47 protein-coding genes, 1 tRNA gene and 9 pseudogenes (2 of these 57 cut by a window edge) are annotated in these 57,671 nt (G+C 33.8%); 20 read left to right on the forward strand and 37 right to left on the reverse strand.

From position 1 onward, the window contains the following. The 9 genes and pseudogenes from HGO49_RS01485 to wmk (HGO49_RS01525) form a co-directional block, all read right to left on the reverse strand. A protein-coding gene (locus HGO49_RS01485; RefSeq protein WP_172758410.1) for a phage tail protein crosses the window boundary here: on the reverse strand, positions 1-78 show its start. Its footprint begins 876 nt before the window's first position; 78 of the gene's 954 nt are visible here — the first part of the coding sequence; the start codon lies at positions 76-78; its stop codon lies off the left edge, out of view. Between the two features lie 33 nt (positions 79-111). Next, on the reverse strand, positions 112-1,464 hold the full coding sequence (locus HGO49_RS01490; protein ID WP_237398571.1) for an ankyrin repeat domain-containing protein: 1,353 nt from the start codon (positions 1,462-1,464) through the stop codon (positions 112-114). A 105-nt stretch (positions 1,465-1,569) separates the two neighbouring features. After that, the gene (locus HGO49_RS01495; RefSeq protein WP_172758409.1) at positions 1,570-2,367 is read right to left on the reverse strand and encodes a baseplate assembly protein; all 798 of its coding nucleotides are present in this window, start codon (positions 2,365-2,367) and stop codon (positions 1,570-1,572) included. Between the two features lie 2 nt (positions 2,368-2,369). After that, on the reverse strand, positions 2,370-2,705 hold the full coding sequence (locus HGO49_RS01500; RefSeq protein WP_172758408.1) for a GPW/gp25 family protein: 336 nt from the start codon (positions 2,703-2,705) through the stop codon (positions 2,370-2,372). Positions 2,706-2,707: 2 nt separating this feature from the next. After that, positions 2,708-2,962 (reverse strand): PAAR domain-containing protein, encoded by a 255-nt coding sequence (locus HGO49_RS01505; protein WP_026092637.1) that lies wholly within the window; start codon positions 2,960-2,962, stop codon positions 2,708-2,710. Then, entirely contained in the window at positions 2,959-3,423 is a 465-nt protein-coding gene (locus HGO49_RS01510) for a phage baseplate assembly protein V (protein ID WP_172758407.1), read from the reverse strand. The genes HGO49_RS01505 and HGO49_RS01510 overlap by 4 nt, the downstream gene beginning before the upstream one ends. Positions 3,424-3,448: 25 nt before the next feature. Next, positions 3,449-3,968, reverse strand: a pseudogene (locus HGO49_RS07535) (IS982 family transposase); the annotation flags it as partial. 88 nt (positions 3,969-4,056) lie between these two features. Next, positions 4,057-4,455, reverse strand: a pseudogene (locus HGO49_RS01520) (DNA repair protein RadC); the annotation flags it as partial. Between the two features lie 169 nt (positions 4,456-4,624). Then, positions 4,625-5,526, reverse strand: a pseudogene (wmk, locus tag HGO49_RS01525) (WO male-killing family protein Wmk). Positions 5,527-5,646: 120 nt separating this feature from the next. On the opposite strand from wmk (HGO49_RS01525), the gene HGO49_RS01530 reads away from it, so the two are divergent. After that, complete coding sequence (locus tag HGO49_RS01530; RefSeq protein ID WP_172758405.1) at positions 5,647-6,543, forward strand: Rpn family recombination-promoting nuclease/putative transposase; 897 nt, start codon at positions 5,647-5,649, stop codon at positions 6,541-6,543. 105 nt (positions 6,544-6,648) lie between these two features. Further along, positions 6,649-8,583: a hypothetical protein gene (locus HGO49_RS01535; RefSeq protein ID WP_172758404.1), complete on the forward strand. Its 1,935-nt coding sequence runs from the start codon at positions 6,649-6,651 to the stop codon at positions 8,581-8,583. Here the strand turns inward: HGO49_RS01535 and HGO49_RS07200 are convergent. Further along, a pseudogene (locus tag HGO49_RS07200) lies at positions 8,580-8,891 on the reverse strand (nuclease/transposase family protein); the annotation flags it as partial. The gene HGO49_RS01535 and the pseudogene HGO49_RS07200 sit on opposite strands and share 4 nt — an antisense overlap. Before the next feature lie 89 nt (positions 8,892-8,980). On the opposite strand from HGO49_RS07200, the pseudogene HGO49_RS01540 reads away from it, so the two are divergent. The 5 genes and pseudogenes from HGO49_RS01540 to HGO49_RS01555 all read left to right on the forward strand — a co-directional run. Beyond that, a pseudogene (locus tag HGO49_RS01540) lies at positions 8,981-9,840 on the forward strand (IS982 family transposase). Positions 9,841-10,070: 230 nt separating this feature from the next. Then, the gene (locus tag HGO49_RS01545; protein WP_172758403.1) at positions 10,071-10,700 is read left to right on the forward strand and encodes a GNAT family N-acetyltransferase; all 630 of its coding nucleotides are present in this window, start codon (positions 10,071-10,073) and stop codon (positions 10,698-10,700) included. 259 nt (positions 10,701-10,959) lie between these two features. Then, positions 10,960-11,094 (forward strand): hypothetical protein, encoded by a 135-nt coding sequence (locus tag HGO49_RS07450; RefSeq protein WP_255419746.1) that lies wholly within the window; start codon positions 10,960-10,962, stop codon positions 11,092-11,094. Positions 11,095-11,113: 19 nt separating this feature from the next. Next, positions 11,114-12,145: a PDDEXK nuclease domain-containing protein gene (locus tag HGO49_RS01550; protein ID WP_063631091.1), complete on the forward strand. Its 1,032-nt coding sequence runs from the start codon at positions 11,114-11,116 to the stop codon at positions 12,143-12,145. Beyond that, a pseudogene (locus HGO49_RS01555) lies at positions 12,145-12,345 on the forward strand (phage portal protein); the annotation flags it as partial. The gene HGO49_RS01550 and the pseudogene HGO49_RS01555, both read left to right, overlap by 1 nt. 121 nt (positions 12,346-12,466) lie before the next feature. On the opposite strand, the gene HGO49_RS01560 reads toward HGO49_RS01555, so the two are convergent. From HGO49_RS01560 to mutL, 7 genes and pseudogenes are all read right to left on the reverse strand, one after another. Beyond that, the gene (locus tag HGO49_RS01560) at positions 12,467-13,555 is read right to left on the reverse strand and encodes an IS481 family transposase (RefSeq protein WP_096616077.1); all 1,089 of its coding nucleotides are present in this window, start codon (positions 13,553-13,555) and stop codon (positions 12,467-12,469) included. A gap of 204 nt (positions 13,556-13,759) precedes the next feature. Further along, positions 13,760-14,662 carry a WO male-killing family protein Wmk gene (wmk, locus tag HGO49_RS01565; RefSeq protein ID WP_172758402.1) on the reverse strand — a complete coding sequence of 301 codons (903 nt, stop codon included), beginning with the start codon at positions 14,660-14,662 and terminating at the stop codon, positions 13,760-13,762. Positions 14,663-14,687: 25 nt separating this feature from the next. Beyond that, positions 14,688-15,593, reverse strand: coding sequence for a WO male-killing family protein Wmk (gene wmk / locus HGO49_RS01570; RefSeq protein WP_172758401.1), 906 nt, complete (start codon positions 15,591-15,593; stop codon positions 14,688-14,690). 96 nt (positions 15,594-15,689) lie between these two features. Next, entirely contained in the window at positions 15,690-16,826 is a 1,137-nt protein-coding gene (locus HGO49_RS01575; protein WP_172758400.1) for a hypothetical protein, read from the reverse strand. A gap of 132 nt (positions 16,827-16,958) precedes the next feature. After that, entirely contained in the window at positions 16,959-17,633 is a 675-nt protein-coding gene (locus HGO49_RS01580) for a JAB domain-containing protein (protein ID WP_172758399.1), read from the reverse strand. A gap of 169 nt (positions 17,634-17,802) precedes the next feature. After that, positions 17,803-18,708, reverse strand: a pseudogene (gene wmk, locus HGO49_RS01585) (WO male-killing family protein Wmk). A 68-nt stretch (positions 18,709-18,776) separates the two neighbouring features. Further along, positions 18,777-20,573, reverse strand: a complete 1,797-nt coding sequence (mutL, locus tag HGO49_RS01590; protein WP_172758398.1) for a DNA mismatch repair endonuclease MutL — start codon at positions 20,571-20,573, stop codon at positions 18,777-18,779. A 235-nt stretch (positions 20,574-20,808) separates the two neighbouring features. On the opposite strand from mutL, the gene HGO49_RS01595 reads away from it, so the two are divergent. Further along, on the forward strand, positions 20,809-21,681 hold the full coding sequence (locus tag HGO49_RS01595) for an Rpn family recombination-promoting nuclease/putative transposase (protein WP_172758397.1): 873 nt from the start codon (positions 20,809-20,811) through the stop codon (positions 21,679-21,681). Between the two features lie 103 nt (positions 21,682-21,784). On the opposite strand, the pseudogene HGO49_RS01600 reads toward HGO49_RS01595, so the two are convergent. The 3 genes and pseudogenes from HGO49_RS01600 to HGO49_RS01610 form a co-directional block, all read right to left on the reverse strand. Next, positions 21,785-22,357, reverse strand: a pseudogene (locus HGO49_RS01600) (helix-turn-helix domain-containing protein); the annotation flags it as partial. 74 nt (positions 22,358-22,431) lie between these two features. After that, the gene (locus HGO49_RS01605) at positions 22,432-23,067 is read right to left on the reverse strand and encodes a hypothetical protein (protein ID WP_017531656.1); all 636 of its coding nucleotides are present in this window, start codon (positions 23,065-23,067) and stop codon (positions 22,432-22,434) included. Between the two features lie 725 nt (positions 23,068-23,792). Next, positions 23,793-24,785, reverse strand: coding sequence for a ribonucleotide-diphosphate reductase subunit beta (locus HGO49_RS01610; protein WP_017531657.1), 993 nt, complete (start codon positions 24,783-24,785; stop codon positions 23,793-23,795). A gap of 129 nt (positions 24,786-24,914) precedes the next feature. Here HGO49_RS01610 and HGO49_RS01615 point away from each other — a divergent pair, with 129 nt between their 5' ends. Then, on the forward strand, positions 24,915-25,253 hold the full coding sequence (locus HGO49_RS01615; RefSeq protein ID WP_026092580.1) for an outer membrane protein assembly factor BamE: 339 nt from the start codon (positions 24,915-24,917) through the stop codon (positions 25,251-25,253). 52 nt (positions 25,254-25,305) lie between these two features. Here the strand turns inward: HGO49_RS01615 and HGO49_RS01620 are convergent, their stop codons facing one another. Continuing rightward, entirely contained in the window at positions 25,306-25,833 is a 528-nt protein-coding gene (locus tag HGO49_RS01620; protein WP_017531659.1) for a hypothetical protein, read from the reverse strand. A 196-nt stretch (positions 25,834-26,029) separates the two neighbouring features. Here HGO49_RS01620 and recO point away from each other — a divergent pair, with 196 nt between their 5' ends. Then, positions 26,030-26,758 (forward strand): DNA repair protein RecO, encoded by a 729-nt coding sequence (gene recO, locus HGO49_RS01625; protein WP_017531660.1) that lies wholly within the window; start codon positions 26,030-26,032, stop codon positions 26,756-26,758. A 22-nt stretch (positions 26,759-26,780) separates the two neighbouring features. Here the strand turns inward: recO and HGO49_RS01630 are convergent, their stop codons facing one another. The 4 genes from HGO49_RS01630 to clpB are packed head-to-tail and all read right to left on the reverse strand — an operon-like array spanning position 26,781 to position 35,672. Continuing rightward, complete coding sequence (locus HGO49_RS01630) at positions 26,781-28,154, reverse strand: PleD family two-component system response regulator (protein WP_017531661.1); 1,374 nt, start codon at positions 28,152-28,154, stop codon at positions 26,781-26,783. Beyond that, entirely contained in the window at positions 28,126-28,416 is a 291-nt protein-coding gene (gene tatB, locus HGO49_RS01635; protein ID WP_017531662.1) for a Sec-independent protein translocase subunit TatB, read from the reverse strand. Before tatB ends, HGO49_RS01630 begins: the two co-directional genes overlap by 29 nt. 5 nt (positions 28,417-28,421) lie before the next feature. Beyond that, positions 28,422-33,092 (reverse strand): NAD-glutamate dehydrogenase, encoded by a 4,671-nt coding sequence (locus HGO49_RS01640; protein WP_017531663.1) that lies wholly within the window; start codon positions 33,090-33,092, stop codon positions 28,422-28,424. A gap of 27 nt (positions 33,093-33,119) precedes the next feature. Continuing rightward, positions 33,120-35,672, reverse strand: a complete 2,553-nt coding sequence (gene clpB / locus HGO49_RS01645) for an ATP-dependent chaperone ClpB (protein ID WP_017531664.1) — start codon at positions 35,670-35,672, stop codon at positions 33,120-33,122. Between the two features lie 129 nt (positions 35,673-35,801). Here clpB and HGO49_RS01650 point away from each other — a divergent pair, with 129 nt between their 5' ends. Continuing rightward, positions 35,802-36,209: a hypothetical protein gene (locus tag HGO49_RS01650; RefSeq protein ID WP_017531665.1), complete on the forward strand. Its 408-nt coding sequence runs from the start codon at positions 35,802-35,804 to the stop codon at positions 36,207-36,209. A gap of 210 nt (positions 36,210-36,419) precedes the next feature. Beyond that, on the forward strand, positions 36,420-37,622 hold the full coding sequence (locus HGO49_RS01655) for an AAA family ATPase (protein WP_172758349.1): 1,203 nt from the start codon (positions 36,420-36,422) through the stop codon (positions 37,620-37,622). Positions 37,623-37,641: 19 nt separating this feature from the next. Here HGO49_RS01655 and metG read toward each other — a convergent pair whose 3' ends face one another. From metG to HGO49_RS01675, 4 genes are all read right to left on the reverse strand, one after another. Beyond that, positions 37,642-39,171 (reverse strand): methionine--tRNA ligase, encoded by a 1,530-nt coding sequence (metG, locus tag HGO49_RS01660; protein ID WP_026092581.1) that lies wholly within the window; start codon positions 39,169-39,171, stop codon positions 37,642-37,644. Between the two features lie 377 nt (positions 39,172-39,548). Further along, the gene (locus tag HGO49_RS01670; RefSeq protein WP_017531668.1) at positions 39,549-40,148 is read right to left on the reverse strand and encodes a hypothetical protein; all 600 of its coding nucleotides are present in this window, start codon (positions 40,146-40,148) and stop codon (positions 39,549-39,551) included. A gap of 50 nt (positions 40,149-40,198) precedes the next feature. Beyond that, entirely contained in the window at positions 40,199-40,459 is a 261-nt protein-coding gene (locus HGO49_RS07205; protein ID WP_017531669.1) for a hypothetical protein, read from the reverse strand. 83 nt (positions 40,460-40,542) lie between these two features. Then, positions 40,543-41,946 carry an NAD(P)H-dependent flavin oxidoreductase gene (locus HGO49_RS01675; RefSeq protein ID WP_017531670.1) on the reverse strand — a complete coding sequence of 468 codons (1,404 nt, stop codon included), beginning with the start codon at positions 41,944-41,946 and terminating at the stop codon, positions 40,543-40,545. Between the two features lie 135 nt (positions 41,947-42,081). Between HGO49_RS01675 and coaE the strand changes: the two genes are divergently transcribed. Further along, a complete protein-coding gene (coaE, locus tag HGO49_RS01680; protein WP_017531671.1) occupies positions 42,082-42,660 on the forward strand; it encodes a dephospho-CoA kinase in 579 nt (192 codons plus the stop codon). On the opposite strand, the gene HGO49_RS01685 is transcribed toward coaE, so the two are convergent. The 5 genes from HGO49_RS01685 to HGO49_RS01705 all read right to left on the reverse strand — a co-directional run bounded on the left by HGO49_RS01685 (position 42,650) and on the right by HGO49_RS01705 (position 48,657). Next, positions 42,650-43,834, reverse strand: a complete 1,185-nt coding sequence (locus HGO49_RS01685; RefSeq protein WP_017531672.1) for a ribonuclease D — start codon at positions 43,832-43,834, stop codon at positions 42,650-42,652. The genes coaE and HGO49_RS01685 overlap by 11 nt on opposite strands. A gap of 84 nt (positions 43,835-43,918) precedes the next feature. Next, positions 43,919-45,238 (reverse strand): dihydroorotase, encoded by a 1,320-nt coding sequence (locus tag HGO49_RS01690; protein ID WP_026092582.1) that lies wholly within the window; start codon positions 45,236-45,238, stop codon positions 43,919-43,921. A 114-nt stretch (positions 45,239-45,352) separates the two neighbouring features. After that, a complete protein-coding gene (locus HGO49_RS01695) occupies positions 45,353-47,845 on the reverse strand; it encodes a lipase family protein (RefSeq protein WP_040754533.1) in 2,493 nt (830 codons plus the stop codon). Positions 47,846-47,948: 103 nt separating this feature from the next. Then, positions 47,949-48,551 (reverse strand): RDD family protein, encoded by a 603-nt coding sequence (locus HGO49_RS01700; protein WP_026092583.1) that lies wholly within the window; start codon positions 48,549-48,551, stop codon positions 47,949-47,951. Positions 48,552-48,574: 23 nt separating this feature from the next. Then, positions 48,575-48,657: transfer RNA gene (locus HGO49_RS01705), tRNA-Leu, on the reverse strand. Between the two features lie 102 nt (positions 48,658-48,759). Between HGO49_RS01705 and HGO49_RS01710 the strand changes: the two genes are divergently transcribed. Together HGO49_RS01710 and HGO49_RS01715 are read left to right on the forward strand one after the other, a co-directional pair. Continuing rightward, complete coding sequence (locus tag HGO49_RS01710; RefSeq protein ID WP_017531675.1) at positions 48,760-50,202, forward strand: replicative DNA helicase; 1,443 nt, start codon at positions 48,760-48,762, stop codon at positions 50,200-50,202. Between the two features lie 243 nt (positions 50,203-50,445). Then, positions 50,446-50,622, forward strand: coding sequence for a hypothetical protein (locus HGO49_RS01715; RefSeq protein ID WP_017531768.1), 177 nt, complete (start codon positions 50,446-50,448; stop codon positions 50,620-50,622). 18 nt (positions 50,623-50,640) lie between these two features. Here HGO49_RS01715 and HGO49_RS01720 read toward each other — a convergent pair whose 3' ends face one another. Together HGO49_RS01720 and HGO49_RS01725 are read right to left on the reverse strand one after the other, a co-directional pair. After that, a complete protein-coding gene (locus HGO49_RS01720) occupies positions 50,641-51,513 on the reverse strand; it encodes a hypothetical protein (protein WP_017531769.1) in 873 nt (290 codons plus the stop codon). A gap of 96 nt (positions 51,514-51,609) precedes the next feature. Further along, positions 51,610-51,981, reverse strand: a complete 372-nt coding sequence (locus HGO49_RS01725; RefSeq protein WP_017531770.1) for a glutaredoxin — start codon at positions 51,979-51,981, stop codon at positions 51,610-51,612. Positions 51,982-52,051: 70 nt separating this feature from the next. On the opposite strand from HGO49_RS01725, the gene ribF reads away from it, so the two are divergent. The 5 genes from ribF to HGO49_RS01750 are packed head-to-tail and all read left to right on the forward strand — an operon-like array spanning position 52,052 to position 56,865. Next, positions 52,052-52,984: a riboflavin biosynthesis protein RibF gene (gene ribF, locus HGO49_RS01730; protein ID WP_017531771.1), complete on the forward strand. Its 933-nt coding sequence runs from the start codon at positions 52,052-52,054 to the stop codon at positions 52,982-52,984. After that, positions 52,981-53,457, forward strand: a complete 477-nt coding sequence (gene lspA, locus HGO49_RS01735; protein ID WP_017531772.1) for a signal peptidase II — start codon at positions 52,981-52,983, stop codon at positions 53,455-53,457. The genes ribF and lspA overlap by 4 nt, the downstream gene beginning before the upstream one ends. Before the next feature lie 4 nt (positions 53,458-53,461). Then, positions 53,462-54,793 carry a M16 family metallopeptidase gene (locus HGO49_RS01740; RefSeq protein ID WP_026092597.1) on the forward strand — a complete coding sequence of 444 codons (1,332 nt, stop codon included), beginning with the start codon at positions 53,462-53,464 and terminating at the stop codon, positions 54,791-54,793. After that, positions 54,780-56,090 (forward strand): M16 family metallopeptidase, encoded by a 1,311-nt coding sequence (locus HGO49_RS01745; protein ID WP_026092598.1) that lies wholly within the window; start codon positions 54,780-54,782, stop codon positions 56,088-56,090. Before HGO49_RS01740 ends, HGO49_RS01745 begins: the two co-directional genes overlap by 14 nt. 55 nt (positions 56,091-56,145) lie before the next feature. After that, positions 56,146-56,865 (forward strand): hypothetical protein, encoded by a 720-nt coding sequence (locus tag HGO49_RS01750; RefSeq protein WP_017531775.1) that lies wholly within the window; start codon positions 56,146-56,148, stop codon positions 56,863-56,865. Here the strand turns inward: HGO49_RS01750 and HGO49_RS01755 are convergent. Next, positions 56,862-57,671: pseudogene (locus HGO49_RS01755) on the reverse strand (IS982 family transposase); it runs 50 nt beyond the window's last position. The gene HGO49_RS01750 and the pseudogene HGO49_RS01755 overlap by 4 nt on opposite strands.

Consider the following 57,671-nt stretch of genomic DNA (forward strand, 5'->3'; position numbering starts at 1 on the left):
ACAGCTTGGATCTACTTTATAATCTATCGCATCTACTAGCGCTTTCTCCTGGTTTGTTGCATTTGGTGGCAGTAACATTAGCTTTTATTTATCGATTTAACTCGTGAATTTTTAAGGTATTGAACTCCTTTCTTTAAAGCTCTCAGGACCAGATTTAAAATCATTAAGTAATCCTCTTGGCAATTTATTATCAGCTTTACTGTTATCGCTATGGTACAGAACAGCTGCTGCAACAATAATACAACCTACTACTATTCCTGCTGCTACAAAACTTCCTTGAACAATAAGATATATAGATAATGGAAACATTACTGTAATAGCTACCAATGTTGAAGTAGTTATTGCTTTTTTCGCATTGTTATACTTAGGTATTTGATCATCAACAGTAGAAGTATTTGAGCGGCTTTTGGCAGCATGTAATATTTCTCTTATTACTTTAATATTATCCTCCCTTTCCTTTCGAGTTGGTAATGTTGCAACTACAGATTTATTTTCATCACACTCCGTATAAGCATCCAGAATCCCAAATGTGCATCCCCCAGCCATTTTACCTACGATTTCCTGAGTGTCCTCATAACTATAGCCAAGCATGTCAATAGGTTTCTCGCCCTTGTAATTGACAGCATCAGGATTTGCTCCTTTATCTAATAATCTTTGAATTAATTCTGGAGAATCACCTCTAAGGCATGCTATGTGTAACGGTGTCATACCATTAGAAAGATGAATACAATTTATATCAAGGTCTTCTCTTTCTAGTAACTTACTTATAATGTCCTTTTGTTTCAAAAGCCCTGAAATTTTGTTTAATATTTTTTTATTTTTGTTTACACGATTTCTTATATATAGTTTTTCTTTCAAATCTTTTTCGTATTGAGGTAAGAATGATTCACCTTTATTAATGTCTTTCTGAAGATTAGAACAGAAACCACTAAAGTCCTGTCCGTTAATATGATTCCACCCTTTAGATATAGCAAGAAGAATCGGATTATTACCATAGAGTAAACTATACTTGTTAATGTTTTCATCTTTCTCAATATCACCTTTTGCAACAGATGAATTTGATATATCAAACATTAGCTCAGTATTTTCACCCACTAAGATATTAGTGCTCTCTAAGTGAAAACAAGGTATGCTTGATTGAAACTTTCCTGGAGGTGTGAGCCGTCCAACACTTTCTTTCCATTCCACTGGTTCAGAATCTTCATCAAACCCGTTATCGTACTCATCTATAGTAGAAGAGCGGACTCCTTTTTCAGTTAACAGTTTGTGCATGTTCAAGCAGTCTCTGTAACCTTCTTTAATAATATCGTTAATCTTTCTTTTTATTTGCACGTCAAGTTCATCGTCTTGTATATTGTGCTTTTCATAAATTATTTTTTTAAGCTCTTCTTTACTCAATTGTGATAACCAACTTGCAAAATTTTCCAAATCACATTGAATATTCTGTTCTATCTCTCCTGTCATAACTATTTTTAATTTATATATTACTTAATAATTATATATAATATTTTTACTATTGTCAACTTATCGCTTTCTCAACGTTGTTGCAATGCAAGCTTCATACAATTCTTAACCTTCTACTAATTCAAGTTCTAAATGACCTAAATGAGCACATTCATTACCTAGCACCATAACATCCTCTTTTGGCTCTATTAATTCTACGTTTTCTACACCCTCTACAAATAGATTTGCTATTATCCAAGATCTTGTAACATTCCATCCCAGCCTTCTATTTGCTTCAAACTTCTCAATAAACTGCTTCGTGATTTCTTCCTCTGATATTACAGGACTTATGCTCATTCTGCTGTGAATATCTATTTCCGTAATATTGCAACCAATTACTGTTACTGTATCTGTTAAAACCCTTATATCATCTCTGGTAACCTGCTTTTTTACAATTTCAAGTAAGTCTTCTGGCACTGTGGATAACTCTGTGGATAAAATTGAGATCTCTACACTTCCTGGCACTTTTGACTCAACTAGCGCATCCTTTACTCTTTTATCTGCTGACAGTGCATGATATCTATAATATTCCTTACTTCCTCCTGTTGACCAACCTGCTATTTTTGCTTTTACCCTCTTTCTAAATCTTTCATCCTCTTCTTCTTTCTGCCTATCCACTCCGTAAAACTCAGCTAAATTATCAAGATCTTCTCCTTTCGCAAATTTTAGTAAATTGCTCTTTACTGATTCATTTATTCTTTGTCTTAGTAACAATTCCCTCCATGCTGCTACCTCAAGAATCTTTATCGATGGATCACTTTCAACTAATGCTGAAAAGGTTTCATCTCTACGGACTAACTCTTCCTTCATTCTCGAAAAGATTTCCTCATAGCTTAGCTTTTCAATAATATTAGATGTCTGCATTTCTAAACAACTACTCCACTAATATCTATGAATTTGCCTTCTGGAAGATAAATACCTTCGAGTACAAGAGTCATTTTTCCTTCTTTAACTTCAGCAATCTTTACTTTTTCTAACTTAAATCTCTTCTCAAATTTCCCCAGTGCTTCTGCTGTTGCTGCATAGATTTCCAAAGTTAAATCTCTATTTATTGGCTTATCCACCAATTCAAATAATCTTGACCCATAATCTCTCCTCATTACTCTGCTATTAATAGGGGTAGTTAAAATATCTACGACAGATTGCTTTAAGTGCTCTATTCCTTCTAACGCTTTTCCTGTTTTAGCATCCATACCCTTCATTTCTATTTTGCAAAAACGCTTTCACTGCCTTTTATTACTTTAAATCCACAGGAAACTATATCTCCTATTCTTCCCGCTCCAAACCCATTTGCAAACACTGTTTTTGATCCTTCTATTAATATTTTTCCTTCACTAAAACTATCTCCTTGCCGGCAAACTGGCTTACCATTTACAAAAACATTATTACTGCCGCTAATGCAGAAATGTGGTATAGCTTCTCCACAGTAGTCTCCTAACCTCACTATTCCTTTGTTCAATTTAAGTCGATCCTTTCTGCTTTCAGTTTTATTCCACTTTTTGTCATTTCTATACTTGATCCCCCAGCCTTCAGTGTTATTTTATCTACTACTTCAATCTCTAAATGATGTTTATCTTTATCGTATGACAACTTTGTTCCATCTTGAAACTTCACACTATTTATTTCTTTTTTATTCTCTGGTGCAGGGTATTTTTCATGGTATATCCCTCCTAACACTACTCCTAATGATAATTCACCAAGAGGAGAAAATATCATACCCTGTTCATCAATATCTGGCGGAGACCAATCTCTATCTTTTCCTGCTTTGCTCGTTATCCATGGCACCCAATCTGTTAAAAATTCTCCTATTTTAACTCTTACTTTTGCTTTTTCATAATCTATTTCTTTTACAACTCCTATACGAACAATGTTGGCCATTTTCCTCTGTAGTTCCGAAATTGCAAAATTATTTTCTAACATTTATTTCACCGATTTCTATTTTGTCTGGTTTTCTGTCGTCAACGTTACCTTTAGTCATTGTAACTCCTTGAATTTCACCTTTTTCATTAATTACCATATGCAATTTAAAACCCAAAAACCAGCCATATGTAGTCTTTCCAAGCTTTGCCAATCCTTTGAAAACTTTGTTTCTTGAGATTCTTTTTGGATGGCAAACAGCGATAGAAGTTGCATCTATGTACGAAATTCCGGTCATTTTTGACTGCTCACAAAGCCACTTTAACAAGAGCACTAAATACCTTTTAGCCTAATAAATCTACTATATGTTGGCAAATTTTGAAACTCAGATCCATGTAGTGCTTTCAAATAATATGTATAGAAAGATTTAAAGTCCTCACATCTAGATTGTTGATAAAGTAAATTATAGTAAGAATTTCAGAATGCGTAATCCCTGGCGTTCTGGTAGGTTTTTTACTGTTTGGCAGGAGTTTTTCTGCGAAATTTTTGTTTATAGCCTTGCAAAAATCGTCTACAAAGCAAAATAATTCTGTTACATTTTTATTCATGGGTAACCTCTCTATTTTTTGATAATATGTTTCCGGAGTTTACCCTATTTTCCTGGCTTTTTCACTGACTTCTAATCCCCAACTGGGGTTTATTCAAGTACAGTATTTTTACACATTCCCTTTCTGAGTGGCCTATACTTACGTTTAAGTATTCTACTAGCCCTTGTAAGTCCATTATTGGCTCACTCTTGAGCTTTTCTCTCAGTACTCTTTCTAGTGTTTCCTTAACACACATAATCATTGCTACTGCAGAATCAGTTACTCCTTCTATAACTTTCAGGTCATCCATTTCTCGGCCTAAAATCCTTCCTACTCCTGTATAAGTATTCACCAGATTTTTAGCAATTTCTTGAGCTTGTGGCCTTTCATGTACTGCACTTAGAAATGTTTCCATTATTTCACGATCAAGTAGTGCTTTACCTTTGCTTTCTAATATTCTGAATTCTATTTCTTCTCTATGATCTCTACTACTTTTCTTATTATTCATAAAAATTACCCTTCACTAATAACAAATTGTTTTTAATTATTTACTGCTGTTTTTTATCAGCATTGGCATAAAGCCATAGCTTCCGAGTGAAGTCAAATCAATTTCTCAATCTTTTTTACTTATTTTTTCATCTAAGAGTAAAGATATTAACATATACTGATTTTTTATTTTAAATATGTTGAATTTCGCCTAAAGAGAGGCCTGTTATTTGCAAAATAATATCGGTAGAAATTCCTTTTTTAACTAAGTTCTTTGCAATTTTGATTCTTTCTTCTTCTCTAATTTTCTCCTCACAAATTTGTATGCTTTTAAACATAGATTTTATGAGTACATTACGTAGTTCTTGGCTCTCAATTTCTTTGTATTCTTTAATCAAATCAGGTAGCTCATTTTCCACTTTACTACCTTCATCTTCTTCTATTAGTAGATCTGTAATATTAATCGATAATGTTTCCGCTATTGCATACAATTTTTCCAGTGGAATGGCCACACGTCCTTGCTCATAGTTGCTTATTTCATCACGTGTTGTATCCATTTTCTCAGCCAAATCCTTTTGTGTATACTCCCGTCCATTCTTTTATCTTTTTTCCTATTTTATAGTAGATAGAACCTGTTTTTTCTTCAACACACTCATTAGCAGAGAGGCCAATTGCTTGTGAAACAATATCAACAGAAATTCCTGCTTTAACCAGACCCTTTGCAATTTTTATTTTCTCTGCTTTTTTACTACTTTTCTCACTAACTTGAACCAATTTGGTCAGTAAACAAAACACTCTACGTAACTCCTGACCGCCAATCTTTTTATATTCTCTTACTAATTTCCTCTCCCTCATCTTCAAGACAGATTTTTTCATTTGATACAGGAATGAGATCTATAATACCAATCGATAACACTTCTGCTATAGCGTACAACTTCTCAATCGAAATTTTTCGTGTTCCTTTTTCATATTGTAGTACTATTTGATACGTTACGCCGATTTTTCCCGCTAAATCTTTTTGAGTATAACCTCGCTTTAACCTCCAGCTCCTTACTTTTTGTGCTATCTGATACTTTATCAAGGTATTTGCCATAAATATTATACAGGTTAATACTACCAAATAAAGATATACAAAAACTTCTATGTTTGAATTTTAGTTGAATATTTCTTCACAATTGTGTATAATTATTAATGCTTTCTTGGTTAATTTCTCATGGCTCTTTCTAAGTTTCTCGATCCAAAAAATGATATATCGTTCAAGCGCATCTTTGGTACTGAAAAAAATAAGGACATCCTTATTCACTTTCTTAATGATATTCTTGGCTTCACTGGTAAAAGTGCAATAAAGGATATAGAGTTTTTAAGTACTATTCAAGACCCTGATATTGCCTCTAAAAAACAAAGCATTGTTGATGTTCTCTGTAGAGATGAAAATGGGCTGCAAGTGATAGTCGAAATGCAGGTCGCTAAAACCAAAGGCTTTGAGAAACGTGCCCAATATTATGCTGCTAAAGCTTACTCAAGACAGGCTGATAAAGGTGATCAATATCATGATCTTAAGGAAATTATCTTTATTGCTATAGCAGATTGTATTTTATTTCCTGATAAGTCTGAGTACAAATCAAAGCACACTATTCGCGATGAAGATACTAATGAACATGATCTAAAAGATTTTTACTTTATATTTATTGAGTTGCCTAAATTTCCCAAAACAAAAGAAGATCAGCTTTCAAGTATAGTTGAAAAATGGGTCTACTTCTTTAGATATGCAGATGAAACTAGTGAAGAAGAGCTAGAGAGAATAATAGGAAGTGATCTAATAATTAAAAGAGCATATGAAGAACTAAATAGATTCAACTGGTCAGAAAAAGAATTTATAGCCTATGAACAAGAGATCAAGCGTATTCGTGATGAACAGGCTGTCCTCGCTCAAAAACTCGATGATGCTACTCACAAAGGTAGACAAGAAGGTAGACAAGAAGGTAGACAAGAAGAAAAAATCGAAGTTGCAAAAAATCTACTTAAGGCTGGCATTTCTATTGATGTCATTTCCCAGACAACTGGCCTTCCTCAGGCTAATATTACACAACTTAAGGAAGAAACTTTTTAGTCTACTACCTTCTTCCAGCCATTAATTGTATTAAACAAGAGACTGATATTAGTTTTAACTACCTCAATTCTTCTGTCAGTTAATTCATCCCTGTCAGATTAAGTTGTGTCTAGTACAGATATACAAGTGATGGTTAGGCCTTACACTGAAGTAGACAATACGGCACTAAAAGGTAACTTTAGCTATATTCTACCATTTCAAAAAGGTAGCACATCTGTTAAATTACTTGCTAATTTGGAAAGTAATCATAGGTTTATATTTGGCTATGTGCTTGCTGATATTCAGAGTGTTGATATTGAAGATCAAAATAGTATAAAGTTCAATTTTTTTCCAAAAGTTGCAAATAGTAACTTTAATATAACTATCTCATATAATATGATGAACAATATAATCTATCAATTAAAAGACAGTGCTGAAATAAAAGTAGGTAAGGAAAGAAATTTGTATGCAATACAGAATACTAATAAAACTATTGATGAAATTATAGAAAGTTACCCAGCTATAGCGAATAAACTCAATATGACTATCGCTGTTCAATTTGGTAATCAATCTATACTTATTGGCCATAGAAAGTGTGAGGTAATTCAAAATAACCCAATCCATAACAGTCACTTAATTGGAAATGGTGGTGAGAATATATACGTAATTACTATAGCTTCAGGTGAGCAAAGATATGACCATAGTATTTTTTCTATACCGGAAGTAAACATCTATAATCTTGATAAAGGAAGTTCCATAGATACGTTAGATTTACGTAACGTGATAAAAATAATACAACAAGATGATTTAAAAGTGCATATTGGCCTGTCAAGAAGAATTTCTCAAGATGGAAATGATTTGCTAGTTAAGTTAGAAGCAGAAAATATGGAACAAAATTTTTCAGCAGTAGAAGTGCTAACAATAAGATTAAAAGACGGTTTGAATTGGTATCAAAAGCTTCATATTATCTCAAATAGTGTACCTATGAAAATAAGTTCTGAATTAGAATTAAAACCACAACCTTTGATATTTAAAAAGGATAAGGAGATTATTGTGGTAATGGGTCAAGATGTAGAAAAAGGTACTGAGCTTGTTACACCTAGAAAAGGAGGAAATTATACATTTGTTCGCAGTAATAGTAACGATCTAATGATAACGAATGCTTTTGACTCGACTATTACTAGAGATGATCTTTGCAGTATTACACTTAATAAATTCTATACAACACCTAAGATGAAAACGTTATCAATAAAATTTGCTGATAAAGAAATAGTGTTAAAGGATTATGATAAGGAAATAAGTACGGCAAGAGATGTGGATGTTGTGAGAAAAGAATATGAAGATCAAGTATATAATGATGTTTTCACAGAAGTTATGTTATCTGACCAGCCTCATAGACATAGGCATGAACATAGCAGGCAGCACATTAGAAATCGTAGAATGGTGAGTAGTAGTACAAGACCATCTTCGTGGATAAATGATTTATTTGGTTGGGTAAAGAACTCTATAGGTAGGTTTAGAATTGCTCTGCCTGAGATCTCAGCAAATTATTCTAATACAGCTGGTACTAGCCAATTTAGCAGTAAAGTTTGTATCAGTAACAATATTGGTTTAGGATTTTTCTTACTACAAAGTTTCCTAGATAAAAAATATCCTCTGCCTAAGTTTTGTTCTGCTACTCATGAAGAAGTTCTGGCTGATACACTTAATATAATGGAAGAATTTAAAAAGACACTTAAAAAAACAGCTAAACAATCTGGTGTATCAGTGAAAGGTTTTGACTTTTTTAAAGTGTATTCAGATATAGAAGGTCATGTAAGGAACGAAAGATATTCTAAAATGCCAAGTACATTATATTCAGTCGTAGAAGAAGCTTATCCGAAAAATGAGAAGTTTCTGAGTATTTTTAAAGGTAATATTGAAAAAATGTTTGATGAGCAGCAGATAGTGAATAGTAAATCTCAACCTCACGACATTGTTGATAATAAACCTAGAAGCTATTTAAATAATACAACAGTGGACAAACAGCTACAAGGGTCATATTATGCTATTTCTTTCTAAAGTTGTTTAATTTCATCTACCGAAAGGCCAGTGATTTCAGCGATAACATCAATAGAGACATCGGCCTTGAGTGAGTTTTTGGCTACTTCGATTTTTTCTTCTTGTCTACCTTTGTGAGTAGCATCATCGAGTTTTTGAGCGAGGACAGCCTGTTCATCACGAATACGCTTGATCTCTTGTTCATAGGCTATAAATTTTTTTGCTGACCAGTTGAATCTATTTAGTTTTTCATATGCTCTTTTAATTATTAGATCACTTCCTATTATTCTTTCTAGCTCTTCTTCAGTAGTTTCATCTGCATATCTAAAACCCCAGTTGGGGATTAGAAGTCAGTGAAAAAGCCAGGAAAATAGGGTAAACTCCGGAAACATATTATCAAAAAATAGAGAGGTTACCCATGAATAAAAATGTAACAGAATTATTTTGCTTTGTAGACGATTTTTGCAAGGCTATAAACAAAAATTTCGCAGAAAAACTCCTGCCAAACAGTAAAAAACCTACCAGAACGCCAGGGATTACGCATTCTGAAATTCTTACTATAATTTTACTTTATCAACAATCTAGATGTGAGGACTTTAAATCTTTCTATACATATTATTTGAAAGCACTACATGGATCTGAGTTTCAAAATTTGCCAACATATAGTAGATTTATTAGGCTAAAAGGTATTTAGTGCTCTTGTTAAAGTGGCTTTGTGAGCAGTCAAAAATGACCGGAATTTCGTACATAGATGCAACTTCTATCGCTGTTTGCCATCCAAAAAGAATCTCAAGAAACAAAGTTTTCAAAGGATTGGCAAAGCTTGGAAAGACTACATATGGCTGGTTTTTGGGTTTTAAATTGCATATGGTAATTAATGAAAAAGGTGAAATTCAAGGAGTTACAATGACTAAAGGTAACGTTGACGACAGAAAACCAGTACCAAAATTAACTGAAAAACTGACTGGTCTTTTGTTTGGTGATAAGGGCTATATAAAGAAAGAGCTCTTTGCAAAACTCTTCGATAGAGGAATAAAACTCGTTACCAAAGTAAAAAAAGGTATGAAAAATACATTAATGCTTCTTGAAGAAAAGATTTTTTTAAGAAAAAGGTCGATTATTGAAACAGTTTTTGGTTACCTCAAAAACAGACTTGATCTTGAGCATTCAAGACACAGGTCTCCAATAAATTTCTTGGTGCACATCTTTTCCACATTAGTTTCATATTCTATGAAGCCTAAAAAGCCCTCTATTTCTACATTTTACTGTATTGATTAATCCGCAACTGGGGTATAAAGAAGTAGACCCACTCTACAACTAAAAAACTCTTCAATGTCTCCTATTTGTCCTCCTAACAATGAGAATTGTTGTAAGCTGCTAGTAGCAGATATATCGAGAGATAATGTGAGTAAATCACAGCATGATGCAGTTACTTATCTCAATTTGACAAGTGTAGTCATGACATGCCATATTTACACTTAATTATGATTATTTTAGGTAAGTTCATTATGAATAATAAAACAGGAGCAGAAGTCTCCTTTGAGTTAGATGACAACAATAAATTAAATGTCAGAATTAATACTGAAAGGTTAACCTTAGAATCTGTTACAGTAGAAGACACAAAAACGTACTATGACAATCTATATTCTGACAAGTCTGTAATGAATCTTTATGCAACTGGTAATATTCAAAGTTTAGAGTATGTCAAAGGAAGAGTAGATACATGGGTTAAGAGGTACGAAAAAAACGATGTTTTCTCCTCACTTACAGTACGAAAAAATGATGATGATAGTTTTGTAGGGCAAGTTGTAGCTGATTATAGTGAAAAAGTTGGTCAATCAGAATTAAGTTATTTATTTGCAAAAAAAAATTGGAATAAAGGCTATGCTAGCGAGGCTGTTGGAGCTGTTGTAGGTGAGTGGGTTAACAAAGTTGTAGAAAAAGGCTATAGAATTAACAAAAAACTTGACAATCCAGAAGGAGAAAGATTCACTTTTATTTTTGCAACAGCTAGGCCAGACAATCCCGCATCAGTAAAAATCCTTGAGAACACATGTAAAATGCACAAGTATTGCGAGCAGGAAAGATTTGGTCATTTACGTAATTACTATAAAAAAGATATTACTCCTCTCAGGTGATTGGTTTATTTGAAAGCGTGGGAACATTCAAAAAAGCATAAGCGTCAAGTTAAGGAAAAATAAGAGTGAAGAGGATAGAATAATAAGGTATAAGTTTTTCAGAGATATTTGACCTTACCCAGAAAAAGTGGAGAGAAATTTGGGAACGTTTTTTTACAAAGAGAATGATGAATCAAAATGCTTAGGGATGCAATAGTTAATAGTAAAATGTCAACTCTGAGTGTACTAAATTTACTTACAATCTCTTAACTTGACGCGTATGGTTGTGAAATATGCTGAAGTTCAGATAAATGACTTGCTGAATCTACGGCAACGTATTAATGCTAAATTGAAAATTGCAGATATAAAGCAAAAGAGAAAGATTGTTTTTTCAACGAGTAAAGGGATCATATAATATCGTTGAAAGGAACCGTATGACAAAAATTATAGCAAAAGAATATACAGAATTTTTAGAGCAGCTCAAAGAACAGATTGCTACTAGTCGTTATAAAGCAGCACTAGCAGTAAATAGCAAACTCATTGTGCTTTATCACTATATTGGTACAGAGATCTTAAGGCGCCAAAAAGAACATGGTTGGGGTGCTAAAATCATAGATCAGCTAAGTAAGGATTTGAGAAGCGCATTTCCAGAAATGAAGGGATTTAGTGCTAGGAATCTTACTTATATGCGTCAATTTGCTGCAGAATATCAAGATACTGAATTTACGCAGCAGGTTGCTGCACAATTGCCTTGGTTTCATATTGTAGTTATTTTAGATAAAGTAAAAGATCCAAAAGAAAGACTATTTTATTTTCAAAAAGCTATAGAGCACGGCTGGTCACGTAGTATAATGGTGATGCAAATCGAACGTGAATTGCACAAACGTCAAGGAAAAGCTGTTACTAACTTCAAAGATAAGTTACCTTCTCCCCAGTCAGATTTGGCACATTATACATTAAAAGATCCATATATTTTTGATTTTTTGAGTATAGGAGATGACGCTCATGAAAGAGAAGTAGAAAAAGGTCTTGTAGGCCATGTGGAAAAATTTCTGCTTGAGCTAGGAGAAGGATTTGCATTTGTAGGTAGGCAATTTCACTTAGATGTTGGAAATAAAGATTTCTATATTGATTTATTGTTTTACCATTTAAAGTTACGTTGCTTTGTAGTAATTGAGCTAAAAGATAAAGATTTCAAGCCAGAATATGCAGGAAAAATGAATTTTTATCTTTCAGCCGTTGATGATTTACTAAAGCATGAGACAGATCAACCATCTATAGGATTAATTTTATGCAAGTCAAAGGATAACGTACTAGCTAAGTATACACTGAAAGACATAAATAAACCGATAGGGTTGGCAGAATATAAAATTACTGAAAATCTACCAAAGAATATAAAGGCAGCTTTACCAACAGTAGAAGAGCTAGAGGCTGAGTTATCCAAAGTTTCAGATCAGGAAAAGTAATGCTATTAAAATCGTTCAAGCAATTATTTAGCAAGCCAAAAATCAACAGTTCAGCCTGGGATGCAGCAGGGTCAGGAAGAAGATTTTTTCACTTTCAACCAGAGTTAGGAAGTATAAACAATTTGCTTTCTCAAAGCCTTGAAACTTTACGTAGTAGATCACGTGATATGGTAAGGAAAAATCCATATGCAGCAAATATGTACTAGACACAACTTAATCTGACAGGGATGAATTAACTGACAGAAGAATTGAGGTAGTTAAAACTAATATCAGTCTCTTGTTTCATGTGTACTAGACACAACTTAATCTGACAGGGATGAATTAACTGACAGAAGAATTGAGGTAGTTAAAACTAATATCAGTCTCTTGTTTCATGCTACTAATATTTTTCTGAAAAGCAATGTGTTTGCTATTAAGAAAAGTCTGAGTAGGCGTTTTGCCATAGCAATATTTGCCTGAATGAGGCCTTGTCTCATTATAAGAACGCAACCAATGATCAACATCTATCTGCAGATCTTCCAAAGAATTGTAGATTTTCTTGCGAAAAATAATATTGTAACACTCATCTTGCATAGTCTTATGGAATCTCTCGCATATGCCATTAGTTTGCGGAGAATTGGCTTTAGTTCTTGAGTGATCAATATTTTCGATTCCTAAGTATAACTGATAAGCGTGATTCTCTGGTTTGCCACAATATTCTGTACCTCTATCGGTCAAAATGCGCAATAATGGCACGCTTTGTACATCAAAAAATGGTATTACTCTATCATTCAGCAAGTCAGCAGCGGTAATAGCAGTTTTATCTGTATAAAGCTTAGCAAAAGCCACTCTCGAATAAGTATCAATAAAAGTTTGCTGATAGATTCTTCCTATACCCTTGATGTTGCCTACATAATAAGTATCTTGAGAACCTAAATAACCTGGATGCTCTGTTTCAATTTCACCATGTGCTTCCCTTTGTTCTTTAACTTTTTCTAAAGCCGCAAGTTGCTCCTCTGTTAGAATTATTCCATCTTGCATAACTTTTGCCTCAAGAGCCCTCAGTCTTTTTTTGAAGGTCTCAAGGTCATTTCTCAGCCATACAGATCTCACTCCACCTTCAGAGATTATTATGCCCCTTTTTCTCAGTTCATTTGCAGCTCTTTGTTGTCCATATGCAGGAAATTCTGTTGCAATATTAACTACAGCTCTTTCCATGTCTTCAGAGACTCTGTTTGCCATAAGTGGTTTTTTCTTGCTTATCTCATGCAGCGCTTCTTCTCCTCCATTTTCATATAGTTCTTTGAATCTATAAAATGTATCCCTTGAATATCCCATAACCTTGCATGCTTGAGACACATTTCCAAGCTGTTTTGCTAGCTCTAGCAATCCTAGTTTCGGCTTTAGTATTTTTGTTTGTATCGTACTCATTTCTAACACTCCTTTCTTTTATTATTTTATAACTTACTTTTTTAAAGTGTCAGATCAAGTCTTGTTTAATACAAATTAATAGATAAACTTTGCGATTTCATATCTTAATTTATACCAAGCAAAATTCAACTGAGCCAAAAAAGTTGGTTAGCAAATTCTGCTGGTTAAATCATTAACTAACTTTACTTATATCTTTAACACAATTCAATTTTCACACTCATCAACAGTTAGGCCACTTGCTCGCACAATAATATCAATAGCAACACCTACCTTTGCTAGATTTTTTGCAACCTTGATCCTTTCTGTTTTTTTAACTTTTTCCTTGCCACTTTTCATATTTTCAGATAGAGATTTGACTAATGATTCTTGTTCTCCGTACTCATCCATTAAACTCAATAGCTTTTTGCTTTCTCTTGTTTTAGGTAGCAGAACTTTAATATTCACTGATAATGCATTTGATATTTCATATAATTTATCAAATGTTATAGCAGTATAGCCTCTTTCATACTCGTGTATTTCCTTAAGTGTTAAACCAACTTTATCCGCCAAATCTTTTTGAGTGTATCTCCTTATCAATCTCCATTCTCTTATTCTTTGTCCTATTCTGTAATATATAGAATCAGTGCAGATTTCTCTCTCTGTACTATCATACTCGTAAATAGATAAACCCGTTGCCTGGGAAATTATGTCAACTGAAACTCCTTCTTTCACTAGATTTTTTGCTATTTCCAACCTTGCCTCTTCTTGATTAATTTTTTCGCTAATATGAACAAACCTGACTAATGAAGGTACTATTTTGCCTAACTTTTGATTCTCGTATATTTTCGTTAGATAGAGTATTTCCTCGTCTTCATCTTCATACTCTCTTACTGTTATTGGTTTAGGTAATAGATCTACAGCATTAACTGATAATACTCTTGCTATTACATATAGCACTTCAACTGGAATAGGAATATACCCATTTTCATAATCCTTTATTTCTTGATACGCTAATCCGATTTTACTTGCCAACTCTATTTGAGTACATCTTTGCATTAATCTACAATTTTCTACTTTTTGTCCTATTTCATAGCTTATAGAACTAATATCTCTTACAGAAACAAACATATATACCTTATTTAGAAATAAATTTTCATGCAATTTGATCAGCGGATAAACCAATTATTTGCAAAATAATATCAACAGAAATTCCCTCTTTTACTAGATCTCTTGCAACTTTGATTCTTTCCGCTTTCCTCACTTTTTCTTCACAACCTTCAAACAAAGATTTTATTAATGCATTACGTAGTTCTTGGCTCTCAATTTCTTTGTATTCTTTTATCAAATTCGGTAGCTCATTTTCCACTTTACTACCTTTATCTTCCTCTGTTAGTAGATCTGTAATACTAATCGATAATGTTTCTGCTATCTCATATAATTTTCCCAGTGGAGTAGCTACGCGTCCTTGTTCATAGTTGCTTATTTCGTCACGTGTTGTACTCATTTTCTCCGCTAAATCCTTTTGAGTATACTCTCTCACTAGTCTCCATTCCTTTATCTTTTTGCCTATTTGGTAGTAGATAGAACCAACTTTTTCTTCAACACATTCATCAGCAGACAGACCAATTGTTTTTGCAACAATATCAACAGAAACTCCTGCTTTAACCAGATCCTTTGCAATTTTTATTTTTTCCGATTTTCTACTACTTTTCTCACTAACTTGGACAAATTTGGTTAGCAAACAAAACATCCTACGTAACTCCTGATCATTAATCTTTTTATATTCTCTTACTAGATTTAATATTTCTTCTTCCTCATCTTCAAGACAGCTTTTTGATACAGGAATAAGATCGGTAATACTGATTGATAGTGCCTCAGCTATAGCATACAACCTTTCGATTGAAATTCTACGGTTCCCTTTCTCATATTGCAGTATTACCCAGTACTTTACACCAATTTTCTCCGCTAAATCCTTCTGAGTATAACCTCGCTCTAACCTCCAATTTTTTACTTTTTCCCCTACTTCACAGTCTAGACTTTTTTCCACTAAAAGAACCATACATATAATATTTTCTACTATAGCTCAATTTTGTTAAGGCTCCAGATATAACGGTAAGAAAAAAACTCTGGAACCTTAAAGTTGACTGTAGACACATTAAAGTTCCCTAAAGGTTTCTTTACTACCTCCACATACCCTATTTACCCATGAAGACAATACTTCATCATTGCTAATCTCTTTTATAGCATGCTTTTCACTCCATATGCCACATCTAGTGAAACTACCTCTCTCTACTGCTTCTTTAAGTTTTACTCCCCCGAAAAGGCAATTTTTTCCTACTTCTTCTCCTATTTTTTGTAATTCAGCCCACATTTCCTTGTTTTCTACTCTGACTTGTACTTGATCATATTTTTCTACATCATGGTACAATACAATATTTAGCTTACCAACGCTTGTAGGAAATTCCAATATAATGGATCTTCCATCTGACATATCAGTATAGTTTCTTATACCTCCCTTCTCACTTTTAACCTCAACTGCATCATTGCCAATTTTTAAAATATTACTTCCTAATTCTCTCAGTATTTTGGCTACCTCTACCTTGCTATCATCAGAAAATTCTATATACGATGTTGTATTATCTATCTCAACATCTATTAATTCTCCTTCTTGCACAGCACTTTCGCCAGCCTTCTCTAGTTCTTCTAGTCTCTTATCTATCTGTGGCTGAACTTCTGGTTGTAGCTCATTATAGATTTCACCTATCAGTTTATTCTGTAGTAGAGTATCATGAAACTCTGCACCGCTTAGCATTAATTTTCGTATTAGCTTTTTACGATCACTTTTTTCTAATTTGTGAAAATGTGTACCTAATACTACATATTCTGCAAAACTCCATTCGCCATCATTACATGCATTTAGCCTTGCTCCAGAAGTTAGTACTTGGTCTACAGCCTTGTGCAGTTCATTTGGACTTTTTGCTCTTACCACAGCACTTTTAAGCCAGCTCAACTTTTCTGCACTTGGCTTTATTTTTTGCAAAGCTGAAGCAAATGGATTCAACCCTTCTGGATAATCTGCTTGATTACTCAAAGGTTTTGTGCCATATATGTAGTCAAGTCCTTTTCCATAGTTGATTTTGTTTTCGTGAACGTTTCTGCTAGGGAAAGGCATTGTATCTTCCGGTTTTATCTCCTTCTGATTATCAATTTTGCTCACAAACTTAGACTGCTTTATATCAACGCCTTCAAGAGCACCAAATATTTTCTTCAATAACTTGTCTTTACTAGTCATATAACCCCCATATTAAAAATACTTTTTAAGTATATAAATCTTAGTTTATACATTCTATTACTCATTATAAATTATAGTGAGTAGATTTGCAAATACTTTCTCCTAATCAGTTTAGATGCTAAATTCTTTCTGCTATAACAATCCGTTTTCTCTAAAGCTAAAATAGCCCCCACTTGTGATAATAATATGATCAAATAATCTAACGCTTACAGTACTACACGCTGCTGCTAAGCTCTTCGTTACTGCTTGATCTTCTTCTGATGGTTCTAAACTCCCACCTGGGTGGTTGTGTGACATTATTATTAATGTTGCATTTTTTATTAATGCTTTTTTTATAATTTCCTTTATGTATACTGGTGCTTTTTCCATTTCACCAATATAGGATTCTTCTCCGATTAATTGACGCCTTTTATTCAAATACAGTATTTTTACACATTCCCTTTCTGAGTGGCCTATACTTACGTTTAAGTATTCTACTAGCCCTTGTAAGTCCATTATTGGCTCACTCTTGAGCTTTTCTCTCAGTACTCTTTCTAGTGTTTCCTTAACACACATAATCATTGCTACTGCAGAATCAGTTACTCCTTCTATAACTTTCAGGTCATCCATTTCTCGGCCTAAAATCCTTCCTACTCCTGTATAAGTATTCACCAGATTTTTAGCAATTTCTTGAGCTTGTGGCCTTTCATGTACTGCACTTAGAAATGTTTCCATTATTTCACGATCAAGTAGTGCTTTACCTTTGCTTTCTAATATTCTGAATTCTATTTCTTCTCTATGATCTCTACTACTTTTCTTATTATTCATAAAAATTACCCTTCACTAATAACAAATTGTTTTTAATTATTTACTGCTGTTTTTTATCAGCATTGGCATAAAGCCATAGCTTCCGAGTGAAGTCAAATCAATTTCTCAATCTTTTTTACTTATTTTTTCATCTAAGAGTAAAGATATTAACATATACTGATTTTTTATTTTAAATATGTTGAATTTCGCCTAAAGAGAGGCCTGTTATTTGCAAAATAATATCGGTAGAAATTCCTTTTTTAACTAAGTTCTTTGCAATTTTGATTCTTTCTTCTTCTCTAATTTTCTCCTCACAAATTTGTATGCTTTTAAACATAGATTTTATGAGTACATTACGTAGTTCTTGGCTCTCAATTTCTTTGTATTCTTTAATCAAATCAGGTAGCTCATTTTCTACTATCTCATCTTCTTCTATTAGCAGATCTGTAATACTAATTGATAATGTTTCTGCTATTGCATACAATTTTTCCAGTGGAATAGCCACACGTCCTTGCTCATAGTTGCTTATTTCGTCACCTCATTTTCTCTGCTAAATCCTTCTGAGTATATTCCCGTCCATTCCTTTATCTTTTTTCCTATTTTATAGTAGATAGAACCTGTTTTTTCTTCAACACACTCATTAGCAGAGAGGCCAATTGCTTGTGAAACAATATCAACAGAAATTCCTGCTTTAACCAGACCCTTTGCAATTTTTATTTTCTCTGCTTTTTTACTACTTTTCTCACTAACTTGAACCAATTTGGTCAGTAAACAAAACACTCTACGTAACTCCTGACCGCCAATCTTTTTATATTCTCTTACTAATTTCCTCTCCCTCATCTTCAAGACAGATTTTTTCATTTGATACAGGAATGAGATCTATAATACCAATCGATAACACTTCTGCTATAGCGTACAACTTCTCAATCGAAATTTTTCGTGTTCCTTTTTCATATTGCAGTATTACCTGATATGTTGTTCCGATTTTTTTTGCTAAATCTTTTTGAGTATATCCCTTTGCTAATCTACGATTTCTTACTTCCTGTCCTATCACTTTGTAATCTAAAAAATTAGAGCATTTATTCTCTTTTTTCAAATTTTATACTCCATAATCAGAAGAGCTGTTACGTATACTTAATTGGCAACCTTTTTGACAAACTGAACTCATCTCCTTTCAAACAATTTTTCTATATCACTTAGTTTCATTTCTATATAAGTTGGTCTTTCATGACCAGAATATGGAGTTTTCTCAATTTGTCTTAGTATCTCATTCATCTCTTCCAATTTCATTTTTCTTCCTGCTCCATGGCAAGCGATTGTGGCTGATATTTTATGCACCTTATCCTCTATTGACAACGTATCTTCCATTTCCGTTAACTTATCTACTATATCAACTAGCATCTCTTTTATATCTATTGTTCCCAAGATTGAAGGTATTTCTTTTATCGTTACTTTATCTTCTGATTGTATTTCAATATCAAAACCCATTTCAAAAAGCTCATCTTTATAAGTTTTAACCATCCCCATTACAGCTTGGTTTTTAATTTCAACTGTTTCAGGAAGAAGTTTTTGTCTTTTTATGCTTGATTTTTGCTTTAAGCACTCGTATATCAACCTCTCATAGGCTGCATGTTGATCTACTATAATCAGCCTATCTCCAGCCTCAGCAATAATGTAAGTATTGTGGACCTGACAACGTGCATATCCTAGGGGATGATCCTCTACCAAATCAATTTGCTTCCTTTCTAAAACCATCGTTCCCTTTTGGGCTGGGGATTCTCCATACTTAAAAGTTTCTGGTAAGCTTTGCCTTCTTTCATCTGGTGCATTGAATTCTTTCACTAGACGATTTTCTAAAAGACTTGGTCTCTTTTCATAAAACTCTTTTTGATCTTTTTTCTCTTGACTATCAACCTGCTCTTGGCTTTTACTATCATTAAAAATTAGCTCCTCTTCAATACCTTGATCACCCGCTGCAAATCTCGTTGATAGTGTTTTTATTATCCCTCTTCTCACTATTTCATATATTAGCCTTTTATTCTGAAATCTTACTTCCGATTTATTTGGATGCACATTTACATCTACTTGATCGTATGGTATCTCTAAGTGCAGCACTGCAAAAGGATACCTCCCACTTGGAATAAAGTCCTGATACGCATATCGAATTGCACCAATAAGTAGATTGTCTTTTATTGGCCTTCCATTAACAAACGTATAGATCTGAGTTGAATTACCACGACTAATAGTTGGTTTACAGATGTGTCCCGTAAGTTTGATGCCGTCTTCTTCCTCTTTAACTTCCAGCGAATTGCTCTGAAATTCTTCTTCTGTTTCACATAATCTGTTAAACAATGAAGTTTGTTTAACATATTTTAAGAGCTTTTTATTACCGGAAGTGAGAGTAAACCCAATACTATAATTAATCATCGCTAAGTTATTCACAATATCAACAATGCTTTGTGTTTCTGCCCTCTCGGTTTTTAGAAATTTTAATCCATTTGGTGTGGCAAAAAATAAGTCACGAATTTCAATATATGTACCTTGCAACAAAGAACAAGGGATAATCTCTCTTATTTTTTCTCCTCCCTCATATCTTATAGACCATGCTTCCTTTGCTCCACTTGCCTTGGATGATAATTTCATTCTGCTTACTGCTGCAATTGAAGGCAGAGCCTCTCCTCTAAAGCCAAGATGTCTGATCTCTATTAACTCACTATCACTTAATTTTGAAGTGGCATGCCTCATAAGTGCTAGTTCCAGATCGTTCTTTTCTATTCCATTTCCATCATCTGTCACAGTTATAAGGTTACGTCCACCACTTTCTATTTTGATCTCTATCTCTGAACTTCCAGCATCTATTGCATTTTCTACTAATTCCTTTACTACACTCGCTGGCCTTTCTATTACCTCTCCCGCTGCTATACGATTTATTGTTTTTGTATCTAAAAGAATTATTGCCATATTTTCAACCCTCAGCTTAGTAAAGATATAGCTTTAATATCAATACAAATCAAGTATGTTTCACTAAGCTGGCCTTCCCAAGGTATATTATAAAAGCAGTCATAAGAAGAGATAAAAAAAACTGCTTGACTAAGTTCTTCTGAGCAGATCATTCTCCTACTAACATATTTGAATTTTAGTTGAATATTTCTTCACAATTGTGTATAATTATCAATGCTTTTTATCTTACTTTCTCATGGCTCTTTCTAAGTTTCTCGATCCAAAAAATGATGTTGCGTTTCGTCGTATCTTTGGTACTGAAAAGAATAAAGATATCCTCATTCACTTTCTCAATGATATTCTGAGCTTTACTGGTAAAAACGCAATACAGGATATAGAGTTTTTAAGTACTATTCAAGATCCTGATATTGCTTCTAAAAAACAAAGTATTGTTGATGTCCTCTGTAGAGATTCTTCAGGTGTTCAGTACGTTTGCGAGATGCAGGTCGCTAAAACTAAGGGCTTTGAAAAACGTGCACAATACTATGCTGCTAAGACTTACTCAAGACAAGCTAGTAAGGGTGATCAATATCATGACCTTAAGGAAATTATCTTTATTGCTATAGCAGATTGTATTTTATTTCCTGATAAGGCTGAGTACAAATCAAAGCATACTATTCGCGATGAAGATACTAATGAACATGATCTAAAAGATTTTTACTTTATATTTATTGAGTTGCCTAAATTTCCAAAAACCAAAGAAGATCAGCTTTCAAGTATAGTCGAGAAATGGATCTACTTCTTTAGATATGCAGATGAAACTAGTGAAGAAGAGCTAGAGAGAATAATAGGAAGTGATCTAATAATCAAAAGAGCTTATGAAGAACTAAATAGGTTCAACTGGTCTGAAAAAGAATTTATAGCCTACGAACAAGAGATCAAACGTATTCGTGATGAACAGGCTGTCCTCGCTCAAAAACTTGATGATGCTAAACAAGAGGGTAGACAAGAAGAAAAAATCGAAGTTGCAAAAAATCTACTTAAGGCTGGCATTTCTATTGATGTCATTTCCCAGACAACTGGCCTTCCTCAGGCTAATATTACACAACTTAAGGAAGAAACTTTTTAGTCTACTACCTTCTTCCAGCCATTAATTGTATTAAACAAGAGACTGATATTAGTTTTCAATTCTTCTGTCAGTTAATTCATCCCTGTCAGATTAAGTTGTGTCTAGTACAAATAAAAGTTTGCTGATAGATTCTTCCTATACCCTTGATGTTGCCTACATAATAAGTATCTTGAGAACCTAAATAACCTGGATGCTCTGTTTCAATTTCACCATGTGCTTCCCTTTGTTCTTTAACTTTTTCTAAAGCCGCAAGTTGCTCCTCTGTTAGAATTATTCCATCTTGCATAACTTTTGCCTCAAGAGCCCTCAGTCTTTTTTTGAAGGTCTCAAGGTCATTTCTCAGCCATACAGATCTCACTCCACCTTCAGAGATTATTATGCCCCTTTTTCTCAGTTCATTTGCAGCTCTTTGTTGTCCATATGCAGGAAATTCTGTTGCAATATTAACTACAGCTCTTTCCATGTCTTCAGAGACTCTGTTTGCCATAAGTGGTTTTTTCTTGCTTATCTCATGCAGCGCTTCTTCTCCTCCATTTTCATATAGTTCTTTGAATCTATAAAATGTATCCCTTGAATATCCCATAACCTTGCATGCTTGAGACACATTTCCAAGCTGTTTTGCTAGCTCTAGCAATCCTAGTTTCGGCTTTAGTATTTTTGTTTGTATCGTACTCATTTCTAACACTCCTTTCTTTTATTATTTTATAACTTACTTTTTTAAAGTGTCAGATCAAGTCTTGTTTAATACATCTAAGTAGCTGCTTGTCTATTAACTCCTGTAGTAATTTGTACGTTTTCCACACTTATTGGAGGATAAAATCCTTTTATTACTTTAGAGTCTTCTTCCTTTAAATATAACAATGCTTCATATAAAGGCTTTGCTTCATATTGTCTTCCTACTTTCACTTCCTTATGTGCAGCTAATTGATCCCAAGTAACACCATTGCTTTCAATAAACTCTACAGAACCATTATCGCTAATTTTAATTTGCATTTCACACTTTTTCCCTTCAGTACACCAATTTAAAGTCATATAATATGAACCATTAGCTACTTCATAAATTCTTGTTCCATTCTCATCAACTCTGCAGCGTATTCCTCTTGTCTTACTTTCATCAGGCAAGCAAACCGTGATTGAGCTTAGATCATACTTTTTTATTACATCATCATTTAAAACCTCGCTTATATTAAGTGCTTTCGTGCCACTTAATACAACTCTTGCAGCAGGTATGATCTTGCCTTCTTCAGTCTTGCTTTCTTTTAAAGCCACAGACTTCACAGCATCACCAAAAAGTTTAATCACCACTTCTTTAATTTCATCAGTAACTTTGCCAACTATGTACTTACCATTATATTTGTTTTCATCTTCAGTAGTGTATCTAAACATGTCGCTTTCATCTTTGTGAATTTGACGCTTTGGGTCCTTTGTGTTAGTGCTATTAGTCGAAGGATTGTTCTGTGCATCAAAGAATTTCTTCCATGCTTCATTATCATCAATAGTAATAGTAGCAATTTTTTTCTGCTTAACGTTGTTTGATTTTTCTTGATAAGAAACTAGACTGATAGCTTCGGTATTTTTTTATCGATACTTAACATAATCACCCCATGTTAATAACATATTTTTCTTTTTTCTTAAAGCATTTAACATACTAACCCCCGTATTAATGCCATAAGAAGTTTATTATGACATTACGTAATATGCAAAGTCAAGCCTGCTATCTAAATTTTTTATGACAAATATAAGAAAAGTCATATTCTACTCATTCTAGTAGATATCAAGCTTAAAATTTAAGGGGAATTTGCGTAAAGGGCATTTCCACCCTTTACACAAAAAGAATTTGATAGTAGAATTAGCTCGTCCAAAAACAAAATTCTTACTATGGCATCTTTATGAAAGAATACCAAAACAAAGAGTACCAAAAGGAAAAAAAAGTTTGACTTCGTATTATTGCGTCCATCACAACTTCAGCATACGAGGAAGCCTTCATATAGTTAATTTAAACAGTAAACATGTACAAGCGCAGGTCAATTCACAGAGGAGAATAAAAGCGCGAATTGAGCGGAAACTTCCGACTCGAATTTTCGACGAAACGATAAAAAAGGTTGAAATTACTACTCTTTACTTTTTATATTGTTTTTAGCAAAAGCCTCTTCCCATGTACCTTGAGTCGCTGCACGACTATATTCTGTTACTCTATTTTCAAAGAAATTCGTATGCTCCACACCATTTAGTATTTCATCAAGCCACGGAAGAGGGTTATCATTAATATCATATATAGGCTCTAGACCCAATTGCGTCAATCTTCTATTTGCTATGTAGCGTATATAATTACGCACTTCTTTTGCAGATAGTCCTTCAATATCCCCTAAGTCAAAAGCAAGATTTATGAATTCATCTTCGAGTTCAACAATAGTGCGACATGCTGAATATAATTCCTCTTTAAATTCATCACTCCAAATTTCATTATTCTCTTTAATAAAAGTACTGAATAAATTGATAATTGAGTTAGTATGCAAGGTTTCGTCACGTGCTGACCAGGCAATTATTTGTCCCATGCCTTTCATTTTTCCAAAACGTTGGAAATTGAGCAAAATTGCAAATGATGCAAATAACTGCAATCCTTCAGTAAAGGCACCAAATACTGCTAAAGTTTTAGCAACATGTTTTTTATCGTGCTTTTTACTTTCCTCAAATTCTAACATGTATTCATACTTCTTTCTCATAGCATCATATTTTAAGAATGCTTGATATTCACTTTCTGGCATGCCAATCGTATCTAGAAGGTATGAATAGGCTGCAATGTGTATAGTCTCCATATTGGAAAAGCTTGCAAGCATCATACATATTTCTGTTGGCTTAAATATATTTGAATAATGCCTCATATAGCAGTTATTTACTTCAATATCTGCTTGAGTAAAAAACCTAAAAATCTGGGTCAATAAATTTTTCTCTACATTCGAAAGTTTAGTTTTCCAATCTTTCACATCATCAGCAAGCGGAACTTCTTCAGGTATCCAGTGTATCCTTTGTTGCTGCAACCATGCATCATATGCCCAAGGATAATTAAAAGGCTTGTATATTGGATCTGCTTCTAGCAATGACATAAGGTACCTAATTATTTTGAAGTAAATATTATATTAAATGATATTGAGAATCAGTCAATTTAACTTTTTTGAAATTTGACAACAGATAGTTTATCAGTGTATTATGATTTCAAATAATTAATTGACAAAATGCGGGTATTAACATTTTCTGTTTTGCTGTTTTCAGTAGGCTGCATGCACACTATCTATAATCACGGAGTTCCTGGCATTAATGTTGAACTGTGGAGCAAAATAAAAGTAGGTGATGATAGAGAAAAAGTGGTTCATACTTTAGGATCGCCAACATTAGTATCAAAGTTCGACGAAAATGTTTGGTACTATGTCTCATATAAAATTAAACAAGCTAACTTCTTGGGAAAAAGGAAGTACAGTAGTAAGTCTCTGCAAATTTCGTTTAATCAGAATGACGAAGTTACAGATATAAGAGAAATCAACGTTGCAGAAAGGTCTTTAGCTGTTGTTGATTGAAAATTTGCTGATTTATTTTTCATCACAAGTAACTAATTTAGGTAACGTAAATTCACCTATTTAGAATAAAATCTAACGTGACTTCGCGCCAAATGTGATGCTGCTCAGCAGGTAAGCCAATTAACGGGCTACATTTATACACTGCACGCATTGCATTATCTGCTGCTGATCTAAAAAGAGGATTATTTTGATAAGAACTACTATCTGCTACGTTGGCTACAACGATCTCGCCTTTACTGGATAATAATAAGTTAATTTTTATACTAAAATTTTCTTTATAAACTATGCCCTCAGGAATGCTCCAACACTCTGTCAGTTTATCCCTTATAGAATTAATAATTTCTGTTACAGCCAATTCATCATCTTTGTTCTCAACATTTTTCTTATCTCTTATTTCATTTTTCACCTCTTTGATGTCTTCTCTTAGTTTTCTTTCTACACCCTTTTTTCTTTTGGGAATTGGAATACCCTCATCAATTTCCTGTATTTCAATAATTTGCCTCGGTTGTACTAACTCAACTAATTCTTTTTTTCTTTTTGGTATAGGAATAACTGACGAATCATCCGTTTGGGCTTTCATTGAAAAAAGCAAAAAACAACATAGAGACAAAAGAAGAATATAATTAAAATAGAGAGGGCGCATATGTTAAGCAGCTTGTTTTACTGGTTTAAAGCTAATATTGCACATAAAGTCAATATATTTCAGTTGACTTAAACTCAAATTTGCTACACTAATTTTATTATCTCTATAATATCATATGGCCAATATACTCTAAATGAGATGGAAAGATGAAGGTGTTATTATAGCTGTTAAAAAATATGGTGATAAAAATTTAATTCTTTCTCTATTTACAAAAAATCATGGAAAGTGCAGAGGATTAACTAGGTTAACAAACAATAGCAATTATAAGTTTCAAATAAGTAATCTATTACATGCAGAATGGAGTGCTAAGCTACCTGAAAATCTAGGTTTTTTAAAGTGCGAATTGATTGAATCTTCATTTCATCATTTCTTTCAAGATAGGTTAAAAAGCATTGCTATTGTTTCTTTCTCGTCTATATTAGAAAAAGTGCTTCCAGAAAGTGAATCCTGCATCAAGTTGTATGATAATTTTAGACACTTCATCGATGTAATAAAACATAATGGCCAGTTTTGGCAAAGTCATTACCTTAACTTAGAGCTTCTGCTTCTTACGCAACTTGGATTTAAGTTAGACCTATCAAAATGTGCTGTAACAGGTGTGAAAGAAAATCTACAATTTATTTCTCCAAAAACTGGTAGAGCAGTGTCAAAAAAAGTAGGTGACTATTATGCAGATAAATTACTACCTTTTCCACAGATGTTGCATGATGTATACAATAACAACCTACAAAATAGCTACTCATATCAAGAATTCAGACTAGGACTAAAAATTACAGGGTATTTTTTAAATAAATATCTATTTCTGCAGTTAAATGAGAAATTTCCAGAGTTGAGAAATTTTATGCTATCATTTGAATCTTAGTTACTACCTATTTGAAAGAACTTCAACCAGTAACCACCCTATTTCTACCACTGTTTTTTGCTTTATATAAATATTTGTCAGCACGTACTATAAATTCTTTAACATCATCAAGGTCAGATCTTTGCATTGCTGAAACTCCAATGCTCACAGTTACATTATGAGTTGTATTTTTATCCACAAGTATAAAAGGTTCTTTGGTAATAATTTTTCGTATTCTCTCTGCAATAGTATACGCATCTGATACATTGGTATCTGGCATTAAAACAACAAATTCCTCACCACCAAACCTAGCTAGTAAATCTGTCACTCTGATATTTTCAGAAATTCTTTTCTGTATTTCCTTTAAAAGCTCATCTCCAGCATTATGCCCAAAGTTATCATTCACCATCTTAAAATAATCTATATCAAGTATCATAAGAGATAAACTTCTATCTTTTTCCACAGAATCCTTAACAATATTTCTTAAGTGTGCATCAAAATATCTTCTATTATAACAGTTAGTTAATGGATCCTTTATAGACATCTCCACATTATTAAATAAATTCATTCTCAAGGCATCTTGATATCTTTTGCGTTTCACTTGCGAATTAACCCTAGCTATTAATTCACTCTCATCTAAAGGTACTGTTAAATAATCATTAGCACCTACATCAAGTGCCTTTACTAAATTGCTTTTATCATAATCTTCAGAAAGGATCAGAATTGGTGTATAACGTGTTTCTACTTTACTACGAAACTTAGAACACAAACGTAAGCCGTCAGTTTTTGAAAATTGCATGTCAGAAATAATCAAGTCGTAATTATCCTTAATACCAACCTTCAATGCTTCTTTTGGATCGTGCAGTATTTTAATTGATCTGAAGCGTTGCTTTAGAACATTATGTATCTGCTCTGCTTGAAAGGTGTCCTCATCTACAACAAGTATGTTAGCGTCAAAAATCTGATTAGAATACATAATACTGCTTTCTGCTACCCCACCAATCTCAGCATTAGTTTCTCCTCTCAAGCACAACTCATCTATTATCATCTTTAAGCGCACAAGAGACTTAATTCTTGCAGATAAAGCAGTTTCATCTATCGGCTTAGTTAGAAAGTCATCCGCACCAGCATTAATTCCTTCCACTCTATCATGAGTGTCATGCAGCGCAGTTACCATAATTATTGGAATATAAGTCGTTAAGGGATCATTCTTTAGCTTCTTACAAACCTCAAAACCACTCATTTTTGGCATCATGACATCAAGTAAGATAATATCTGGCTGCTGTTCCGCTACTAAATCTATCGCCTCCTCGCCATCATGAGCTACAATAACTGTATAGTACTCTGCTTTCAGCTGAGCCTCTAAAAGCTTAACATTAGATGGTATATCATCTACTATTAGGATTTTTGCTGTCATTTTTTGTATTATCTACATTGTAAGTAGGATAAAGTTTGCCATCTTCACCAATTATGTAATTGACTTTTTCAACGTTATGCTCTTCATATAATTCTTTAATTCCGGTATCCTTCAACAATTTCCTAACTCTTGATTTTACAACCACACAATACCTATATATATTTTTAATAAGATTAAGAAATACAGGTACTTTACTTTTATCAAGAACAATTATACTAACTAAAGCTACAACTAAAATTTCTGAAAGACCTATGTTAAACATTTTTCCTATGAAGCAAGTACTTTAACTCTCCTAATTATGAGTATTAATTTACTTAAATCAAGTTTAGAAGCAACCATCTCATTCAAAAAGCTATTGTAACGTTCTATATAATCCTTATCATTAAGAGCCCAAGTTTGAACCTTATCTACGTGATTATCAGTAGCTTTTATAACTTTAACAGCCAGCTTATGATGATAATTGCTTAAATCATCTAATAAGTCATTGATTAAGCTGCGATCCCAATAAGAAGAATTACTTTTCATCTTGATAGCAACTGTTCTAACAAGATCTAATCTTAACAGCGACTTTAATTCAAAGTACATTTTACCAGCTTCAAAGATGGATAAAGATGTCTGTTCAGCAATAGATATAACGTCCAGCGCATAAATAAGAATACGTAGATCAGCAACCTTTTTTGCTAAATCTTTATTTATGTTGAGTTCTACTAAAAAAGTTAATCCATCATTATAGATCTTTAATAGGCGCTCATCTAAAATGTCATGGCCTAAGGTTTCAATTGCACCCCTAAATTTTGTAACATCATCTAGTTTTACTAGATTGAGCTCACCAAGATTTTTTACTAACCAAAATGATACTCTACCAATAAATTTTTGCACACTTCTCACTACTAGCAAGTAAGAATCAACATCAATCTTTCCATCCAGTTTATCAATTTCCTGCCACAGGCTATTTAAATTATATAGGTGGTTAACAACGATATATATGTTAACTGCTTCATGTACTTTAATTCCAGTACTCTCAACCAAGTTATTAACAAATATACAGCCCATCCTATTTACTACATCGTTTGCAATACAAGTAGAAATAATTTCCCTAGAAAGCTGGTGTTTCAATATGGGATCCTTGAACTCTGTTACCATCTTTTGTGGAAAGTAATTTAGTAAGTAATCACGGCACAAGAAATCTTTTTCAGGTAGCTTAGAGCGTATAATCTCATTCTTTATTGCTGTTCTTCCATAAGACATTAGAACAGAGAGCTGAGGAGAACTAAAACCTTCTGCACCAGTTAACATCCTTGCTACCTCTTCGTCAGCTGGAAGAAATTCTACGCTTCGGTTTAACAGCCCAGATTTTTCTAAACCGAGTAATAATTTATGGTGCTGCTCCAACCTTTGTTTAGCTTGCAAGCACTCAAGGAGCAATGCTTTTGTTTCAATTCTGTTATGGTCTTCAAGTACCTTAGATGCAACTTCATCTATCATGCTAGCCAGTATTTTATTCCTTTTTTCTAAGGAAATTCCCCCTCCTTTCATGATTGAAACAAAAGCAATTTTTATGTTAACTTCAAGATCAGAACATATTACTCCTGCTGAATTATCAACAAAATCTGCATTGATATATCCACCTATTTTAGCATATTCTACTCTTCCAAGCTGCGTGCAACCAAGGTTACCACCCTCTATAAACATAGAAGCTCTAATATCCTGACCGTTTACTCTTAACTCATCATTTGCTTTATCACCAACCATGCCATGGCTTTCACTCTTTGCTTTAACAAATGTGCCAATTCCTCCATTCCATATGAAATCCACTTTTGCCTTGAGCAGATACCGAATCAAATCACTTGGAGATAATGTATCTTCCGTTATATCAAAGCACTTTTTCATTTCTTGAGAAATGTCTATTTGCTTGCTACTACGCTCAAATACTCCACCACCATGAGAAATCAAATTTTTGTTATAATCCAACCAAGTTGAAAATGGTAATTCAAAGAGGCGTTTACGCTCTGTGAAACTCTTCTCTGTATCAGGGTTTGGATCAATAAAAATATGCATATGGTTAAATGCGCCAATTAAACGCATATTTCTTGAAAGCAGCATGCCGTTTCCAAATAGATCGCCAGCCATATCTCCAATTCCAATAACAGTTGCATCCTGGCAAATATCTCTATTCATTCTCCAAAAATGCCTTTGTGCTGCAATCCATGCACCTTTTGCTGTAATACCCATCTTTTTGTGGTCATAACCTGCTGATCCACCAGATGCAAATGCATCTTCGAGCCAAAAGTTACATTCAGAGGATATTTCGTTTGCATAATCAGAAAATGAAGCAGTACCTTTATCTGCTGCAACTACCAAATATGGATCATCTTCGTCATACCTAATCACATTTTCTGGTGGAATTATTTTGCCATCAACTACATTATCAGTAATATCAAGCATTCCTCTGATGAAATTCTTATAGCATTCAACACCCTTCTCTCTTAAAGTGTTTTTATCTTTATAAGCTTGCTTTATTACAAATCCACCCTTTGCACCAACAGGTACAATGACCGCATTTTTTGTCATCTGGGCTTTCATGAGTCCCAAAACTTCAGTGCGAAAATCTTCCGTCCTATCCGACCACCTTAAACCACCACGGGCCAACTTCCCTCCTCTTAGATGTATTCCCTCAAAAAGGTTTGAATAAACATACAATTCACGGTATGGGCGCGGGTCAGGTAAACCATTGATTTTACTTGAATCAAATTTTATAGATAAGTATGGCTTATCATCTTGATAATAACTGGTTCTCAAAATTGCCATTATCAAGTTAAATATCGAACGCAAAACGTAATCATGTGAAACGTTGCTGATCTCTTTTAGTAGTTCTTCAATTTTTTCCTGGAAAATGTTAGTAGTTTCTGCTCTATCAATATCTATATTAGGATTGAATCTTGCACGAAATAGCTGTATCAGATATTTCACTATTTTTGGGTACTCTGAGACCACTTTTTGGATATATTCTGGGTTATAGTTAAATAACGTCTGCTTTAGATAGGCACTTAGCACCCTAATAAGAAGCACTTCCTTCCATTTGAGCCCAGCAATAATGATCAAACTGTTGAAATAGTCATTTTTAATTTCCTTGCTGAACACTTTTGCAAGCGTTATTTCAAATTGCTCTTTCAGAGTAATGTCACTTATTAACTCATCGACTCTTGACAACACAAAGTGGTGTATCCATATTCCACCATTGATTTCTATGTAATAACCATTATGAGATAGAATTTTTGCTCCTAAATTCTTAGTAATTTTTAATATCTTTGATAATTCAAGACCACCATTGTTTGGAGTGTAAACTTTTAACTGATAGTTAAAATTGTCACAAGTAAGTCTCAAATCAACCTCACTTACTCCTTTCTTCCTTACTACCTCCAATTTTTTCATGTCGTAATATGCATCATGGGGTTCAAAATTCTCTTGATAGCTTATCGGAAATGCATTGCAATAACGGATGAATATATCCTCAACAGTGCTAAAAGTATTATATAAATTGTCTACAAAGCGATCTTCCCACTTTTCTGTAATGTTTCTTAATTTATTTTCTATATTTAAAATTTCATTATCAAAAACAATGGCATTTTTGTTTCTTAGCACCACATGTAATTTCATCAAATCATACTCATTTATAATATGATTGTTATAAATATCGGAACTTTCTGCGTTCATTTCATCTTTTAATATATCACGTATTTTTAACATTAGCCTTGCACTAGCATAACGCATTGGTATCAGTACTATGCAACTAATAAAATTCCCTAACTTTCTTGAAAATAATTTGACTCGAGGTCTGATCGCAAGAGACATGATCGAGGTGCAAGTTTCAAATAACTCGTCTTCATTTGATTGGAATAATTCGTCACAAGAGAATGCCTGTAAGATAGAGATTAAAGCTTTGTTGTTATGACCACCATGCACAAATCCTGCCTTTTTTTCTATTGTTGTGATCTTATCCTTTATTACCGGAATAGTTCGAATATCTTGCACTTCTGCTACAGAAGTAAATAACCCGAAAAAACGCCGTTCCTTCACCACATTACCCTGGTCATTAAATTCTTTCACCCCTATACAATTCATGTACGTACGTCGATGAACTATTGAGATTAGATCTGATCTTAATATGCATAAAGAATTTAAACCCTCAGAAGAAATCGATGAATTTTGATACTCTTCACTTGCTCTCATTAAACCGAGATTTTCCCCATTACTTAGAACAAGCTTTCCATCTTTATTAGCAATGCATTCTTGATAACCTAAAAATACAAAATTGTTATTTTTCAACCAAGCTAGAAAATCTCTGCCTCCAGCATCCAATGCCGGATGCTCAAGAAGCTTCTTGAGCATCGATTGCCAGTCCTTTACAACGCAGTTAACTGCTTTTAGCGTCTTTCGTAGAGATTCTTCTAGTGTATCAACAAAGCTACCACTTATACCTTTGATAATTAGATATATTACTGACTCTTTGATTCCATTACTTTCCTCCAAAAGATGAATTTTATCTATTAGGCTATTTTTTCTTTGAACATTAATTATACTGTTACTATAATAGCATATAGTTAAACCGTATGACTTAATAGTGGAAATGACAGAATCCACTAAAAAGGGCATGTCATAATTTGTGATTTTAATTATAGTGAAATTGCCTTCTATTCCTGAAATATCATTTACATTACTTACTGCCAATTTACTTTCTTCTTTTTCTTTTTTAAGAATGAAGTTGTATGCATCTTCTGCAATGTATAAAAGAAATTTATCGTTGACTTTTAGGTCACTATTATAAACAAAATTATAAAAGTACTGTATAAACTCTTTAATTTTTTCTTTCTCTTTTTTATTCCCTTGATCAACTAGCTTAAATAAAGACTCAACATTAACATTATGATTTATACACATTTTTCAAAACAAAAATACACAGCGAATCTAGATCTTTTTAACTAAGATTTCGTTACCAGAAGTATACACTATTAGCTCATCTCCTTCTACTATTTCCCCCGATAAAACTAACTTAGCTAGATTATTTTGAATGCATTCTTGTATTACCCTTTTCAGAGGCCGCGCTCCATATTCAGGGTCATATCCAGCTTTTGCTATTAGTTCTTTAGCTTCTTGCGATAAACTAATACTCAGTTTACGCTTAGCAAGCATCTTTTGTAAATAAGAGAATTGAACATCTATAATTTTATCAATGTCATCTTTGGTTAAGCTGTGGAATATAATAATTTCATCCAGTCTATTTAAAAATTCTGGACGAAACGCTGACTTAACTATTTTCATCACCTCATCTTTCACAGATTCGGTAGCTCCTCTTAGCATCATCTCAGCTCCAAGGTTAGAAGTTAAAATTAGTATGGTATTACGAAAATCAATTAATTTGCCATGGCTATCGGTGAGTCTACCTTCATCCAAAATCTGCAGTAGTATATTAAATATATCTGGATTTGCCTTTTCTATCTCATCAAACAAAATTACCTGATATGGTCTTCTCCTCACTGCTTCAGTTAACCTGCCACCTTGTTCATAACCAACATATCCTGGAGGCGCACCAATTAACTTTGAAACGGAGTGTTTTTCCATATACTCTGACATATCAAAGCGTAGAAGTGCTGATTGATCATCAAACAAAAATTCGGCAAGAGATTTTGCTAACTCTGTTTTTCCAACTCCGGTTGGACCTAAGAATAAAAATGAACCAAAAGGTCGATTAGTATCCTGAACACCAGAACGAGAGCGCCTTACTGCATTACTTATCGCTTCAATTGCATCTCTCTGCCCTATTACTCTTTTTCCTATTTCATTTTCCATGTTAAGGAGCTTTTCCTTTTCATTATGCATCATGTTATCAACTGGAATGCCTGTCCATTTTGAAACAATATTTGCAATATCACTCTCAGTAACTTCTTTCTTTAGGAAACTATCAGTAACTTTTTCCTGATTTTTTAACTCATCTTCAAGTTGAGGAATCACACCATACATCAACTCCCCTGCCCTTCCTAAATTTCCATTGCGCTGAGCCAATTCTAGATCTTTCCTCGCGTTATCCAATTTTTCAGCAGTTTCTTGTATTTTAGCTATTTTATTCTTTTCCATCTGCCATTTACTGCTTAAGTCAGCAAATTTACTGTTTAGACTCTCAATTTCCTCATTTATCTTTTTTAAACGTTGCTTAGAGTTTTCATCACTTTCTTTTTTCAAAGCCTCTGACTCAATTTTCAGCTGTATAATCTTTCTTTCAAGCTCATCAACAACCTCAGGCTTGCTGTCCATTTCAATTCTAACCCTACTTGCTGCTTCATCAATTAAATCGATCGCTTTATCAGGTAAAAACCTATCTGTTATATATCTATTAGAAAGCGTTGCAGCAGCGATTATTGCACCATCTGTGATTCTAATACCATGGTGCACCTCATACCTCTCCTTCAAACCCCTCAGTATTGAAATAGTATCAGTCTCAGTCGGTTGAGAAATAAACACAGGCTGAAAACGCCTTGCAAGCGCAGGGTCTTTCTCTATATGTTGACGATACTCATCCAAAGTTGTAGCCCCTATACAGCGAATTTCTCCACGCGCAAGAGCAGGCTTGAGCAAATTTGAAGCATCCATCGCACCACTTGTCGCTCCTGCTCCCACTAAAGTATGAAGCTCATCTATAAACAAAATAACTTTTCCCTCTGCTTTTGAAATCTCATTAATCACTGCTTTTATTCTCTCTTCAAACTCCCCTCTAAATTTTGTTCCAGCAATTAATGCACCAAGATCCAAAGCTAAAACTTTTGCATCACGCAAACCAAGTGGTACATCATTTGCAACAATTCTGTTTGCTAAACCTTCAACTATTGCAGTTTTTCCAACACCAGGTTCACCTATCAGTACTGGATTATTTTTTGTTCGCCTAAGCGATACCTGCATAGTTCTTCTGATTTCCTCATCACGACCAATTACAGGATCAAGCTTACCTTGCATAGCAAGCTCTGTAATATCTTTTGTATACCTCTTTGCCGCATTTAATTTTTCCTCGCTATTTGGAGAGTCTGCATTGCCACCTTTTCTCATTTCTGCAATAACTGAATTTAATTTTTGCGGTGTTATACCACCTTCTGCTAAAATTTTACCATCTTTTTGTGCAGCAAGGCCCTGCAGTAACCGCTCAACTGTAACAAATGTATCTTTATTCCTCCTCGCAATACCGATTGAATCCTCAAAAACTTTTGCTACCTCTCTTGAAAGCTGAAGGCCGCCACTTCCTGGCCCTTCAATCACTGGAAATTTTTTAATTGCACTATCAACAGCATTAGAAATATTCTGAACATTTCCACCACAAGCGCCTATCAAATCCTGAGCTAAACCTGACTCATCTTCAAGCATTACTTTAAGTAAATGTTCAGGCATAAAAATCTGATGCCCAGCTCCCAATGCTTTCATTTGAGCGCTCTGGATTAGGCTTTTTGCTTTTTCTGTAAATTTATTCAAGTCCATAATATAAATTCAACTCATACTTGCTGATATATATAGCAACCACTTCCTCAATTTTAAACCTAAAGTCATTTATCAATAAAAATTTTCTAAGTTCATATAAAACAAGAAAAAGCAGATTCTCTACAAAAAATGAATATCAATGATTTTAATATGAAGAACTTAACAACAATTTCTATAGTACAAGAAATAAAGAATGGCGTCAGGCTTGTTCCAGACGTAATAAAACCTGGAATACAGGGTATATTTTACGCTGCAGGAGGAGTATTGTTTACATACGCTTATGGTTTTTTTGCAAAACAAAAAAGTTATCAAGATGGTTATATGGAGGGCTATAAAAAAGGCTACAGTGAAGGCTTTAAGACAGGTTATAACGAGAGCTTTAATCAAATTGCCTTAATTGCTGGAGCTGCTTGTGTTGGAGCTGCTGTTGGAACTGTAGCTATTATATATTATACTCAATGCAGACAACAAAATACTCAAATTGATAATGCTCAAACAAATCAGGTAACTTCTAATAACTTAGCTTTAGTTGAGTAAGATCAAGCTAAAAATCAATTGCATAAACATTATCCGAGAAAAAAGTTCAGTGTGTAATCAGAAAAAAATCGGATAATAGAGAAGGAAATTGTACAGATCGATCTTTTTGCGAATCTACGCTTCTGTCTTCTTCAACTAGTGTAGTTTATTAATAAAAAAAGATTGTCATATTTTATTATCCATGCTAGAATAAACTTAGTGAGGTATATAATGAAACATATGTTTAATAAGGCTAACGCGCCTTATGTTATCAGTAGTACTTTAGCTACAGCAACTCTTTTAGCATCAGGAGTGTTTGCTGCAGCTCCTTATGTTGGTTTCTTAGCTCCAGCTGCAGCATTAAGTGTTGGCCTTCCATTTATTATTGGCGGTGCTGTATTTTCTGCTATAGTCATTGCACTTTCGGCTGTATTAGTTAATAAAAACAAAATTATTTTTGAGAAAGATACTCAATTGGCTAATCAAGCAGAAGAGATAGAAGGCAAAGACAGAGCTATCTCTGAGAAAGATACTCAATTGACTAATCAAGCAAAAGAGATAGAAGGTAAAAATAGAGATATTTTTGAAAAGAGCAAAGAGCTAAAAGTTACTTCTTCTTATTTAGATGCTCAAAATGCCAAAGAAAAAGCTGAAATGCAAAAACAATTAGATAAAAAGGTAGAATACATTATTCATTCTGATGAAGATGCTGAGAGAGTGCATAAAGAGCGTAAAGAAAAAAATCGAGAAGAGGTTTTAGATTCTGAAGCTCTTAGCAATTTATTTAGAGAAGAAGGTAATCAACCAAAAATGAATGCAGTAGCAGAAAAAGAGAAGCTTAACAGTGTAAAAAGTTCTATGCAATCATCAAATAATCCAATCCCTGCAGCAAAAATGTCATTATTATTAGGGCTAGGAACGTTAGCATCAACAATGTTTATTAATAAGTTTGATCCTATTCATAACAGTCTAGTGCAATCTGACAATAGTATGGTTAATTATACCTCAAGCTTACCATTTACTTGTTCCGCTGATCAACAAACTATGCAAAGTAAGATCGATGAGGCGACCAAGATATTATATGATGCTAACAAGCGATATGGAGACCAGTGTTTCACAACTGCAGAGGATAGCACAAATCATAAAGATGTTTCTCAGAGTGTGATGAGCAGAATATTCTCTGTTCTTAGTAACCCATGGGACAGTCTCGTTGGTAGTGCAAAGAAGAATGATAACAGTCCTGAACCTCAATGGTTTAAGGATTTGCATAAATCAGAAGATTTAGAGGAAATTATAGACGGTGGTATCCTTGATAATTTATCTTACCCTAAAGTAGATAATGTTATAAACACATCAAAACGCCAAGGCACTTCTTTTGATTCTGTTAAATTAAGCCAATTAATTACAGAACGACCAGTTCAGCCTGGTTTATGAATGGTTTACTAAGGGTTCTTTAAATATTCACCCTCAAAAAAATCGGTGTAGGTTTGGGCAGTGTAATGTCTAAACCTACGCATGCGTTGCACAGAGATTTTAAATCACGTTGTTCTTTTGGAATTTGCAACTGATCGAGTATCATTTCTGCTGATTTTGGAACGATTGGCTTCAATAAAATGCCAATTATTCTGATATATTCGAGTAATTTATAAATCACTAAATTCATGCGCTCTCTATCGGTTTTACTGAGTGTCCAAGGTGCACTTTTATCTATATAAGTATTAGCCTCAGAAGAGATATTGATAATTAAAAATATAATATGATTAAACTCATACTTTGAGAGATGATTCGTTACTTGATCAAGTATGGCTTTACAATTTGGCAAACTCTCATCATCTTTAAGCAAATTGCGATCGACCACTGGTACAACTCCAAAGCATTGCTTGTGCAGAAATGAAATTGTTCTTTGCACTAAATTGCCTATATTGTTTGCCAGCTCTGAGTTTATGCGGCTGATCATGTTCTTCTTACTGAAATTACCATCTTGACCGAAACTTGCTTCCCGAAGGAGAAAATAGCGTAGTTGATCAACACCAAACTCTTCTGCAAGATCAATTGGATCTATAACGTTACCAAGAGATTTGGATATTTTTTCCCCCTCGTTTAGCCACCAACCATGAACTGCAATTTGTTTTGGCAGTGGTAAATCTGCTGCAAGAAGAATAGCTGGCCAGTATACAGCGTGAAAACGCAGTATGTCTTTACCGATCACATGAACGTTGAAGGAGTTTGTCCAAAACTTCTTATATTCCTCATCTTCTATATTAGGAAAGCCTATTGACGTGAGATAGTTAGTGAGCGCATCTATCCAAACATAAATTACGTGCTTGTCATTCCCTGGTACTTTTATTCCCCAATTAAAACTAGTACGAGAAATCGAAAGGTCAGTAAGTCCTGATTTTACAAACGATACCACCTCGTTTTTTCTGCTCTCAGGAAAGATGAAATTCGGCTGATTTTCGTATAACTCTAGTAATTTATTTTGCCAACTTGACAAACGAAAAAAGTAGCTCTCTTCTTTTATCCACTGAACTTCAGCGCCTGTTGGTGCTCTGCCATCTATCAACTCCGATTCCTGATAAAACGCTTCATCACGAACTGAATACCAACCTGAGTAAGAATCCTGATATATTTGTTCTCTCTCTTCAAGCCTATTCCATAGAGCTATAACTGCTTTCTCATGACGTTCTTCTGTGGTGCGAATAAAATCATTATAATCAAAGTTCATTAGCTCAGCCAATTTTCTGAACGTAACACTGATTTCATCTGTAAATTCTTTTGGCTCTATTCCCTTTACCTTAGCCGCTTTTTCAATTTTCTGTCCATGTTCATCTGTACCAGTAGTAAACTTGACGTTCTTTCCAGCTAATTTCATAAATCTAGCTGTAACATCACAAATAAGGGAAGTATATGCGTGGCCGATATGTGGCTTGTCGTTTACGTAATATATTGGCGTAGTAACGTAAAAGCTCTCAAATTGCTCCATTTTGTACTGTTTAAAGCTTTATCGTATCTGCACTAGTAATAAAAATCAATACATATCCTACCAGACAAGCAATCTGAAAATCCATTATACCGCTGCGTTTTGCAGCGGTATAATGTGAGTAACTTACGTTTGAGTTGCTATGATATTGTTGTCTATAACTTAACAACTGTACAAACATTCGTCTGTGAAAGCAGTGTGTTAAATATTATAGCAGATTTTGCCTCAAACACAAAAATGTCATCCCAGTGCCCAGACACTGGGATCCAGAAAAATTAATTGTAAACAAACGACTATACAACATGTTCAATAAAATTACAAAAAAGCTGGATTCCAGTGTAAAGCCCTGACCATTTGCTGTACAATTTACCTTCTAAAAATCAATGTTCATACGTACATCCATGATTTTCAGAATGTTTTTCCGCATTAGAATGAGAAAACAACCTACCAGGTCTGGTGTCATCATAAGAAGGAGCAGTTGGAGCAGTATTAAAATCGTAAGGAGGTGGTGCCTCGCGATGAGAAGAATCTCCCAAATCATATCCAGGTCCTGATTTATAATAGTTAATTACCGCTTCTTCAGCCTTCTTAATATTTTCTGACTCTTTCTCATGGTTCATATGAAAAGCCACACCACCAACAAGACACACAAGAGAATTAATGCCAAGAATGACTAAACCCCAAACTGGTAAGACTGGGTTAATAGCGCAACCTATCAAAGCTGCTAAAGAAATTGCACCAACTGCAAATTCTATATTTCTGAACATTTTAAGCTTATTATCCAGGTAATCTACCTTTTCTGATTTTCTAGCCGTTTTTTCGCTGCTGTTATACAAATAACACATTAAACCATGAAAACCCATACACACAACTGCAACTACTATACCTAAAGCCAATGATTTCATGTTGTCTTCTGCGTCTTTTTTCTTATCTTCTCTGCTTGGCTGGTTACTGCTACCGAAACCAAGGTTATTTATCACTGTAGTATTACCACTAAACAGGCTACGAAGTAGAAAATAATCCCAAAAATCTAAACCTCTTTGTGTACATGTACGTGTGTAACCTGAGGGCTTGTAGGTTGTTGCCTACTATCACGTCGATCACTTCTTATATTGTGTTCATTAGTTAGGTTATAGCGCCTAAATTCCTTATACGCATTTTCAAAATTTTTATCACTCCAGTCCTCAATATTTTGCATACCACGAGAACGTAAAAATTCTTGAACATTCTTGTCACTGCCATTTTCTTTTATATAGGCAAGTGCATACCTTTTTAAAACACTATCGCGCATAGATATTCTCCTCAAATTAAGATTAAATTAATAAACAGTTATTACTATAAATTATATAGAATAATGTCTTCTTGTCAAGTTAGTCATAAACCTGTCAATATTCTTTCCACCAGCTCCTTTACTGTTGGTACGTTGCCATTCTCATAAAATGGGTCTTGCTTAAATTTGTATACATTGTGTCCAGAAAACATAAGTTCATTTTCAATATCACCGTCATGTATAATGTTTTGCAGTGTCTTTTGTATACAGAAGCTTCGTGGATCTGGTTTTCGCCCTGTTGAATGGTCACCATGATCTTTCCAATTGCTAAACAGACAATGGCTCAAACATCCCATGCAATTAATTTGATCTTGTCTTATTTTCGCAAATTTGCCTGGTGTCACAAAAATAACAGTTGTATCTGGAGTTTTCATTACCTCTGTATACCCTGCTTTAATCCATGCATTTGCTAGCTCTTTGTCTTTTGCAGTGAGGTAAATCTTTCTACCTCTGCTACCCATTGCAAATTCATTATTAAACTCTCCACTCACACTTTCTGAAAATTTCATTTGACGTGAATTTCGTTCCTGTAGCTCATGTATGAAGCTATTTCTTACTGCAGATGAGTAAAATCCTGTTGGACTAAATTTGTTTAAAAATACATCACCTTCTTCTAAAGTAAGTAACTTCTTTTTCCATTCTGTAGAAATCGGACTTTCTTTTGTTAAAAGTGGACGAGTGCCAAACTGAAAAGCTATTGGTCCGATTTGTAAATTGTCAAACCAATGTTCCCAATCCTTCAAATTCCACACTCCCCCCGCCATAACAATTGGCGTTTCAGAAAGACCGACTTCATTCATGAAAGATCTAAGCTCTGTAACTCTTTCAAATGGAGCCTGTGATAATTCTGGATCTTCACTATTACTGAGTCCATTGTGACCACCAGCAAGCCACGGATCCTCATATACTACTCCACCAAGTAAAAAAGAAGATATTTTTTGGTAAGCACGTTTCCACAACGCTTTAAAAGCGCGCGCCGATGAGATAATAGGATAGTAATAAACTTGATATTTAGCTGCAATTTCTCCAAGCCTGTAAGGCATACCAGCACCGCAAGTGATGCCATGAACTAAGCCTTTTGCTTTTTCTAATATGCCATGAAGGACTTGTTCTGCTGCTCCCATTTCCCAAAGCACGTTCATATGTATTCTTCCACGGCCCTTTGATATTTCATTCGCTATTTTTGCTTGACTAACTCCAGCCTCAATACTATACTTAATTAACTCTTCGTGCTTTTCATTTCTTGTTTTACCTTTATAAATTAGTGGTACCAGTTCGCCATTGTCATCGATAAGTTTAGCATTTGCACCAGAAAACGTACCAACAGCATCTGCTGCAGCGAATGATCCACTTGATCTTCCGTCACTAATTGCAATGCCTTTGCCACCTTCGATAATCGGCCACACTTCTTTTCCTGAAATCACTATCTTTTTTATCTTATTTTTCAAAATTTCCTCTTAATCTTTCACTCTATTTTACTTAATTACTAAAAAAATAATAGCTTTTCTTTTGATGCCCAAACATTCAGTTTTAAGTAGACATAACAGCTACGACATATATTCTTTTTAGAAGTCTTTTACTATATGATAATAGGTCTAACAGGTGGAATTGGAGTTGGGAAGAGCTTTATAGCCAATTGCTTTAAAGAATTTGGTGCCGCTTTGTTTGATGCCGACTCTGTCGTGCACCAGCTTTATAAAGTAAACAAAAACATAATAAGTTACGCAGAAGAAAAATTTCCTGGAGTAGTAGCAAACGATGAGATAGACAGGAAAGTATTATCTAAATATTTTTTAGCTTATGATGAAAATTGGAAGCAATTCCAATCTTTAGTGCATTCTGCCGTGCGAAATGAATTAGAAATTTTTATTGCTCAGGAGAAAGAAAACGACAGAAAATTTCTAGTTCTAGACATTCCACTCCTGTTGGAAACTAGATTCCGTTTATATTGCGATTTTATTGTTTTTATCCATGCAGATAGCGCTGTACAAGCTCAAAGGCTCAGTGAGCGTAATATGGATAAAGAAAAGCTGGATCTAATGTCCAGTATTCAGCTACCTATTGAAGAAAAAAGGCAAATGAGTGATTTCATCATCGATACCAGCGCAAATGTTTTTTCTCAAGTGAAAGACATAATAAATTCGTTAGACCTCAGCACGTGATACGGTTATTCTCCACCAGATTACTCCGAATTTTAGCTGTACTATCAGCAGATTTTACCATTAAAATTTCAAACCTTGAGCCTGCATTCAAAAACGATTCTACTGATCTGCCGAAAAAATCATATCTCCATCCCTTGAATAGTTTATCTATCTGCCCAGATATTGAGCCAGCTAACTCATCTTTTGATGAAATTAACTTTCTTGATATGTTATTTTCCTTACATTTGCTCTCCAAAATAATCGAGAGTATATCAAATACAGATTTATCATAATTATCTGACAGAGTATAATTTTGCTGCACAAATTCCTTCTCATTCTCATTGAAAATATCTATAAATTCTAATAAATCTTCCTCTTTTATATTTTTTGTGTTTCTCTTAAGGTCATCTAAAATGCCATCAATATGTTCCACGTTTTTTTCAATTAAACCAGTTATTACGGCATTATTGACTACCTTATTACGATTTATATTGTAACGCTGTGCTAAGGTCTCTTGCCACTCACTAACTGCTTTAACAGTTAACATCAACCTTGGATTTGCTTCATAATTAAATTTAATCCTCTTCCATGCATCTTTTGGATTATGCAAATACTTATTGACATCAACTATTGATTCCATCTCTTCTTGAAACCAGCCCATCCTATTATTTTCTTCAAGTTTATTGCACAATATTTGGTGTAGGTCATATAGGTGTATCACGTCATTTACTGCATAATCTAATTGATCCTCAGATAATGGCCGTTTTAACCAGTCTGAATTTTTAGCTTTAATTTTATCCAGCGCTACCCCCTGATATTGCTCTACTACTTTTGAATAACCAATAAAGTCGTGATAATAATGACAAAACATAGCAGCAACTTGGGTATCAAAAATGGGAGTAGGAACACATTTAAGCACGGTGAGTAAGGATTCTATGTCTTGCCGACAACTATGAAAAACTTTGGTTATTTCTCGATTCAGCATTATTTTCTTAATAAGCGATAAGTCAATTTCCGGTACTAACACATCTACAATAAAACTCTTCTCTCCGTAAGAAATTTGAATTAGTGATAATCTAGGATAGTAGGTTAAATTGTTTCTAATGAACTCTGTGTCCACTGCTATAAATTTTGGATCTTTTGCCATCAATTCTTCACATGCATTCTCCAGCTCCGATGTCGTACTAATTAGCATATATTTTTTATTCAGTGGCTATATTTTACCACTTATATTGAATATTTACAATTGATTGAAATTGAGAACGCAACTGTATGATAACTAATTCTTCTGTAAATATACAGTTTTGCCAGACACAACGGTACGTATTACGCGCCCTTTCACTTTGCGTCCATCGAAAGGGGAATTTTTTGATTTACTAGCAAAGTTGTCAACTTTAATTTTCCATTCATGATCCAAATCAACTAAAATTAAGTCCGCTGCAAGGTTTTTCTGTATGCGGCCACGTGGCACATGTATGATATCTGCAGGCTTATATGTCAATTTTGCAAGCACATCAAGTAGACCCATTTGTCCACTGTGATATAGTTCAAGTGAAATGGGCAGCATTGTTTCAAGGCCAACAATACCAAATGCAGCATTTTCAAGTGGCAAATCCTTAGAACTAAGATCATGCGGAGCATGATCGGTTGCAATACAATCAATCACACCTGTCTTTAAACCTTCAATCATAGCTAAACGATCTTCCTCTGTACGCAGTGGTGGATTCATTTTTGCAATTGTTCCATGTTGCTTTACTATATCTTCAGTTAAAGTAAAGTGATGAGGAGTTACTTCACATGTAACATTTAACCCCAAATCTTTTGCTCGTTTAATAGCATCAAGTGAATCTTTTGAAGAGACATGTAAAATATGGTAGTGCACATTCTCCATATCTTTCATGAGCAGTATATCGCGACTTACCATAACCGATTCTGATGCACTCAAGATTCCCTTTACTCCCAATTCTTCAGAAATTTTACCTTCGTTGATTGCACCACCTGCTGATAAATTTAAATCTTCTGCATGTTGAGCAATAGGAACACCCAGCATGCTTGAATAAAGCAGCGCCTGTCTCATAATCATTGGGTTCATAACTGGCATGCCATCATCAGTGAACCCAACCGCACCTGCTTCCTTTAAAAGTGCCATTTCAGTCAGGTGTTCTTCCGAAGTGGTGATTTTAGCGTAAAATTCAACATTCACATGCGAAGTTTCAAATGCTCTATATTTCAAATATTTAGCCAAAACAACGCTATCAATTGCTGGAGCAGTGTTCGGCTGACAAACTACAGTTGTAACACCTCCCGCAGCTGCAGATTTGCTACCTGTATATATAGTTTCTTTATGTTCCTGCCCTGGTTCACGAAAATGTACGTGAATGTCAATAAGGCCTGGCATTAGAACAAGCCCTTTACAGTCTATTGTTTCGTCAACTCCACTTGTTGAAAATAATGATTCGCCAAAATCAACAATTTTATCCCCTTCAGTCAATAGCGAACCTTTTATATCAAGTTTAGTTTCCGGGTCGATAATACGAGCATTAGTATACGCAATTTTATAGCCCTCCTTTTGCCCTGTTTGCAATAAACTCCAAATCATATTTTAGTATCAATTATAAAGTATAATCTAAAGTTTTTTTAGTAAAACACAAACAAATTAAAGCGATGGCATAATAACTAGCAATAAAGAGTATTTAAATTACTAACTTAATATCTAAGCAGCTATTCTATAACTACAATTTTCGATTTCTACATTGTTAAATGTGGTATTTGCCTTATAAGAACAGTAACACCCTACTGTAAGAAAAGCTAATGCAGCTACAGCAAGCGAAATACACATTGCTAAATGAAGAATTGTTAGACTTGTACCAACAGCAAGTGCTCCAGATAATACAAAAGAAACAGAAGCATAATTACCTTGCCTTTTACTGTAAGTTCTTGCTTTCAAGAATTTTTCACTTAGCTCTTCATTCTTGCTTTCAAATTGCTTCTGTAGACTCTTCTCTAGTACTTCACTTTTGTTTTCAATTTCTTGCAGCTTTGTCTTTAAGTCGTTATTTTCATTTTCGCGTTGCATTATTTGATCAGCGAACGATTGTCTTGCATCATTCAGCTGCCCTTCCAACTGATCATTTTGTGTAGTCAATTGAGCTACCCGACCATTTAGCGTATCAGCAACCTGTGTTAATCGGGTTACTTCATCAGTTTTATCAATTAGACCTTGCTTTGCATCATCCAGCCGCCCTTCCAATTGATTGTTTTGTATAGTCATTTGATCTACTTGATCTTTTAGCTTTCCAATCTCTTTTTTCTTCTTTTCAAGCTGAGCTCTTGCTTCATTAGATTCTTTGCTAAGTTGCATGACTTTACTAGTTTCTTTAGCTAATTTTTGCTTTGATGCTACAAGTTGAACTTCTGTTTGCTCACATTTCCTTTCAAGCTCCCTTGCTTGACTAGACAAATCACTATTTTCCTGTTCAAGTTGAGCTTTTACTTCCCTTAGCCCTCCCTCACTCTCTCTGAATTGAGCTCTAGCATCCTTTAGCTCTTTTTCTGCACATTCTACCTTTTCTTCTAGCTTAGTTTTTGCTTTCTCAAGCTTCTTCAGTTGATTAGTCAGATTACTATTCTTTCTTTCTAATCCAGCATTTGTTTCTTCAAGTTTTTCTACAGTACCGTTAAGCCTAGTTACTTTGCTAATTTGCTCATCCAACTCTGCTTTGTTTTCTGCAAGCTGATCTTTTGTCCCTTTAAGTTCCTCAGTTTCTTCATCCAAACTTTGTTGTATACTACTTAACTCTTCCTGTAGTTGAATTAATTTTTGTTCTTTTTGTTTTAGTTTCTTTTCTAAATTTGGATCATATTGAATTGGTATCTCAGAAAGCTTAATGTCTTTATTTTCTTGTTTAACTTTTTCAAAAAATTCCTTATCACCCACATCAACATTTGACAAAACTGCATGGTAAAATAGGCCAAAAATATAAGCAATATGACGATACTTAGATGCGTTATTGTCTGATTTAAATTTTTCCTGCTCTACTTCCTGAATAAGGTTATAATAGGTATCAATTTTATGATAGTGTGGTTCTAAATACTCCAGAGTTTTACCCGTTTCTAATTTTAATGGTTTACCTACATGTTTATAGTGCATACCAGCATTACCATGTGGCAAACATGGTACCGGGTCTGATTGACACGCTACTCTAACAGTCTTATTTCCAAGACACTGATTGTAAACTTCAGCGGCATCATTATAGAAAACTCGTGGAGAACCAAAAGTTGCAACATGAACATCTTCAGTACCTTCTGTTTTATTAAGACATAAAGCAGTTATACTAGCAAGAGCACCTCCCATGCTATGGCCTGTAACATTGATTTTTAAATCTTTGATTGCTAATCCTTTATCATTAGCATGCCCTTGTAATATTTTATGTACGCTGGGCCAAGAGCGCTTGAATAAAGAGTAAAAACCAGAATGGACACGATGATCTTCAGATAAAAATGACAATTTAGCTAAAGAAGCACGAAGATCTTCCTTCACATCATTCAAATCGCGAGTACCATGGTAAGCTATAGTTACTTCCTTATCTTTAATAAAAATGTAACCAGCATCTCGATTATATGAATTGCTACCAGTTAAAGCATAGCCAACATCATGTTGTTCTAATTTATAATCGGTATCCAAGCAATATTCATTCTGAATGGAGTCATTGTCGTAAAATTTTATAATTTGATAACCTTCTTCTTCAAATTCCCTTTTAGTTTTGTATTCACCTTTCTCTAATTTTCTATCCACATTACCATAGGAAATTTTGCTGAAGGTACACATTTCCCGTAATTTTTCTTTATCAAATCCTGCAATTTGCCCTTTTATCAGATCAGAAAGGTCAGAAGCATAGTCTAATCCAGCTTGTCCTTCGCCTAACCCTAAAACTATGTATAAAGCATTATGATCTAAATCAGCTTCTTTATCTAAAGATTCTGTTAAATCCTTATATATTTGATCTACAGGAAGATGATCAGATTGAACATGATTTTCTTTACTAAGAAATGATTTTAATTGTTCAAGAGAGTCTCTGAATTCCAAAGTTTTTGCTTTACTTAAAAGTAACTCTAAAGCTTGAAGTGTTTTGTCTATTTCCTCACAACTGATATGCTCAAAACTATTACCAATAGAATTCATTGAATCTTCAGAGAGGCTTAACATATTCATTTCCAACTATAAGCTTAATCAACTTAGTATATCATTAGTTAAGTATTTGATCAAATTTATTAATAAAACTATTAAAATTTTCTTATTTTTAACGAATTTAGTTCATTTTATCACGCTTAAGACTCTTATTTATGACAACCACTGTGTCTGCGATCTTATCGTGCCAAGTTTGGCAGCGTTTGTCGAAGTTTGCCCATATAAAACCCAAGAATAATGGCGCAGTTGACAATATGAAGGAAAAAAACCTCTTTGTTGCTTGTTTCAGAGTCAATTTTTCAAAAGTTTGTGCATTCACAACTCTAAGTCCAAGTAAGAATTTTCCAGGTGTAGCGCCAAATCTTATCCACATATATGCTACATAACTAAAAAGCATAATAAATTGAACTATCTGATTTAGAACTAGTAACTTTATTAGTTTACTCTGCATTGCTGTTTCCTCTGCAGATAGTGGCACCTGCATTTGATATTTTGCAGCAATTTGGCCTAATATTTTACTGCTCTCCGAGCTCATAAAGAGTTGATTTAAGGCCTGACCGCAAAACTGTAAAAATAAAACGATGATGATTAAATCAAGTAGCACTGACAAATAGCGTCTAAGTCCCGTTACATAGCATATTCCATTATCATCCTTTTTCACTTTTTGAATAGCATTTATAGAAGAAAGAATGGCAAATAAACGACTAAAAAATTTATGTAACATATATGCATTTTCCAATGTTTGAGTGCCCCTGGCCGGACTTGAACCAGCATGCTCTTGCAAGCAACAGATTTTGAGTCTGCCGTGTCTACCATTTCACCACAGGGGCCTATTTTAATGCTATAAGCAACACAGGATTAGTCAAATTTTTTCTCTTTTAAGTCGAGATTGAATATTCTACAATAATCAATCATTACTCTAAAAACTTAAAATGAATGAATTAGTTAACCTTATTAATTCAAGAGAAGAAATATGTAAATTGCCACATAATTTAGAAGCAGAGCAAATGCTCATTGGTGCAATGATTCGTGATAATAGAATTTGTGATGCAGTTGAAGATATAATTGCAGCAGACAATTTCTACGATCCACTACATCAAAGCATTTTTACCCAGATATCTAAAACCAGAAAACACGGCATAGTTGCCAATGAACTAAGCCTTAAGATGTTTTTTGAAAATGATAAAGCATTTGCCGAATGTGGTGGAGTTGAGTACCTAGCAAAGCTTGCAGCGAAGGCAAGTATTGCTCTTGATATCTATAGCTTGACCAGAATAATCCGTGATACTTATTTAAGAAGATGCTTAATCAAGCTCGGACAAGAGACAATTGACGATAGTTATAACTATGACATCGAAAATCCTGCACAGGTACAAATTGAGCAAGCAATGACAAAATTGTTCAATTTAGCAGTAAAAAAGCAAGGTGAGAAAACATACATAAAGCTTGCAAGTTCAATTAAAGATGTGGTTGAGAAGATTAGCAAGCTAAAAAATAATCCAGAGGCTCTAGGTATTACAACCGGACTTCAAGATCTAAATCAGCTTCTTGGTGGTTTGCAGAAATCTGATCTGTTAATTATAGCTGCAAGGCCCTCAATGGGGAAGACAGCATTGGCACTGAACATCGCACTTAATGCTTGTAAGATTTTGCAAAAAAGAACAGACAAACAACACTACGTAGCGTTTTTCTCACTTGAAATGTCAGCAGAGCAATTGACTGCAAGATTGATTACCATAGATTCAGGTATTGGTTATTATAAGGCAATGACTGGGAGAATTAGTGATTTTGAATTACATGAATTCATTAATGCTAGTACAGGACTATCTGAATTACCTTTCATTATAGATGACACTCCTGCTCTATCAATTAGTGCCCTTCGTACCAGAATACGACTGCTATATCAGCTATACAATGTAGAGGTGGTATTTATCGATTATCTGCAATTAATTCGAGGAACAACAAAAAGGAGTAGTGAAAATAGAGTGCAAGAAATTTCAGAAGTGACGCAGGGTTTGAAAGCAATTGCAAAGGAACTAAATATTCCCATTGTTGCACTATCGCAGCTCTCTCGTTCTGTTGAGCAGAGGGATGATAAAAAACCACAACTTTCTGATTTACGTGATTCAGGAAGCATAGAGCAGGATGCGGATATAGTAATGTTCCTCTATAGAGAAGAATATTATGAATTAAGAAAGCAACCAAATGAAGGAAGTAATAAACATCGAGAGTGGCAAGAGAAAATGGAGAAAATTAGAAATATTGCAGAGCTGATCATTGCAAAACAAAGAAACGGGCCAATTGGCAGTGTGAAGCTACATTTTGACTCCAATAGAGGTGCATTTAAAGATTATACAGAAAGATATAGTCTGTAGTGGTTTTAAGTAATTCTGGAAGTGTTTAACAAACCATACGTGCCAAATTAAGGAGCTATCGTGAAACATAGCAATATTTAAGATTGGCATTTTATTTATTACATTTATTTTTTTAGGAAATTCTTATCTAGGATAAGATAATTTTTTAGAAAAATCTATAAATTACTAACTTTAAGGGAATGTTCAAAAAAGTGTGTCAAAACGAGAAGCAAAATATAATTGAGATAAAAATGGAGGTTTGACATGAGTCAAGTAAATGGAACTACTGGATTGGTAGACTATAAAGAATTAGAAACCTATCATCTATACGAGAAGGTAGATACCATACAACAACATCATCCCAGTGTTAAACGCTGGGATGACAGAGAGCAGCTCAATGGCTCCACTCAATCAGTAAAAATATATGTAGACATTGGCTAAAACCATTCTAACAACATTTTAGTGAAACTTAACAAGCTTATCTATAGTTTTAGTGATGATTCTTGGAGTATTTGGAGAAACTTCTGAGCCCAGTCTATTTAACCGCTCTATAGCAAACCCGCTGTTCTCGTTTATTATGAAATCACATAAAATATTTTCTATATCTTTAATAACACTTTCATGCTTTCTCAGAGGATGGTTGTGCGGATATCTATGGATAGTTTTGATGCTAGAATACTCAACAAAAGCTTGATCTTTAAAAGCAAGTTGTCTCAATTTCTCTTTGAATTTTTCTTCTTCATCTCTTGCTAAAAGGCAAGACTTTATCAGTGATTTTGTAATCGAGTTTATAGCTTGGTGTATTTCAGAATGCACTACAACTTTGATGATATTTTCTTCGACTATACAATCATAAGTACTTTTTTCGCTCTTTAATGACTCTATAAGCATTTCGCTATTTTGTGAACTCAATTCCAGATCTTCTTCACTTATAGGAGTCATTATAAAGGTATTCTTATTTACCCTGATGTAAAATTGTGGCAACCCTTTAGAACAGGCGAATGCTACATCCTTAGACTCAAGTGCGTGATTGTATGAAGAAGAAAGGGTGCTTGCTATAACGCTGCTTGGTACTTTCATTCCATGATTACTTAGGTGATTTAACACACTCTCAACATCATGATATGTAAAACCTGTATCTTTTATCAATTCAACAACTTCTATGCAATTGTGTTGTTTATACTCTATTGTCACTTCTTCTGTAAAAAGAGTTTTAGCTGCTATATGCTTATCAAGCACTGTGAAAATCTTGATGAAACTCTCTAAATCTTGTTTGTTAATTAATTCAATACTAATTAAGTTTTTGCTAACAATTATAATATTTTTTATCATTTTTTTCCCACTAAAAAAACTCACTAGATGAATTGTATTTTTAATTCATTAAAAATTGTTTAAAGCGGTTATGCCAACAACAGTAAGACAAAAAAATCACACAAGATCATCATGATGTAATACAATACACCCCTCGTGTTCATCACTACCACTTGTGTAAGCTGTTGCATTAATGCTATCTTCATTGTTATTTAACATATTATCCAACTTTCCTTCTTTTTCAAGATCCATCAATTTGTCACATCCAGCAATATGATGCACATAATCACCATTTTCATCAGTAATAAAAATTTGTGGAACTGTCCTGACGTTATATTTTGATTTTATACTGTCAAACAAATCCGAGTTTCTAAGTACATCAATTTCTTCGTATTTCACACCTTTTTCATCCAATAACTCTTTTGCTTTCTTGCAGAATGGGCAGTACTTCTTCACATATATTACAACTTTTCCTTTAGTGTTTTTCACGATTTATCTCTATAGTTCATAAAATACAACTATTATATATAAAAAATATATATATAAAATATCAAATTGTATGAAAATTATTTACAACTGTGAGCAAGGGATAAAAGATAATGTGGCACTAACTTTCGGAAATTTTGATGGCGTTCATTTAGGACATAAGTTTGCAATTTCCAATCTAAAGGATGTAGCACAAGAAAGAGGATTACCCTCTGCAGTTTTAACTTTTGAGCCTCACCCATCAACTGTTTTATTTAGTAGGAACAATTTTAGGTTAATAGACCAAGAACAAAAAAAGGAACTAATCAGCAGCTATGGTATAGATTACTTGTATATTATTAATTTTAGTAGAGGTTTTTCTGAGGTTAGCTGCGATGACTTTATTGGTAAGATTTTGGTAAAGAAGTATGGTGCTAAACATATCACTGTTGGAGAAAGTTGTACTTTTGGTCACAAACGATTGGGTAACATATTAACTCTAGAAAAATATTCTCAGATGTATGAATATTCTTTAACTAAATTAGAGCCATTGATAATCGATAGAAAAATTTGCTCTTCTTCCTCAATCAGGGAGTGTTTACAAAAAGGCGAAATAGAAATTGCTAATAAATTGCTTGGTAGGTCTTATCAAGTTTCTGGTATTGTAACAAAAGGTGCATGTAGAGGTAGAGAAATAGGGTTTCCAACCATAAACATTCCGATAGAAGATTACATGATAAAACCTAAGCTTGGTACATATTACGCCAAAGTTGCATTTTCTGAAAATAGTTCAAGTTGGCTATATGGAGTAGTCAACATTGGTATGAGACCTACATTTAAGGACTTAAAAAAACCTATAGTAGAAATGCATATATTTGACTTCAACGAAAATGTATACAATTTTAAGGTTGACATACAACTTTTAAAATTTATTAGGGCAGAAAAAAAATTCCATAGTATTAACGAGTTAACAAAACAGATAGACCGTGATATAATGAAGGCTTACCAGTTAAAGATAAACTTATGAAAAGGATATGTTTAGTTATTATATTGATTATAGTATCATTCGATCAAACAAGTAAATTGTATATAAACTCATTGATTGATGAGGGGGAGTCAATCGAGATTACTAGTTTTATGAAATTAGTTGAAGTTTGGAATTCAGGAATTAGCTTTGGAATGTGTAGTACTCTGCCGCATGGCAGCTTCTTTTTTTCGGCATGTTCAATATTAATAATTGGTATACTTGCATACTTGATATATAAATCTAATGATAAGTCAATTTACCTTAGTTTTTCTCTGATGATTGGTGGAGCGATCGGAAATGTAATTGATAGAATCTATTGGGGCGCTGTATATGATTTCATATATTTTCATATCAATGATTGGTATTGGCCAGCCTTTAATTTAGCTGATCTATCTATAGTTTGTGGAATGTTTACATTGTTATATAAGTGGTATATATATGATAGGTCTATCTCTAAGCAAAATGAGGAATGAAATAATGCTTCGCAAATTCTTTAGTTTTTTTATACTATCTGTGTTTTTTTTCATTTGTCCGATTTCTTTGGAAGCTGAAATCATAAAGCATGCTAAGCTCAGTAACGGATTGGATGTTTATGTAGTACCTAATCACCGAATTCCAGCTGTTTTTCATGCAATAATATATAAAGTTGGGGGAATGGATGACCCAATTGGCAAAGCAGGATTGGCTCACTACTTTGAACACTTAATGTTTGAAACTACAGGAAAATTTAAAGACATAGAATCCACTTTGGGCAGCATTGGGGCCCAATTTAATGCTTTTACCACTAAAGAATACACCTGCTACTACGAATTAGTTCTCAAAAAAGATTTACCACTAGCAATGGAAATTGAAGCAGATAGAATGGGCAATTTTGATGTTACTCAAGACAAAATAGATAGAGAAAAAAATATCGTATTAGAAGAAAGAAAGATGAGATTTGATAATAATCCTGAAGCTTTACTATGGGAGGAAATGAACAGTGCATTTTATCGTAATGGTTATGGTAGGTCTGTTATTGGTTGGGAAAGCGATATTAAAACTTACAATCAAGATGACATAACAAGGTTTCATGATAACTATTATCATCCAGGTAATGCTATACTGCTCGTTGTTGGTGATGTAGAATTTGAAGAAGTAGCGGAATTAGCAAAGGAAAAATATGGTGCAATTAAAGCTGAGCCTTTAGTTAAGCATTATCCAAACCAAGATCCAGTACATAATGCGGACATATCGGTCATTTTAGAAAGCACTGAAGTAAAAGAGCCAGTTTTATACTTTCGCTATCGTGTTCCTTTATTTGAGCAAATAAGTGAAACTTTTCCTGTTGATTTAGCAGTTGATGTTTTGGGAAATGGCAAGTCTAGTAAGCTATATAAAGATTTAGTTCTAGATAAGAATGTAGCAGTAGAAGTGTTTGCTTATTATAATAGCTTAGCTTTTAGTAATGGTTACATTGAGATTCGGGTAACTCCAAAAAGCGGGGTAAATTTGGATGCTGTTGCAAGAGAGTTAGAACATTCTATTAATCACTTTAACTCTGAAGGAATAACAAGTGAAGAGTTGCAAAGCACAAAGTCTAAATACAAAGCAGCACAGTTTGATAATCTATCTGATTTAACTAGTGTAGCAATATTTTATATACCACGTCTAGCACTAGGTATCCCACTTGATGAAATAGACATTTCATATAGCAAAATTAATGATGTCAATCTGAAAGATGTAAATCACAAAATTCGTACTATTTTTTCTACTAATAAATTAGTCGGCCGTTTGCTACCAAAAGGAGGTAATAATGATGAGAGTAAGTAAACTTTTATTTCTACTTTTTTTCTGTCTGGGCTTTAATTTGCAGGCGAGCAGCTACCTAAATATAGAGGAGGTTACTACTAATAAAGGGCTTGAGTTTCTGTTTGTTGAAAACCGTGATTTACCAAAAGTTTCACTCAATATATCATTCAAAGATGCAGGTTACGTGTATGAAAGTGCAGAAAAGCAGGGGCTTGCTTGGTTTACTTCTCTTGTAATTCAAGAAGGAGCAGGAAAAAATGATGCCAAAGATTTTATAAAAAAGCTTGAGGATAAAGGAATTAGTTTAAATTTTACTGCTGGTTTAGAAGCATTTAGGGTTTCATTAAATACTTTATCTGAGAATTTAGAGGATGCAATTTCACTACTGAGTGATGCTATAATGCGTCCTAAAGTTGATCCTGAAGGATTGAATAGAGTTTTTGAAAAAGCCAAAGTAAACTTTAATAATTTTGAAAAAGATCCTTATTTTATTGCTGCAAAAGAGTTGGATACGTTGTTGTTCAAAAAACATCCTTACTCAAGAGATCCATATGGAACTCTAGACACTATAATGAGCATTACTAGAGACGATGTTTTAACATACATAAAGCGTAGTTTTACTAAGGATAATATCGTTATTAGTATTGTTGGTTGTGCAACAAAAGAACAAGTTAGTACGCTGCTCGATAAATATTTATCTAAGTTACCATCAAAAAGATCGAAAGTTAGAAAGATATCTGTAAAAAATGAATTTGGGCCTGCAGAAAGTAAGAGCGTTTTTATGGATATACCACAGAGTGTAATACTTTTTGCTCAAAAAGGCATAGCATATGAAGACCCTAATTACTATAATGCTAGTGTTTTGATTAATGCACTTGGTGGTATGAGTCTAAACTCAATACTGATGAAAGAGTTGAGACAAAATCTAGGTATTACTTATGGTGTTAGTGCAAGTAATATTACAAATAAACATGGGAATGTTATATCTGGATTTATAAGTACTGATAGTTCTACTGCTAGCAAAGCTATATCAGCAGTAAAAGATACATTTAGCAGAATAAAAAAGGAAGGAATTGACGAACAATTATTCAAGGATGCAAAAACCAGTTTAGTAAATAACCTTACCTTCTCTTTCCTATCCAATAATGCGAATACATCAATGTTGCTGGATAGTATGCAGATAGACGATCGTGATGTTAACAATATAAATAATTATACGAATATCATTAATAATATTAAATTAGAGGAAGTAAACAAATTGGCAAGTTCTTTACTGAATCCTGAAAATTTATTTTTTGTTAAGGTTGGAAGAAAATAAATAATCACTACAGTACATTTAAAATTTTAACCATATTCCTTTATAATCTAGGTATGTGATTGATTTTTATGTTCAGGTGAAAAACGATACTGCAAAAGAAAGCAAAAAAACTCCAACTGCTTTGTTAAATCCTTTAATAACGATATTTTCTGTTATCAATACAGGTGTGTTGATAATCCTCAAGTTGATATACATTACAAGTCAACAGATAGGTATGATAGGCATAACGCTCGGTAATATTGGCACAGGTGTTTTTTTTAGCTCAGTATCCTTAATTTCAAGCATGTACTCTTTTTTTGACTGTTTTAGAGAAAAAAGCTTATATAAAAAATGTAATTACAAGAGAACATTAGAAGAAAAAAGAAGGGATAAATATAGAATTCAAGGTATTTGCTTAGACATTCTGTGCGATACATTATTTTTAACAGGTGCTACAGTTTCTATTGCTTTATTTAGTAATCCTATAGTTCTTTTTGTTACTGCACCTCTTGTTACATTGGGCTGTATAGTAATGATTGGTAACATAATTAACTCTATTTATCATCAAGTTAAAAACTTTAAAATTCATCTTTCACAGCTTTCAAAAGAGGAGCAGGAAGAGTTGTATACGGAAATGAAAAAAGAAATAAATTTATCACGCCTTTACAGAATTGTATCAAAAGTACTACCTGATATAGTAATATTAGCAAAACTGCACGCTAATCAGGAGAATAAAGAAAGGCGAGAAAAGGTTCAGAATTTAAAAGACATGCTAAAAACCCCAGTTGCGGATTAATCAATACAGTAAAATGTAGAAATAGAGGGCTTTTTAGGCTTCATAGAATATGAAACTAATGTGGAAAAGATGTGCACCAAGAAATTTATTGGAGACCTGTGTCTTGAATGCTCAAGATCAAGTCTGTTTTTGAGGTAACCAAAAACTGTTTCAATAATCGACCTTTTTCTTAAAAAAATCTTTTCTTCAAGAAGCATTAATGTATTTTTCATACCTTTTTTTACTTTGGTAACGAGTTTTATTCCTCTATCGAAGAGTTTTGCAAAGAGCTCTTTCTTTATATAGCCCTTATCACCAAACAAAAGACCAGTCAGTTTTTCAGTTAATTTTGGTACTGGTTTTCTGTCGTCAACGTTACCTTTAGTCATTGTAACTCCTTGAATTTCACCTTTTTCATTAATTACCATATGCAATTTAAAACCCAAAAACCAGCCATATGTAGTCTTTCCAAGCTTTGCCAATCCTTTGAAAACTTTGTTTCTTGAGATTCTTTTTGGATGGCAAACAGCGATAGAAGTTGCATCTATGTACGAAATTCCGGTCATTTTTGACTGCTCACAAAGCCACTTTAACAAGAGCACTAAATACCTTTTAGCCTAATAAATCTACTATATGTTGGCAAATTTTGAAACTCAGATCCATGTAGTGCTTTCAAATAATATGTATAGAAAGATTTAAAGTCCTCACATCTAGATTGTTGATAAAGTAAAATTATAGTAAGAATTTCAGAATGCGTAATCCCTGGCGTTCTGGTAGGTTTTTTACTGTTTGGCAGGAGTTTTTCTGCGAAATTTTTGTTTATAGCC

The sequence above is a fragment of the Wolbachia endosymbiont of Diaphorina citri genome, from assembly GCF_013096535.2.
Lineage (GTDB): Bacteria > Pseudomonadota > Alphaproteobacteria > Rickettsiales > Anaplasmataceae > Wolbachia.

What these genes read in the sequence shown, in the direction of transcription:
- HGO49_RS01490 (WP_237398571.1), bottom strand. Translation starts at nt 1,464, where the DNA reads ATGACAGGAGAGATAGAACAGAATATTCAATGTGATTTGGAAAATTTT.
- HGO49_RS01495 (WP_172758409.1), bottom strand. Translation starts at nt 2,367, where the DNA reads ATGCAGACATCTAATATTATTGAAAAGCTAAGCTATGAGGAAATCTTT.
- HGO49_RS01500 (WP_172758408.1), bottom strand. Translation starts at nt 2,705, where the DNA reads ATGAAGGGTATGGATGCTAAAACAGGAAAAGCGTTAGAAGGAATAGAG.
- HGO49_RS01510 (WP_172758407.1), bottom strand. Translation starts at nt 3,423, where the DNA reads ATGTTAGAAAATAATTTTGCAATTTCGGAACTACAGAGGAAAATGGCC.
- HGO49_RS01530 (WP_172758405.1), top strand. Translation starts at nt 5,647, where the DNA reads ATGGCTCTTTCTAAGTTTCTCGATCCAAAAAATGATATATCGTTCAAG.
- HGO49_RS01545 (WP_172758403.1), top strand. Translation starts at nt 10,071, where the DNA reads ATGAATAATAAAACAGGAGCAGAAGTCTCCTTTGAGTTAGATGACAAC.
- HGO49_RS07450 (WP_255419746.1), top strand. Translation starts at nt 10,960, where the DNA reads ATGGTTGTGAAATATGCTGAAGTTCAGATAAATGACTTGCTGAATCTA.
- HGO49_RS01550 (WP_063631091.1), top strand. Translation starts at nt 11,114, where the DNA reads ATGACAAAAATTATAGCAAAAGAATATACAGAATTTTTAGAGCAGCTC.
- HGO49_RS01560 (WP_096616077.1), bottom strand. Translation starts at nt 13,555, where the DNA reads ATGAGTACGATACAAACAAAAATACTAAAGCCGAAACTAGGATTGCTA.
- wmk (WP_172758402.1), bottom strand. Translation starts at nt 14,662, where the DNA reads ATGTTTGTTTCTGTAAGAGATATTAGTTCTATAAGCTATGAAATAGGA.
- wmk (WP_172758401.1), bottom strand. Translation starts at nt 15,593, where the DNA reads ATGGTTCTTTTAGTGGAAAAAAGTCTAGACTGTGAAGTAGGGGAAAAA.
- HGO49_RS01575 (WP_172758400.1), bottom strand. Translation starts at nt 16,826, where the DNA reads ATGACTAGTAAAGACAAGTTATTGAAGAAAATATTTGGTGCTCTTGAA.
- HGO49_RS01580 (WP_172758399.1), bottom strand. Translation starts at nt 17,633, where the DNA reads ATGAATAATAAGAAAAGTAGTAGAGATCATAGAGAAGAAATAGAATTC.
- mutL (WP_172758398.1), bottom strand. Translation starts at nt 20,573, where the DNA reads ATGGCAATAATTCTTTTAGATACAAAAACAATAAATCGTATAGCAGCG.
- HGO49_RS01595 (WP_172758397.1), top strand. Translation starts at nt 20,809, where the DNA reads ATGGCTCTTTCTAAGTTTCTCGATCCAAAAAATGATGTTGCGTTTCGT.
- HGO49_RS01605 (WP_017531656.1), bottom strand. Translation starts at nt 23,067, where the DNA reads ATGTTTAGATACACTACTGAAGATGAAAACAAATATAATGGTAAGTAC.
- HGO49_RS01610 (WP_017531657.1), bottom strand. Translation starts at nt 24,785, where the DNA reads ATGTCATTGCTAGAAGCAGATCCAATATACAAGCCTTTTAATTATCCT.
- HGO49_RS01615 (WP_026092580.1), top strand. Translation starts at nt 24,915, where the DNA reads ATGCGGGTATTAACATTTTCTGTTTTGCTGTTTTCAGTAGGCTGCATG.
- HGO49_RS01620 (WP_017531659.1), bottom strand. Translation starts at nt 25,833, where the DNA reads ATGAAAGCCCAAACGGATGATTCGTCAGTTATTCCTATACCAAAAAGA.
- recO (WP_017531660.1), top strand. Translation starts at nt 26,030, where the DNA reads ATGAGATGGAAAGATGAAGGTGTTATTATAGCTGTTAAAAAATATGGT.
- HGO49_RS01630 (WP_017531661.1), bottom strand. Translation starts at nt 28,154, where the DNA reads ATGACAGCAAAAATCCTAATAGTAGATGATATACCATCTAATGTTAAG.
- tatB (WP_017531662.1), bottom strand. Translation starts at nt 28,416, where the DNA reads ATGTTTAACATAGGTCTTTCAGAAATTTTAGTTGTAGCTTTAGTTAGT.
- HGO49_RS01640 (WP_017531663.1), bottom strand. Translation starts at nt 33,092, where the DNA reads ATGTGTATAAATCATAATGTTAATGTTGAGTCTTTATTTAAGCTAGTT.
- clpB (WP_017531664.1), bottom strand. Translation starts at nt 35,672, where the DNA reads ATGGACTTGAATAAATTTACAGAAAAAGCAAAAAGCCTAATCCAGAGC.
- HGO49_RS01650 (WP_017531665.1), top strand. Translation starts at nt 35,802, where the DNA reads ATGAATATCAATGATTTTAATATGAAGAACTTAACAACAATTTCTATA.
- HGO49_RS01655 (WP_172758349.1), top strand. Translation starts at nt 36,420, where the DNA reads ATGAAACATATGTTTAATAAGGCTAACGCGCCTTATGTTATCAGTAGT.
- metG (WP_026092581.1), bottom strand. Translation starts at nt 39,171, where the DNA reads ATGGAGCAATTTGAGAGCTTTTACGTTACTACGCCAATATATTACGTA.
- HGO49_RS07205 (WP_017531669.1), bottom strand. Translation starts at nt 40,459, where the DNA reads ATGCGCGATAGTGTTTTAAAAAGGTATGCACTTGCCTATATAAAAGAA.
- coaE (WP_017531671.1), top strand. Translation starts at nt 42,082, where the DNA reads ATGATAATAGGTCTAACAGGTGGAATTGGAGTTGGGAAGAGCTTTATA.
- HGO49_RS01685 (WP_017531672.1), bottom strand. Translation starts at nt 43,834, where the DNA reads ATGCTAATTAGTACGACATCGGAGCTGGAGAATGCATGTGAAGAATTG.
- HGO49_RS01690 (WP_026092582.1), bottom strand. Translation starts at nt 45,238, where the DNA reads ATGATTTGGAGTTTATTGCAAACAGGGCAAAAGGAGGGCTATAAAATT.
- HGO49_RS01695 (WP_040754533.1), bottom strand. Translation starts at nt 47,845, where the DNA reads ATGTTAAGCCTCTCTGAAGATTCAATGAATTCTATTGGTAATAGTTTT.
- HGO49_RS01700 (WP_026092583.1), bottom strand. Translation starts at nt 48,551, where the DNA reads ATGTTACATAAATTTTTTAGTCGTTTATTTGCCATTCTTTCTTCTATA.
- HGO49_RS01710 (WP_017531675.1), top strand. Translation starts at nt 48,760, where the DNA reads ATGAATGAATTAGTTAACCTTATTAATTCAAGAGAAGAAATATGTAAA.
- HGO49_RS01715 (WP_017531768.1), top strand. Translation starts at nt 50,446, where the DNA reads ATGAGTCAAGTAAATGGAACTACTGGATTGGTAGACTATAAAGAATTA.
- HGO49_RS01720 (WP_017531769.1), bottom strand. Translation starts at nt 51,513, where the DNA reads ATGATAAAAAATATTATAATTGTTAGCAAAAACTTAATTAGTATTGAA.
- ribF (WP_017531771.1), top strand. Translation starts at nt 52,052, where the DNA reads ATGAAAATTATTTACAACTGTGAGCAAGGGATAAAAGATAATGTGGCA.
- lspA (WP_017531772.1), top strand. Translation starts at nt 52,981, where the DNA reads ATGAAAAGGATATGTTTAGTTATTATATTGATTATAGTATCATTCGAT.
- HGO49_RS01740 (WP_026092597.1), top strand. Translation starts at nt 53,462, where the DNA reads ATGCTTCGCAAATTCTTTAGTTTTTTTATACTATCTGTGTTTTTTTTC.
- HGO49_RS01745 (WP_026092598.1), top strand. Translation starts at nt 54,780, where the DNA reads ATGAGAGTAAGTAAACTTTTATTTCTACTTTTTTTCTGTCTGGGCTTT.